We start from the raw sequence: 40,510 nt of genomic DNA on the forward strand, positions 1-40,510 counted from the left end.
AAAAAAAAGAAGTGAAGTTGAACTTCACTATTTGGTTCCATATACTCTGTCACCTGCATCTCCAAGACCAGGCAGGATATATGCATTATCGTTTAATTCCCTGTCAACGACCGCACAGAAGATTTGGACATCAGGATGGTCCTCTTCAATGCGTTTTATACCTTGGGGAGCTGCCACAATACATAGCAACTTAACCTTTGTAACGCCGTCTTGTTTAAGTCTTGAAATGGTTGCGGATGCGCTTCCGCCTGTTGCAAGCATAGGATCAACCACTAAAACTTCCCTATCGGCTATTCCTTCAGGCATTTTATAGTAGTATTCGACAGGCTGGAAAGTTTCCTCATCCCTGTAAAGACCAATATGGCCTATCTTTGCATTTGGAATGACATTTAAAATTCCATCAACCATACCCATTCCTGCTCTTAGGATTGGAACAACAGCATAATGGTCTTCATTCAACATTCCAGTTTGCATTTTTTCTAAAGGAGTTTCAATAGTTGCTTCTTCAAGCTTTGCATCCCTCATAGCTTCATACATTACGAATATTGATATCTCTGTAACCAATTCCCTGAATACTTTAGTTCCAGTGTCAACATCCCTTAAGAGAGCAAGCTTATGAGTTATTAATGGATGATTCAGGACAAACTCATTCATGTTTTTCCTCCGGCACTAAAAGGTTTAAAACAACACCAGTAATTGCTGCAAGGGACATTCCAGAAACGGATAATGATAAATCACCGTATAAAACGGATAATGTTGCACCACCTAAACCTAAAACAAGCATTGTTGCAGCAACAACAACATTTTTAGTATTGTTGAAGTCGACTTGGTTGTGGATTAATATTTTAAGACCGTTTACACAGATGAAACCGTATAATAATATTGAAATACCACCTAAAACAGGTTGAGGAATTGCAGTTAAGAGTGCGGTCAAGTGTCCTGAGAATGCGAATATTATTGCAATAAGTGCTGCAAGACCGATAACATAAGTTGATGCTACACGTGTCATTCCGACAACAGAGGTATTTTCACCGTATGTTGTGTTTGCAGGACCTCCTAAGAATGCTGCTAAGAATGTTGCAAGACCGTCACCGAGCAATGTTCTTTGAAGACCAGGATCTTCAATTAAATCACGGCCGATAATCTCACTCAATACCTTGTGGTCCCCAACGTGTTCCACCATCGTTACCAGCGCAATTGGAACAATAGTAAGAACTGCAGTAAAGTTTAAGTCATAATTCATTATCGGCAAGTAGAATTTAGGAACTTCAATCAGATGGGCAGTCCATACCGGTGCAAAGTCCACCATACCGAGTAGTGCTGCGGCAATGTAACCGAAAATAATACCAATCAGGAACGGAATTACCTGTTGGATTCCTCTTCCACGCACTGCTACGATTGCAGTCATGATGAAAGCAACCAGTGCTACGGCCAAGTTCGTCCATGGAACCACTGTTAAATCCAATCCGATTTCCTGAATAGCGGTTGGAGCAAGTGACAAACCGATTACCATAATCATCGGACCGACGACAACAGGAGGCAGTAACTTATTAATCCATCCCGGACCGGATACTCGGATAATTAAGGAAATAATCACATAAACAATACCTACAATCATTAAAGCAGTGAATACACTTCCAGTACCCCCGATTGCATAACCTGCAACCATAGGAGCAATGAACGCAAACGAACTTCCCAGATATACTGGGCTTCTATTACGGGTACAAACCAGATAGATTAGTGTACCTAAACCAGATGAAACCAATGCTACAGGAATTGATAAAATATCTGCACCTGCAGTGGTATTTACAACGATAGGAACCAAAATTGTGGCTCCGAACATTGCACATACATGCTGAACAGCAAGCAAAACCCACCTAAGTGCTGAAGGCTTTTCACCAGTACCCAGTAGCATATTACTATTTTCTTCCGCCATACATATCACAAAATTTTCCTATATTTTATCATAAATTGATTAATAATTTTAAAAAATTCTATTGAATAATTTAATAATTAATATAAAAATATTTAAAATATATAAAAACTTATTTTAAATATCTTATAACAATTTCTGATTATTAATATATATCTGAATAAAATAATAAAATACTTTCTGTTTAGAAAAATTGATATGAAAAAATAAAAAAAAGTGGGAAAAGTTTTCCCATTAAAATTTAAGCTTCTGCAGGTTTTCCTTTTTCGGCCCATTTTACAGTCATAGTTGTAAATGGTTGAGCGATTACAGTCCAAATCAAACTTAAAATCCAATGTGAGAAGATCATTATCAAGATTTCAACAGGGGAGTAAACACCAACGAATGCTAAACCAAGGAATACAAAGTTATCGATCAATTGGCTTATACCGATAACACCAAAGTTTAAAACTGAAGAGTATTCTCTTCCTCTGTTAACGATAGTGGTCATTCTTGCATTTGCAAAGTTACCGATTAAGTAACTGATATAAGATGCTACAAGAATTCTTGGGGTTTGAGTAAATACAAATGCTAAGCTTGAATCTCCGGTAAAGAAGTCTGGAGAAGGCAGGAAGAGTATTAAAGTTGTCATGAACACAAACAATACGTCAACAGCAATACCCAATATAAGGGTTCTCTGTGCGGTTCTCTCACCGTAAACATCTGCAATTACGTTTGTTAAAATGTATACCAAAGGATAGATTAAAACTCCGGCAGGAGTTTCCATTCCTAAAAATCCAATGTTGATAATCTTAACTGTGATTAAGTTTGCAATGGTGAATGCCATACAGAAAAATGCAGTAATTATTACTCTTTTTTCAGTAAAGTCAAAATTCAAATCCATACAAGATTATATTAAATTTTCAAGTATTTAAAAGTAATTATTAAGCTTATTTGAATAAAATAAAATAAAAATGATTTTTTTATCAAAAATAATAGATTAATATAGATTTTTGAACTCAACCTTTTGATGGCAAGTATTACATTAGTGTCAATTTGAACCTCTCCGACTTGAATAAGCCGGAAATTCTTGCACATTTATGTTAAATAATTATTGAAAAAAAGAAAAGGAACAGAATTCCTATGCTCCGATGTCGGGGATCCTCTCGGAAGTATTCTTGCGCATCCAATTTGTGCCCATACTTGAATAATAGTTATTTAGTTTATTTTTTGTAGCTTTGCCCAAGTTATATTTGAGTTTCACAATCAACCCTGAGGTATCGTAATTATTAAACCTTCCTTTCATGTAATTGACAGTCAGCCATTTTGTTGGAATTGAATGGCTTCCGTGATTGTAATCTCCGGAAGGATTTCCGACTAGAACCTTTTTGCCGTCTTTACTGATATCCAAAATAGCAACATAATGATTCCATGTATGGAAAATCAAAGCACATCCTCCTTTTTTAAGTTGGGTTATGGCTTTATTAAATGAACTTTTATAATAGAGACTACACTTGAAATTAAATTTCTCCAAACCCTTCTTAAGTCCTTTGGTAGTTGAACCGTCAGCGAAAGTCGAACCGGAGAGCTGGGCCAGGTACTTCTCATTGAAATAGCATCTCAGTACCTGGGTGCACATACTTGAGGATGTTGGACCGCAGGTATAGCCGGTATTCTGAATATCCCTCACTTCACTGTAGGTATAGGATTTGCCTTTTAAGGAAACCGTGATCTGTTTTGGCCAGTAGTTTTTCTTATTCATTTTAACGATTTTTGTATTGATTGCCCTTTCGATTACATTCCATTTTTCACGTTTGATAATATGATTGAGTTTAGGTTCGCTTTTTGATTTGAATGATGTGTATTTGGATAGCCTGTTATGCAGGAATAAGGTGTAGCTATCCCTTTTAAGGACATCCCTGTATTGGGCTTTTGTAAGAGTGTATTTCATATCCCCGTCAGCCAGGACATAATTTCCAGGCATCAAATCAATGTCCGGAAGTCCATTTTTTAAGGCGATTTTAGATGTGAAGGGATTTTTTACATTGCCCGCAATACCGCTTACTGATTTTTCAGCAGCGCAACCTATAATATTTGAAGTTCCATCAAATGTTACAGTTACCTTTATTGTACCTGTGCCGGCAGTTGGCTTAAATATGATAATTCCTTCAGTATTTGTAGTCTTTGTGAATGTTTTGCTTCCAACTGTAATCTTAACAGTTTTTTTGGAGATTGCTGAAGGTGTGGCGCTTTTGAGATAAATTCTCAAATAACCATTAGTTAAAAGTATTGTATTACCAATTGTTAGCGTAGTGGTTGCCGGGACAATAACATTAAAAGTATTTGAAATGGGATTATAATAATCATTGCCTCTGAAAACAACGGTTACAGGATAATTTCCTACAGCCAGGCTAATTTTAAAAGCTGATCTGCCTCTATCATTAGTATTTGCAGTATATGAATTGCCGTTAAGGGTCATCTGCACTGTCTCCCCTTCAATAGCATTCTTATTTACATCCTTAAGATAAACATGAAGATAATTGCCTGAGATGACAGTTGTGTTTAGTGGCGTAAGAGTTGAATCTAATTTTAAAATTTTAATATTGAAGGTTTGGTTAACGCCTTCAAAGTTTTCATTTCCTTTGAATTGTACATAAAGTAAATAATTGCCAGGTTTGAAATTCAATTTTAGAGTAATTTTGCCTTGGGAGTCTGTAATGTCCGTATTATTTGTACTGTCAATTATTGTTGTGAGATTCTGATTGGCTAGAGGATTGTTATCATTATCCCTAAGATAAATGTCAATTGATTCGGCATAATATGCTGTTGAAGAATTTATAGAAATTTCAGGGATTTCGTTTTCTGTGCCATTTTGTAAAATATCACTTGGAGTCGGGGAATCATCCAATAAAGAGTCTGCAGATGAATTGTCATCACTAGCAGATACAATTCCAATACTCACTAATAGAATAATTAGCATTATTGAAATCTTTATAAACCTCATTATTCCCCCCTCACAAATTAATGAAAATTATATTCGAATTTAAAACTCGGCTGACTCTTGAATATTGTCCCAGTTTTCACAGAACCAATTATGAGTCCTTTCAAGTCCGTCATCGAATGAAACTTTTGGAGAATATCCTAAGATTTCTTTTGCTTTATCGATTGAAGACAACAATTTGGTTTTTGCATCCCAATCACGGCGAGGAACATAATTAATGCCCGCTTCATTTCCAGTCAATTCATTGATTTTATTTGCCATGTCAATAACGCGGTGATCTTTTCCGGAACCGAGGTTGATTGCTTCTCCGATTGCTTCTTCTTCAATACCCATTGCAACCAAACCATTACATATGTCATCTACAAAGGTCCAATCCCTTGTTTCGGAGCCGTCTCCAGTAATTGGTAATGCCTGTCCATTTTTAGACCAGTACATGAAGTTTGGAATTACATTTCTGTATTTTCCTGGAACTTCCCCAGGACCGAATACATTGAAGAATCTTGCGTTTACAATATTCATTTCATATAAATTGTGGAAGTAGTTGGTATAAAGTTCCCCTAGAAGTTTTGTAACTTGATACGGGGTATGGAGTGAGATTGAGATATCATGTTCCTGGAACGGCATTTTAGAGTCAAGTCCGTAAACTCCACATCCTGATGATGAATAAACAAACCTGTCGACACCGGAAAGCTGTGCGTATTGAAGTACTTTTAAAATGCCTATACCGTTTACCATCAAATCCTTTTCCGGATTGTCTACACTGTTTTGGTTTGCGAAGTGTGCTGCCAAGTGATATACATAATCCGGTTTTTGCTTAAACACTCTTTTTAGGACAGCATCGTCCAAAATATCCCCTTGGATAAATTCAATATTGTCTCTAGGAGGGATGTTCCATTCATATGCTGAGGAGAGGTTATCCAATATGATAACTTTTCCAGCACCCATATCTGCAAATTTGCGGGTTAAGTTACTTCCAACGCAACCTGCTCCACCGGTTACGAGGATTGTTTTATCTTGATATTCAGTATATTCTCTCATTTTATCACCATAATTACTTTTTAGCTCTGCCTACTCTGCGAGCAACAACCATTTCTCCAACGGAAATCAATCCTGCAAAGAATTTTTCAAGTCCTCCTGTTGCCCATATTGCTTCTCCAAAAGTGGAATCGACAATATTTGATTCATATTCTTCAGCAGAAATCTTTTTACCGGTAGTTTTTGTGGATACCAAAGCGGATGCTGACATCAGTTCTTCCCAGGTAACGCCTTTAAGTTGGTTTTGCATAGCCTTATACAAACTTTCAACCTTAATATCGTAGAGATTGGACAATAATTCAACAATGTCGCATGCGCGAACCATACCTATTACCTGATTATCATCATTTACGACAGGCACGGTAACGAATTTATTGTTAGCAGTTAAAATTACTGCTTTTCTTGCCGGATCATCTTCATGAACAGTTGAAACTTCTTTACAACTACTCATAATCTCGGAAATCTTTTCGTTTCCTTCTCTTAAACCTTTTGTAATATCAAATGCTGTAACCCATCCGATTAATTGTTTTTTATCATTTACAACAGGACAGGTGAAACGTCTAACATGTTCCATAGCTTTTGAAGCTTCAACAACACTATCGTCCTTATTTAAGTATACAAAATCTTTATCCATCAATTCTTTTGCTTTCATAAACAGACCCCATTTAATTAAATCTCAACTCTTTTTAATGCCCCTACAGGACAGTGATGTGTACATTCTATACATCTTATACATTTATCATTATCTAGGATTACTTCACCGTCTACCAATTCTATAGCCCTTGTTGGACAATTCTCTTCACATAAATAACAATTTACGCAAGACTCATGATTTACTTCGATGATTCTGCTGTGGACAACAGGCCCTATGTATCTATCTAAATTGATTGCAAAGTCATTCAGTGAAATTTCACGGCATGCTCCGCATCCAATGCACATGTCCTCGTTGATATAGGGATATAATTCATCATCGATAAGCTCGATTCCCAAATCCATATCTGAATTCTCAAAGAATTCCCTGAATTCAAGAGTAAATGCATTTGTTGGACATAATGTAGCACAATCATCCCAATTATTATCATCAACTGTATAATCAATTGAAATACTATTCATACGAACTACTCTATGAGCACAACTGATATTGGCCAAATTATATTCAATAACCTCACGTTCATCGTCCGGATCATAACTAATTGTATTGTTTATTAGTTTGATTGCGGAAACAGGGCAAGTCTGAACACATATTTCGCATTTAACGCATTTATCAGTTATCTTAGCCATCCTAAAAATATTAGCTGGTTCGATTGCATTAACTGGACATTCACCAACACAGGTATTGCACCGTACACATCTCGGTGAAACAGCAAAAATCTCCTCATCTGCACTAAACTTATCCAGTTCAAATTGGAAATCATCACCATCATCATCTAATTCAACAGATTTTAAAAGAACTTCACGTTCCAAGTTCTTTACCTGTTTTACAAAAGATACTTTCATTTTAATACCAACTAAATTATTTATTTTATAAATTTATATGAATTTTATTGTTTAAAAAAATTCCTCCAAGTCTTTTAGAGTAGGGAATTTTTCCATTCCGAATCCTTCAATAGCTTTACTGGCCACCCAATTTCCGATTTTACAGGATTTTTCTAGGCCATATCCCTTTAAAAAGGAATATAAAAATCCACTATTGAAACTATCACCTGCACCGGTCGTATCCACAACTTCACATTCGAATGCTTCGACTTCACATTCGGTTGAATTATCCATTGCAAATACTCCCTCCTCTCCTCTTTTTATGACAACAGTTTCAATTCCCAAATCCAGAAATCCAATAGCCAATTCTTTTAAAGAATCCTTATTATTATTACATAATAATCTTAATTCTGATTCATTAATCAATAGTATATTAGTTCTCTCAAGGATGGGTTTCAATTCATCGAATCCCTTTTTGACATATAACATTCCCGGGTCGAAACTCAATATACACTGATCATTGAGTTTTTCCAATAATTCAATTTGTGTGTTGAATGAATCCCCGACAAAAGATGTGTAATGCATAATTTTACATCTCATAATGTTCAATGGATTTATTTCGTCAATTTTGATTTCATCGTTAACTCCAGGGTCAATGTAAAGGCATCTTTCTCCATTTTCATCAACAAAGCCCAAACATTTTCCTGTCGAACCGGTTTCTGAGTAAATTAAATTATTAGCATAAACACCATTAACAGCCAAATGATATTCAATTAAATCTCCATCATCATCTTCGGCTATTTTTCCAATTATTGAGGTTGAACAACCTAAACGAGATAGTCCAACGATAGTATTGGCTGCTGAACCTCCAGGAGTATCAGTTTCACTTTTAATGAAACTTTCCTCATCTTTTGAGACTATATTTTCTACTGAATAGAGCTTATCCACATTCAATGCTCCAAATCCAATAACTTCAGCATTCAAATCATTATTAAATATTTCCATTTTAAAACCTTACTTCAATATGTCTAATAAATTTATATTCTTATCTCCAAGTTTGCCGTCGAAATTACCTGCAGATATTCCTATGACCCCTTCGAATTGCAAAGCAGCATCAATTCCTGCCTTAACAGCCTTATTCATGGATTCCTCATCGATTGCATTTATTACAACTTCAGGAATGTAATTGACACCTTGCGGAACTTTAGATTCCTCACCTAAACGTTCTTTAAGGGAAGGGCAATAAAAATGATTTGTTGTCGGGCCGATTTCCGGGAAATTGGTTTCCGGTTTTGAGGCTGCAGAACAGATGTCAAATGGTGCTGTTGCACCTTCCACGTTCATTATTGCTTCGATAATGGCGTCACCCGCTTCAAGGACGGCCTCCTGAGTTTCACATAGATACCAGAAGTTTCCTCCCATGGTCCCGTCATTTATTCTGAATTTCTCTTCAATCTGGAAATCCGGTACTGCGATTGGAACATTTATCATCTTCCTTCCATATTCCTCTACGATCCATTCGTATCCGTCACCGCAGTGGCCTACAATATCCATCATTTCAATGTATTCGTCGCTTTCCTTATCGGAGTAGTCGAAAATACGTGTGAACGGTTTTACCAGAACATCCTGCCTTAATCTGTAGGACAGTTCAAATGCGAATTTCTCCACATCATCTCCGCCCAACCAATACTGTACAATGGCTCCAAATCTGTTGTCCGGAGTTTGAGATTCGTCTAAAAAGCCTTCGACCCCGCCTTCAACTCTTCCTATAACTGCACTTGGAGTTGAAGTTGAATCGTATGCTGCTCTTTTTACAATGGCTTTTGTTGGGCCTGTAATTAAAGCCCGGACGTATTTTCCTTGGAAAGCTTCAAAGAATGTATCTTCCACTTTATCATAATCCATTTTTAACACCTAACCTAATCCGCCTATATCCTGACCACGTATGTTATTTCTCATTTCTTTACTGACCTCCAGTATGCTTTCATAGTTTTCATCGGTTATTATTTTGATTAATGGATAATTGCCAGTGAATACTGAGAAAAACTTATCTTTGATTTTTTCATCAACATTGTAGTCATCGAATAATTTTTTCAAATCATTTGAACAGTTATAATCATTAATAAACTCTAAAACTTTATTTTTATCATTTTTTGCATATACATCCGCTATGACTGCAGTAGTTACGGCACTTGGTGAGACAATCGCAATTTCAGCCACTTTTAAAGGATATTCATTTCCATTGAAAGATATGCTTATCCCATTGTTTTTGCGGGCAAATTCCAATGGTTCGACATCGGTAATGCTATCCCCTATGTAAAGGATTTCGTCAATATTGATGGCATCCTTTTGAATAATCCTATCGATTGCCAGCTTTTTACCCTGGCCTCCGACAACTTCAACTTCCCTAATTTTTTCGTATATTCCCATTTCTGGAATCCTGTTGAAGAAAATGTCATCGAACAGCTCATAGTCTTTGGGGTTTTTCAAAATCAAATCCTTGAATTCCATGATTTTTTGAATTTCTTCGCTGTTAAGTTCAAGGCAATCCATATCAACATCAGTGTAATATGTGTTTTCAAAAGGCAAATCCATATAATTGGAAACCGCTTCAATATATTGGCCATAACTGGTGCTCACGATATATGTATTCATAGCTTCCTTTAAGAATTTCAATAGGAATTGTGATTCGCTAACCGCATAAATATTGTTTTGTGAAAAATCAATCAAATCATCATTTGTGAGGTTCTCAACTGCAAAGAATGGCAAAATTAATTTCAAGGTATTGCCTGCTTTATAACCCTCTTTTTTTACAATATCCGCCAGATAGTCATCATACAAACTGAGAATCTTGAATAATTCTCCTCCGTTTTCAATGAAATTGACTGACAACTCATAAGCGTTATCGTTTAATGTGAGGGGACCTTCACAATCGGTAATGAAAGATTTTTCAAACATGATTCACCTGAAATTGATTATTCTGATTGCATCCAAAGGACAAATTGCTTCACAATTTCTGCAATAGATGCATTTTTCACTATCGAATTCTATCTTGTCGTCGCCGGTTAACGCCAAAGCATCAGTCGGACAGTTTTTGACACAAATTGCACATGCTTGGCATTTGTCTTCGGAAAGTGTGAAATCACCCAGCCTTTGTTTGTAGAGATATGATCTTGCATAATACAGATTTTGATATTTGCTGTAGAAATAATCATCATATGCTCCAATAGCATCGAATTGGCAGGTTTCAACACATTTTCCACAATATATGCAATTGTTATTGATTCTGATTGGATTTGGACCATCCATTTCTATAGCTTCAACCGGACAGACATTGTAACATTCTCCGCATGCGATACATTTCTTGTCATAAACTTCAATGTTTCTATCCATCAGGTAGGATCCGACAAGTTCTGTGAACTTATCTATTTCAATGACTGTGTCGAGACTGAGTTTCAGTTCACGCTCCATCATGTCATTCACTTTGCATTCAATGAAATGCTCAAAGTTTTCATCATTGAATTCCAAAGCGATTTGAGCACCGACTTTCTCTAAAACTTTATTTAAACTGATCAGGTCAAGAGACAATCTTTTCACGTCATGGTCGACAATGCTGGACACTATATCATAAGACTTTATCTCACTGTACATTTTATATGCTTTTTTACGTGAGGAGTATCTGATTGCGCCGGAAGGGCATGAATGCATACATTCTTCACATCTTGCACAATATCCTGGGTTGATATAAGGCAATTTATTGGTTCTGCCCACATTAATTGCACCCATTGATGGACATACCCTTGTACAGGTCATACAACCTATACAGTTATCCTGATTGATGACAACGGCTTTACCTCCTTTAACAGTTTTTGGAAGCAACTCGCCATACTTGATTGCATCTGTAGGGCAAACTCTGAAGCAGTATCCGCATCTGACACATGTGTCCTTATCTATTTCACTGTGCGGTTCGTGAGTTCCGTCGGCAACTATATGGATTGAACCGTTCTTACATGCCTGAACACATGCTCCGCATGCCTTGCATAATTTAGTGTTGATGTTTGGAACATTTTCCTTTAACGGAGGGTCCATTTTTACATCTAATGATAACGCATCATAAGGACAAGCATTACGACATAATACGCAACCAAAACATGTGGTTCTTAATTTTATAAGATTATCTGATTTATCCAAGTAAATCGCATCAATAGGGCATGATTCAAGGCATGGCTTGTCTTTACAGTCAGCGCATTTTGTATGGTCGACAATGTAGTCAACGTCAACATGCCTCAATGGTCTTGGTGTTTTAGTAAAACTATCAATCATAACACTCACTCCATAAATAAATCATCATTCAGATTAGATGCCTTTACAGTAATGTGAATATTCTCGCCGTCATCAAGTGAAAACTTGGATATGAAGTATTTGATTACTGAAAACGGACAGGTCTGGTAACAAATACTGCATCGCAAACATCTATTTTTATCTCTAACAATCGTATCTTCTTTTTCATCGAATGAAATACATCCGGTTGGACAATCAGGGATGCATAACTGGCATTTTTTACAGTTTTCCCCATCCCAGTCAATAATCCTAATCTTAAGTCTGTTGACAGCATTGGTTATGATTTCCAAAGCTATCTCGTCATCAGGAATGATTTTCAATGCTTTATCCCATATATCGGATAACGGCACATCATACTGCAGGAGGTCATTTTTCTCCAAAGACCTCAAATCCTCTTCCTTGGAGTTGATGTAATCCTCAAGATAGTTTACACATAAGAGAATCAAATCCTTTTGGTCTTGCAGATTATCGACAAACACGGCTTTCATAGCGCCGTTTACAGGACAAACGTCGACACAATCACCGCAGGAAATACATTTGAGCTGATCCACAACAACTTTTCCGTCAATTTCGCTAATTGCCTCCACAGGACATTGCTTCAAGCATTTTTTACATTTAATACATAAATAATCGTCAACCAAATATTGTCTTTTTGACGGAATAATATTGAATTCCGGTAAAATCAAATGATTCAAACCGCATTCCAATGTTTTTGGGTCTGTCGGGCAAACCTCAGCACAAAAACCGCAGCGGATACAGGCGCCCAATTTAATTACAGGATATGTGAATCCCTCACCGCTTTCGGTATCCTCATCACGAATCAACTTAATCGCATTAGGTGAAGGGCAGGAAGCAATGCATGCTCCGCATCCTATACAGTATTCCTTGTTGACTTTTGGGAAATCTCTAAAACGTTCCGGCTTTTCGGATATTTCCGGTTCTGATTTTGCATTTGCAAATGCATCCGCCCAGGCTCTTCTGGCAAAATTATAAACATACCACATGAGTGAGGACATTTATATCACCTCATCCCAATTTTTTATTACTGTTTTGCCGGCCTTGTTGGTTATGGCCACTCTTTCGGCACATGCCACACAAGGGTCGCTTGTTGCATAGGTGGCTACAGCATCTGCAACAGTAGGAACATCACGAATCATGTATTTTGCACATGAATCCATATTTGGAATACTTGGAGTTCTGATTGAAATATTTTTAATCAGATTGCCATTGGTTTCAATCATGTAAGTAACTTCACCACGGGGAGCCTCATTTTTACGCATTGCATAGCCGGATTTGATTTCAGCGGGAGTACGGACTTCACCATCAGGCATGTTTTCAATGGCTTGCCTGACTAAGCTTATAGATTCTGGTATTTCATCAAATCTAGTTAATGTTCTTGCGTAGTTATCTCCTTCGGTTCTTCTGATTACTTTAAAATCGAAATAATCGTCATAAGTGTAGTGTCCTACACGATAATCTTCTTTAACGCCAGATGCTCTTCCTATAGGGCCTACTGCACGACCTTTAATCGCTTCTTTTTTAGACATGTATCCTATTCCTTTACATCTTAAGGCCAATGCCGGACCTTCCGCAAACAGCGCACGGGTAGTTTCAAATTCATCTTCAATGATTTTGAGATTGTCTAGAATCGGTTTGAAATGGCGTTCATCAGCATCCATTCTAACACCGCCAACTACATTCCAACCCATATTAACCCTATTACCTGTCAAAAGTTCAATTGAATCCATAGCATATTCCCTTAACTCCAGAACTTTCATGAACAGTGTTTCATGATCCATTGACTTGAAAAATGTGGAATTTCCCAATAAATGACTCTGAATTCTGTCCAACTCGTTGGCAATTACTCTTAAAAATTGAGCTCTTGGAGGTACGTCAACACCTGAAATTTGCTCAATAGTTTCTGCAAAGGTTTGTGTGTGCTCATATGAGCATATTCCACATACTCTTTCAGACAGGTATATTGCCTTTTGCCAGGTTTTTCCTTCCATTATCTTCTCGATTCCCCTATGGACATAACCATATTCAATTTCAGCTTTAACTACTCTTTCTCCTTCAGTTTGCAATTTCAATCTGATAGGTTCCTTTAAAGCTGGGTGAATCGGACCAATAGGCACTATCATTTTTGCTCCCTCCCACGATCAGCAATAGCTTGTGGTCCAACAGCCAAGATGGCCTCCAATATCTCATTAGGCCTTGGCGGACATCCTGGAATTTCTGCAGCAACAGGGATGAAATTGGATGCGGGTGCATTTACATGACCCCCTTCCTGATTGAATACATCGCCTGATATCGGGCAGTTTCCAACAGCTACGGCTATTTTCGGTTCAGGAGCCTTGTCATAAATTCTCTTTAAGTTGTCCTTCCATTGTTCGGTGACCGCACCGGTCAACAATAGGACGTCAGCTTCACGAGGATTATTGTGAACATAAATACCATATTGCTCAAGGTCGTATCTTGGAGACAACAGCGCAACACATTCTACGTCACAGCCATTGCATCCGCCACAATTGACGATACAGACGTGAATTGAGCTTTTTCTCACAACATCCTTAATAGCATCTAACATTGTACTCCCTCTCTTTTTTAATAATCTGATAAACTTAATATATTGCTTGCTTTTTTAACAGTTCAAATATTTCTAACTGGCCTTCCTTCAAGGCCTCCTCATAAGATTTGCCGTTTTTTACTTCATTGACAATTTTCATTTTTAGATTTTTGGCGTCTTCTCTTGATATCAGTTCCAAAGTGTCAGTAAACCAGCACAACCGTAAATCGGCATTTAATTTCTGGTATAGGCAGATATCCTGTGCCGTTTCAAATGTGGCATGCAATGCTTCAAGAGATGACATGTCCAATGAATTGAACAGGACTTCCTCCAGTTCGTCAACAGTACAATCAAAATCCTTGGAAAGTGGAACTATAATGTCTCTCTGCCAAGCATAACTTTTTATTATTCTTTTCTGCATTAATCTTAATTTAGCATCATCATCCATTTCCATCACATCATACTGAACATTTTAAAACCAAATATACAATAATAGCAATAATCAAACCTAATGCAGTTTCCTTTCTACCGTATCCCGGTCTTTCACCCATTACGAATCCTGCAAGGAGAAAACCGATTGCTGATAGAATAATATTGCCTGAACAGAATCCCAAAACCCATCCGATAATTGAAATTATTGCGAACGGAACATTGAATTCAGTCACTGCGACAAATGGTTCGCCATGCTGCTTGTAACTGTAGACCAAACCCAAAATGGATCCTACTGCAAATGCAAGTATGTAAATCATATAATCTAACATAATAATCTCCTACATTGGTTTATAAAGCAATATGAATGAACAAATTATTGCTATAAATGTTATTGCAAAACATATTTTCTCTATACTTTCTATCTTATGTGAAAAATTACCCTTTGAAAGCAATACGAATATTGCCATAATAATTCCAATAATAACAATCGGAGCAATGAGATATGAATGCAAAGCGGTTGTTAACAGGCCAACAACTATTATTCCGATAGCTACCAATGCTGTAAAGTAAACAATTACATCTTCACTATTCATGCTACCACTCCTGTAAATATCATTAATACTGTTCCAAAGAAGCAGATTGCTCCAATGGTAATTTGAGTCATGACTGAATGGTTCGGGCTTAACAGAGGAGTTGCCGCATTAATGAATCCTGTAATGAATGAAATCGCAATCATTCCAACCAAATATCCAACAGCAGTTAGCGGACCGAAGAATATTGTCAGGAATACCCAAAGCATAACATACCATGCAATTGACTCTGAAAATAACATGAATCCCCTTAAAAATCCGAAGTGTTCGGTTTCAAAACCTGAAATTAAAGCCTTGTCCTTAGTTATCGCAAACGGAGAGTACGGGGATTTTGTAATAATTAACATGAAAAACATCAAAGCCGCAAGCGGAATTGAAAATATTAACGGACCATGGACTGACTGGTATGCAATAATTTCTCCAATGTTCATTGTACCTGTTACCAGATATACAAATACGATTGCAGCAAATAAAGGAAGTTCAGTTGCCGCTGAAAGTACTGCTCTTACACAACTCAGTTTACCGTATGGTGAACCTGAACTTGATCCGGAGTTATGCTCAACAATCTTATAAACCGCATAAACGCCGAATAATATCAATAATGAATCATGGGCCACAGGACCGACAATAACACCGACAATCCATATTAAGGCCAAAATGAAAACAATGCCTATATAAAATACTTTGGACACTGTTTTTGGGATTGCTGTCTCCTTAAAGAAGAATTTCAAAGAGTGTATCAAATGCTGGACAATAGGTGGTCCCGGACGTTTCTGTACACGTGCCATTACTTTCCTGTGCAAACCTAAAAGCAGGCTTCCTGCAAGAAAAGCAATAACAACATTTATTAAAATATCAGCCATCAAATTCATAATACCACCCTAATACCCGGTAAACGGTTCCCTCACTCTTTCTTCTGCATCTTCAGGTTTTGGTTTGGCCATTGTCAATAAGCCCAAAGCTAAAACCCATGCCGGAATGCCAAATATGGCCACAGTATAAACTATCCATGCTTCAAAATCCACCACCAGGCATGCAAGAATAGCTATTGTTGATAAAACCAATAATATTATACATGTAATCTTTTGATTAACCATACTCTCACTACCACAATACCAATAATAATATTTCAACAGCTCTAACAATAATAAACAATGAACTTAAGTGAATGATAACAATATATGGAGATCCGGCAGTCCTGAACATTTCAGCCTTGCTTGCAAAGAACGGTGCCACTCCGCTTTCACCTAAAATACCTATCAGCATGAGCACAGCACCAAATACCACCATAGGACTAGCAGGCATTTGAGACAATACTGCAAGGGATAATGTGCCTGTTGCCGCAAGAATTATGGCTGCCCCGCCGAATAAAGGCAAACTGCACATCATGGCTATCAAACCGTAGTTGAATGCGGAATTCAATACGCTAGTCTGTTTTACTGCTGAGACTATACCGATGTTTAAAATACCCACCAAAGCCATGAACAGTGTGAAGTTGAACAAATCTCCTGTAATCATCGCTCCAGCGGATGCGATACCACATATTATTGATAAGAATCTTCTTTGTTTAAGCTCTTTTTGACCTACCTTAACTTCAGTATTATATAAATAATGCATTGTAGCTTCAACTTGAGTTTCAGGTTTACTTAAGGCAATCAGTGCAGTGAATCCAAGTAAAACCGCAAACAGGAACAAATTGAATGGGGTTAAATACAATACAATGTCCCCAAGAGGGATTGTTCCGAGCAAATTTCCACCAAGTGTAACGAAATCCATTTTCTCACCTACTCATTATCAATGTCCTCTCTCATAAGCAGGCCTATTAAACCCACTTTGGAAGCTACTTTCAGTAATAATCCGCATGCTGCCAAGAATAGACTCAATAACCAATATTGCGGAGTTATAAAAAACAATAGGAAACCTATTATCCATAAACACCATGCAATACCGGAAACACCGGCTATGCCATCCAGCATCAATACCGGAAGTCCTCTTGCTTTTTTGGATAATGCATATAATACTATTCCTCCGCCAGCTACTGCTCCACCAGTAAAACCAGTGAGGAAAATTCCATAACCTATCAAGACTATTGCAATAAAATTAGGTGCAGTAGTCATAATTTCCATGTCTAAAGAGAATGCCTGCGGGAAAATTGAAGAGGATTTGGTTAAATTAGCTCTTGGATCCTGTTCAATCTTTCGCATTTCCCTTGTAATCAGAATTTCTGAAATGGCCAGGGTTTCGGCAAGTTCAACTACCAAACCCGGCAAAATCAACGCTTCCGCCAAATCCGTTCCGACTGCGGAAACGACAAATATCATTGCCAGACCAACTATGTCTGTCAGGATGAGAATATGCAATTCCCTTCTGTTGATTGCAATTGCCATGGTTCCAATGAAACCTACAATCAAACCAGCGTAAATCGCTGGTAGATACATGCTAATAAACTCTTGAGGAACATATATCATCAGTTATCCCTCCTCAATTGTTTTGACCTTGCCTTGGCATCATTGGCCCTGATTTGACTGGCCACTTTTGCTGAATCGTCAATGGCCTTTTTCACATCTTTTTTAATTTCATCCTCATCATTTTTTCTATTCATTGTATAGTTAACTGATAACCATGAAGCGATGATGAATGACATCATCAAAATGCTGGATTCGAGTATTGTATCAAAACCTCTTGTATAGTACAGTATTTCATCTATAAGTCCTCCTGGAGATGAATAGATTGATGTACCGAAATAAGGCGATACTGAAGATACCCACTGCGCCAGCGGCGACATGTATCCTGTAATCATTCCCAGACTGTCAGCATTGTCAGGATATTGGGGATTTATTTCACCTGCTTCCTTCAAAGGTTCGCCTCCCCTATCATAAGGCGCAATAGCCAGACCGTCATCTATCTGCTCCTGCGGAGCCGGCCTGACATATAACTGATCTGGATTTAATGCTAAAGGCACAATTAAACCCACTATTAAAATAATTCCTAGGCTAAATGCAAAAAGGCGAGGAATGTTTTTTGGTTCTGCCAGTTTATTCCATAAGACTCCAATCCTCATACATCTGCCCCCATCTCTTCTAAACGAATAATGGCTCTAAATAAGATTAATGTGATGATTACGGTTGTTGCCAGTAATGTCAATAAAGCCAATACGTGATTGTAACATAATAAAACCAGACAAACTCCAATTGAAGCTACTTCAGTATTGAATGTCCTAATAACGGGGTCATTGACTCCCGGACCCCATGCAGTGGCAATACTTCCCACAATAGCTAAAAATATTCCGAAATAGAAGAATAATGATACGCTAATCATTTACATCACCGCCTGCAATTCCATTAGTTCTGATTTCCTTGATTTTAACAATTGATAAAATAAATACTAAAGTTGATAACGGACCGGCCAAGGCTGCAAACAGTGCTACATCCAAATATTTAAACAACACAACAGCCAGGACAAATCCTGCATCAAGTATTGAGAACATTATTACCTTATCTAATGGTTTTTTTAGAAATATTATTCCAAATGCTCCGATAACCATTAAAGCTATTGCAATTATTGATACGAGAAATTCCATTTTTGACTCACTCCAGCAATATCTCATCATCTAGCCTATTCAATGTATAAGCAATAGCATTGGCACTGATTGTTGAACAGATAAAGAATGCTGCTGCAACAACAAGAGCAAATGGAGTATTAATTAATAATGCAATGATAGCAGAAACTCCAAATCCAATAACATTTAGGTACAATAGTCTTTCAGCCCTATTTCTTGTTATTAAAGCCCTCAATGCTACAAATATGACTATAATTCCAATAATTTCAACATACATATAATCACTCTCTAGCATGCCTATTGAATTTTTCGGCAATTTTTCCTAAAACTACTGAGATTCTGGCTTGGTCAATTCCCATTATGGTGAAAATAGCAATGACCATTCCAACAATGAACATTTCAGGTGTTAAACCAATGAAAGATGCTAAAAATATTATTGCAGTAGCTGTCAAACATCCAGTAGTTCCGGCATACCCCGGATCAGCGCATAACCTATTTCCAATGAATACTAAAAATGCTGCAATTATTCCTCCGGGAATTCCTAAAAGCATATATCCAATAGAAGCCATTAAAGTACCGGCAGATGCATCCGGAGAACATAATATGTTTCCTTGGAAAAATCCACCAGCAATGTCTCCCCCTCTCTTTTCGACATCTTTACCAATAATCCTGGCCCCTCTAACGCCAGGCTGTTCGGGAAGTCCGAAATATGTATCTACAATCACAAAATTCAACCAGCATAGAACTGCGGCAATTATAATTCCAATTACCTCATTCATTCATATCATCCCCTGAATTCTCATCAAGAGGTGTTGGAAATACAAAATCAAATAAATATTTCACGAATAATGCAGATAAAACACCAATAACAGCCGCCAAAACCAATCCATTGAACATGAATGTATAATTTAAAACTAAAAATATGGAAAGGATACCAATAGCAATTATTGGAGTAGGATAAATCGCACTTACATCAAAAGAATACCTATATGGTTTGCTAGGCAGTAACGGTAATCTCAAAAGCAAAGCTACAACAATAGAACAAATGATAGCCACAATATAAGCAAATAGCATATCACCTAAAGACAGACTTATATTGCTTAGCCCATAAAAATTACTATACGAAGCAAAATATATGGTATCAAACACATAATTAAACATATTATTAGACTCCTCTTACTTAATAAATATTCATATAAAAATATATAAATATTGTTACTTAAAAATAATAAATAATTGCTTAAATATAACTTAAATTATTAAATGGTGGCTTAATGAAAAATAAAAAGATTTTAATCACTGGTGGAGCAGGTTTTATAGGTTCCCATATTGTTGATGCATTAATAAAAGATAATGAAATTACAATTATTGATAATCTCACCACAGGAAGTATTAAAAATTTAAAATATCCTGAGCACGAGAATTTAAATTTTATCAAAGGAGATATCCGTGAAATTAATTTCAACGATTTAACATGCGGAACCGATTATATTTTCCATCTTGCAGCCATGGCAAGTGTTCCGTTAAGTGTTGAAAAACCTGAAGAGTGTAATGAGATAAATGTTAATGCCACCGTTAAGCTTCTGAAATCTGCAGTTGACAATGATGTTAAAAAAATCGTATTTTCATCATCCTCTTCAGTTTATGGGGAAAACAGGAATATGCCTTTAAAAGAAACAGAAACACCAATGCCAACTTCTCCTTACGCCGCTTCAAAGGCAAGCTGTGAGTTATATTTAAAAACATTTTATGAAAGTTACGGTCTGAACTACACTGCACTCAGATATTTCAATGTATTCGGACCTAGGCAGGATAAGAATTCCCAGTATGCTGCTGTAATACCTAATTTTATCAGTGCACTTCTCGAAGGCAAACAGGCTGAAATCTACGGAGACGGTGAACAGACTAGAGACTTCGTCTACATTGGAGACATTGTAAGGGCAAATATAAACGCATGCAAATCCGATTACAACGGCATCGTCAATATCGCTTCCGGTGAAAAATTGACAATAAACAGATTATATGAAATCGTTAAGAATACTTTAGACAGCGATTTGGAACCAAAATACCTGCCTGAACGACCTGGAGATATAAAACACTCATTAGCAGACATCAGCAATATGGAAAAAATAAATTTAAAGATTGACTCCGGCGATTTTGAAAAACAGCTTGCAGAAACAGTCAATTGGTTTAAAACCATATTATAGGAGTTAGACTATGGACAAGAGTGTCACAAAATTTAATGTACGCTTAAGGACAATCACAATAAGGAATCTTATAGTTGGAATAATCATTGCCTTTATCGTTAGCGGAATTCTGACAGCTATTTTTCCGGCAATTTATGAATCTGACGAGTTATATTTCATAGTCTTCCTATTGATTGGAGGATTAATGTTTGCTTGGATTTTTAAAGATACTTATGGTCTTGACAGAAATATAGAAATGGTTTTTGAAGACAAGTATAAAAAAGAAATCATTTATGTCTTTGCAATAAACCTGCTATTCGCATTCCTATTTACATTTTTCATATCCTCTTTGGATATTCTGATTGGATTAAATGATCCTAATTGGATTTCTATCTGGGAAGTCGATACCGTAAACATTGATTCCAGCGTCGTTATTCTTGATGCAATCGGTGCCATAATTTTTGCACCCATAATAGAAGAATTGGTATTTAGAGGAATAATATTTAACCGATTAAAAATTAGAACAGGAATAATTCCTGCTATGATAATTTCCTCATTCATATTTGCTATTGGCCATGAATTCGGTGGAATGACAAGTGCATTTCTATTCGGAATCTGCATGTGCATGCTATACCTAAAAACAGACAATATTCTGATTGCAATGTCTGTTCACTTTATTAATAATGTCGTTGCAACCATTCTTAATATTAGCGGATTGGATGTGATAATGTCACAATTGCCTTGGCTTGTTCCATGTTTGATAATTTCAATTATAGGTACAGTGTACTTATTAAAATATATCATACAAGAATATAAACTTATTAAAAAACAGTATAATTAAAAAAAAAGATTAAAATTTAACTTCTAATCCTCCTTTAAAATTTTATATATCTCATTCGGTTTTTTGTTTATCATCGAGGATATTTCATCAACCGAATAGGATTTCATTAATTCCATTATAATATTCTTTTCACCTTGCTCAATCCCTTGCTCAATTCCTTGTTCAATCCCTAATTTTTCACCTTCGTGGATTAAACTTGCAATTAAACCTTCAGTTTTTGCTGCCATATCAATCTTCCCCAATAATTCCTCTCGTTTTTCGAGATTAATATATTCTACAATATTCAAATACATTCCCATAACAATCTTATCTAATTCCCTTTCCGGAATACAATACTGCTTATTTGCAATATTGTTACACATTTCTTCAACAATTACATCTTCACGTTCATCCAAATCAAAAATTGGAAACGAAATCATAAGAGAACAATCATAGGAACTTAACAGCTCATTATTTTGAAATTTGTCTCTGATTCTATTTAAATCGTTTTGTTTGTAAATCTCTTTAGTTTTAATAATTTCAGGACAAAATTTCATATTAGATACATGATACTCAGTTATGTTTCCTCCTTTTGAAATAACAATGAAAATAGATTTGACATTTTCATCATTTTTACAGAATTCCGGTTTATAATATCTATACACTTGTTTTAAGTCATTTTTTGTTAATTGATTTTTTTTAAATTCAAATATGATAATATTTCCAGATTTTGTTAAAACCTTGAAATCAGTAAAATTATCAAATATTTTCGGATGACTGATATTTTCAAATACTATTTCTTCAGTAGGCAGTATATCTTCAATTTCTTCATCAACACCCAGTGCATTACATATACGAATTAGATAATGCATGAAACATATTTTTACCAGTAAATCTCGATTTCTTTGTTCTTCTACCGTCATTGCACCACCTTTTATTTTCACAATGGTAATGGTTTAGACTAAATTAAATGATTTTTAATTTAAAAGAATGTGGTGAAATTTTAAATTAAAAATTATAAGTCAGTTTATAGTTTATTAAAAGCAGTATATAAATTATTTCTTTAATTGAAGTAAATTTTACGGTTTAAAAGCAAAATTGATTTGATTATGTAATTCAAATCTCCTAAAAAAAGCTGAAATTTAAAAAAAATAACACGCTAGTGGAATCCGCATCCACTACATGTTTCACATTTTTCCTCTTCCAAAGGATCATATTTTTTATCTTCTTGTAAAGTGGCTGATATGAAATATTGGTCCAGTTCATCCTTATTTTTTAAAACTGGAGAAACCCCTTTAAAGTCACATCTGATATCGCCGGTTCCGCCAATATCAACCATTATCGGTTCGCCCAATTTAAATCTTTTAAAGTATGATTCAATTTCATTTATTAATGATCCAGGCACTCTGAAATTGAAGGATAAAATGTTATTCTCCTTCATCTTTAAACCAACATATTTCTGGTCAATTTCGTAGTTTAATCCCAATTGCTTTTTGAAAATTATGTTAGTTCCTATCTCATTAGATGTCATTTTAAAATCTCCTCTCAATATTAAATTAAAATTAATTGTTTGAAGTATATAAAACTTTCCAAAATCAGAAAAAGAAAATAAATAAAAATTGATTTTTAATACATTTTTAACGAATTATCCCATTTTTTAATAAGGTTTATATAATTTCAGATTCAAAAATAAAAATATGTTATAATATATATTATAATATAAGTAAATCAATAAAAAAAATAGGTGTTTTTGAATGAATGAATACAACAAAGATATTGGAAATAGAATTAGAGAATTGAGAGAACTATCCGACATTACAATTAAGGAAATTGCAGAAAACCTAAACATTGAAGAAGAAACTTATATCCAATATGAAAATGCTGAAATTGACATTCCAGCAAGTTTTTTATACGAACTTGCACACATCTTTAAAGTTGATTTAGGATTATTATTAACCGGAGAAGAAAGTAGGATGAACATATTTGACATAACCCGTGCAAACAAAGGAGTTTCAGTTGACAGAAGCAAGGAATACACACATGAAAACCTATGTTCCAACTTCATTCACAAAAAGGCCGAAACCTTCCTTGTTGTTGTAGACCCTAAAAAGAACCCTACACCTTCCCTTAACTCACACCCTGGACAGGAATTCAACTATGTCCTTGAAGGTTCCCTAAAAATTTATATACACAACAATGAAATCGTGTTAAACGAAGGAGATTGTATATTCTTCGATTCAACACACAGACACGCAATGGTAGCACTTAACGATAAACCGGCTAAATTTTTAGCAGTAATCATATAATATTTTATGGAGTTAATTAAATGACAGCATTAATAGGAGACTTTGTAGAAAGAGTTGATTTCAACTCTTATGAAGATTTTTTTGAAAATTTCAAGCTTAAATTTGATGACACATTCAATTTCGGATTTGATGTGGTTGACAAATATGCCGAAATTGACCCTGAAAAAATCGCTTTAATCTGGACAAATGACCATGACGAAGAACATACCTTCACTTTTAAAGACATGAAAGAATATTCCAATAAAGCAGCGAACTTATTTAAACGTTTAGGAATTAAAAAGGGAGATTCAGTAATGCTCACTTTAAAAAACAGGTATGAATTCTGGTTCTGTATGGTGGCATTGCACAAAATAGGAGCAATAGCAATTCCCGGAACCCACATGCTAAAACTGCATGATATAGATTTTAGACTGGAACAGGCCAATGTAAAAATGATTGTCTCAGTTGAAGAAGACACATTACTTCCAGATTATGAAGAATCAGAGAAAAAATTAGGCCTAAATTTACCTAAATTAGTTATTGAAGCCGATAGGGAAGGCTGGATTAATTTCAATGAAGCCATTGAAAAAGAAGACCCTAATTTTGAAAGACCTACTGGTGAAGACCAGACCTTCGCTGAAGAAGTGTTCTTGATTTACTTTACTTCAGGGACAAGCGGGCTTCCAAAAATGGTTTCACATAGGCACACATATGCTTTAGGCCATATACCAACAGCCAAATACTGGCACAATGTTGTGGAAGATGGAATCCACCATACTGCAGCAGATACAGGATGGGGGAAAGCCGTATGGGGAAATCTCTACGGCCAATGGATTGCCGGAACCGGTATATTTATTTATGATTACGACAGATTCAATGGAATTAAATTACTTGAAAAGATTATTGAAAATAAAGTGGACACATTCTGTGCCCCTCCAACAATCTACAGATTTATCATCAAGGAAAATATTGAAGGATATGACCTTTCAAACTTGAAATATGTTACAACCGCAGGAGAACCTTTACCTCCAGAAGTATCTGAAAGATTTTATGATCTGTCCGGTTTGAGGATTAAAGAAGGATTTGGACAAACTGAAACAACATTGTCAATAGGAACATTTATTTGGTTGGAAGCAAAAGTTGGTTCAATTGGAAAACCTTCCCCATTATTCGATTTGCATTTATTGGACGAAAATCATGAAAAAGTTGAAATTGGAGATGAAGGAGAACTTTGTTTTAAAATGAGTGACGTTCCAACTCCAGGACTGTTTAAGGACTATGTAAATGATGATAAGAAATACAGGCAGCAAATCCATGACGGATATTACCACTGCGGAGATACAGCTTGGATGGATGAAGACGGATACGTTCACTTTGTCGGAAGAAACGACGACATCATCAAATCCTCAGGTTATCGTATCGGACCTTACGAAGTGGAAAGTGCCGTATTATCCCACGAGGCAGTGGCGCACTGCGCAATTACCGCTTATCCTGATGAAGTAAGAGGCCAGATTGTAAAGGCAAGCATTGTCTTGCAGCCTGACTACGAACCATCAGATTCTTTAACTAAAGACATTCAGAATCATGTTAAAAGAGTTACAGCTCCTTATAAATACCCAAGAATGGTTGAATATGTTGATGAACTTCCAGAAACCATCAGCGGTAAAATAAGAAGAGTTGAAATCAGAGAAAACGATAATAAATTAATCAGATGATATAAATGACAGAAGAGATATCTTACCCAGTAATAAATAAGGAAATCTGCAAAGGATGTCAAAGATGCATTGTCGGATGTCCTCAAAATGCAATTGTCCTTAGCGATGAAATGAATAATGCTGGTTACCAATTTGCTGTTTACAGTGGCGATGGTTGCACCGGATGCAAGGATTGTTACTTCACTTGTCCGGAACCGTTGGCGCTAGAAGTACATCAATTAAAAAATATAAGAAATGATAACGTTGCAAAAATGATTAAGGCAAAAGTAGCTAGTCAAGGAGGCAATTAAATGAGTAATCAAATGGTAAAAGGAAATACTGCAGTTATCGTTGGCGCAATGTATGCGGGCTGTGACTGTTTCTTTGGATACCCAATTACTCCTGCAAGTGAAATCTTACACGAAGCTTCAAAATACTTCCCTATGGTTGGAAGAAAATTTATTCAGGCCGAAAGTGAAGAGGCGTCAATCAATATGGTTTACGGTGCATCAGGTGCCGGACACAGAGTTATGACATCCTCATCAGGCCCTGGTATCAGCTTGATGCAGGAAGGATTCACTTTCCTTGCCGGTGCCGAGTTACCTGCAGTAATCGTCGACATCATGAGGGCGGGACCTGGACTTGGAAACATAGGACCTGAACAGGGAGATTACAATCAAATCGTCAAGGGAGGAGGTCATGGAAACTATAAAAACATAGTTCTAGCTCCAAACAGCGTTCAGGAAATGTGTGACCTGACAATGAAGGCATTCGAGCTTGCAGACAAATGGAGAAATCCTGTCGTTGTTTTAGCCGACGGTACATTAGGCCAAATGGCAGAACCGTTAGTGTTCCCTGAAAAGGCCATTGAACCAAAAGACGATAAAGATTGGGCAGTGAAAGGAACTAAGGAAACAATGGAAAACCTCATTACTTCAATCTTCAATGATTTCAACGATTTGGAAGACTTCAACTACAGGCTCCAGGAAAAATATGCGAAAATCGACGCCGAAGAAGTCATTGTTGACGAATACATGGTTGATGATGCGGAAATCGTATTGGTATCCTATGGTATCAGCAGCCGCATTGCAAGATCTGCTGTCGATAAAAGCCGTGAAAAAGGATTGAAAGTTGGACTTTTAAGACCAATCACATTATCACCTTTCCCAGTTGACAGGATTAAGGAATTATCAGACAAGGGAGTCAGTTTCATATCAGTTGAAATGAGTAACGGCCAACTGCTGGCAGATGTTCAGTTTGCGGCACTTAGAAAAGAAGATACCCACCTGGTTAACAGAATGGGAGGTAACCTGATTGAACTTAAACATGTGCTTGCCAAGATTTATGAAATAGCCGGACTTGACGAGGAAATTGATACTTCAAAAAGAAGTGAGGAAAAGGCCAGCCCGAATATTATTGATTAAGGATGTGGAAAAATGAGTGAACAAGAATTTAATGATAAAGATTATGAATTACAAGTACGTAGAAATCCACAATCCCTTTTAGAAGAGTATCCTAGAAAAGGAACCAATATCCAGTCAACACACTACTGCGCAGGTTGTGGACATGGAATCATACACAAATTAATAGCTGAATGCATGGATGAACTCGGAATACAGGAAAGATGCGTTATGATTTCCCCTGTAGGATGTTCAGTATATGCATACTTCTACTTTAACTGCGGAAACTTCCAGACTGCTCACGGAAGAGCGCCTGCAGTAGCTACCGGTATCTCAAGAGCTCAGGATAACGCAATCGTCATGAGTTATCAGGGAGATGGAGATTTGGCTTCCATCGGTTTGAATGAAACCCTTCAAGCCGCAAATCGTGGAGAAAAGATGGCTGTATTTTTTGTAAACAACACAGTATACGGCATGACAGGCGGACAGATGGCACCTACAACATTGATCGGCGAAAAGACAGTTACATGTCAAACCGGAAGAGACCCTGATTATGCAGGTCACCCTACCCACATGTGTGAATTGATCAACACTTTAAAGGCACCTGTATTCATTGAAAGGGTTTCCCTTGCAAATCCGCTGAAAATCAGACTTGCCAAATATGCAATCAAACAGGCATTGACTGTTCAAAAGGAAGGCAAAGGATATTCATTTGTTGAAATATTATCCCCTTGCCCAACCAACTTAAAACAGGATGTTGCAAGCGCTCAGAAATTTATCGAGGAAGAGATGGAAAAAGAGTTCCCAGTCAAAAACTTCAGAAACAATTTATATACCAAGGAACCTGTTGAAAGACCTGCAAGTGATTTCAGCACAGAATCCTTGGATAAGATCTTCAATGTCGTGAGAGGCGAAGATTCAGGTTATGTCGATGATGATATCGAACCTGTAAGCATTAAGGTTTCAGGTTTCGGAGGCCAGGGAGTTTTGAGTGCCGGATTGACAATTGCTCAAGCAGCATGCGCTGAAGGAAAACATGTTTCATGGTATCCTAGTTACGGACCTGAACAGAGAGGCGGAAAATCCAACTGTTCAGTTGTTATCTCAAACGAAACAATAGGCACTCCTGTTGTTGATGATATTGACATTCTCATTGCTTTAAACAAGCCTTCACTAGAACAGTTCTCACAGGACGTGAAGGAAGGAGGAACAATACTTTACGATGCAAACATAGGAGAGTTTGAAACTGACCGTGACGTCAGAGTCATTGCAATGCCATGTGTTGACATTGCCGAAGAGCATGGAAACGCAAGAACCGCAAATACTGCGCTTCTCGGTGCATTGACCGAATTGGGTGACGTTTTAAAACGAGAGTCCTATGAGAATGCAATCCGTGAAATGTTTGCTTCAAAACCTAAAGTCATTGACGTGAACATTGAAGTGTTGAAGGCCGGAGCGGAATGGATTAAAAACAATTCTTAAGTGTGATTTAATGACCTATAAAGAAAATGCTAAAAATTATATTGAAAATTACAATTTAAGTATAGGGGATACCATTAAAGTGAATAAGGAAGACATCTCCTATACAGGTATTTTACTTGACAGGCCGGAAGACGCCGATGACGGCTATCTGGTCATCAAGTTGTCAAGCGGATACAATATCGGTGTAGCCATTGAAGACACTACAGCGGAACTTATTGAAAAGGGTGAAAAACCTAAAATCGGATATGATGAGACTGAAATTCCCCATGACGAGTCAAAACCGAATATTTCAATCGTTTCCACCGGTGGAACAGTATCATCCGTTATCGATTATAGAACAGGGGCAGTTCATCCCAAATTTACCGCTTCAGACCTTGTAAAAGCCAATCCTGAATTGTTGGATTATGCAAATTACAACGTTAAAGCATTATATAATATATTGAGTGAAGACATGAAACCGGAATACTGGGCCAAAGCCGCAGAAGAAGTGGCAAATGACATTTCCAATGGTGCGGACGGTGTTGTGATAGCTCATGGTACCGATACCATGCATTATACTTCAGCCGCATTAAGTTTCATGTTGAAAACACCGGTTCCTGTCATCATTACCGGTGCCCAAAGAAGTTCGGACAGGCCTTCAAGCGATGCCAACATAAACCTGATTGATTCAGTCATTGCTGCAAAATCAGACATTGCAGAGGTGTGCGTCTGCATGCATGGAAGTTTAAATGATGAGTATACCTACCTGCACAAAGGTACAAAGGTCCGGAAAATGCATACTTCAAGAAGGGATACCTTCCGAAGCATCAACGCCCAGCCAATAGCTAAAATCCAAAACAAGCAGATAAACATTAATCCCGAATACAGTTACACCAGACGTGGAGACAGCGAACTGGAATTGAACAACAAAATTGAAGACAAAGTAGGATTCGTTAAAAGCTTTCCGGGCATTTCAAATGACTTTATCGAATATCATATTGACAAGGGCTATAAAGGTCTTGTCATTGAAGGAACCGGTCTTGGACATGTTCCAAATGACCTGATTGACTCATTCAAAAGGGCGCAGGAAGAAAGCATCCCAGTAATAATGACATCACAGTGCCTTTACGGAAGGGTGAACATGAACGTTTACTCCACCGGACGTAACATCCTTGATGCGGGAGTTATATCCGGCCTCGACATGACCCCTGAGACCACATACGTTAAACTGTGCTGGGCATTGGGCCAAAGCGATGACTACAGTGAAGTGAAAGATATTATGCAAACAAACATTGCAGGCGAATTTTCAGAAAAATCCTCAATTAGGGATTTCCTGAACTAGGGTGATAGCATGGATTATGATTATGAAAAATTAGGATTGAAGATGGGGCTTGAAATTCACCAGCAATTAAACAGTCAGCACAAGTTATTCTGCCCATGCAAGACAGAACTCGTTGACGATGAATTTGATGAACTTGTCCAAAGAAAACTAAGACCAACACAATCAGAGCTTGGTGAAATCGACCGTGCGGCATTGCAGGAATCCTTAAGGGGATTGAATTTCAAATATGAAAACTTTGAAAAGCACACCTGTCTTGTTGAAAACGATGATGAACCACCTCACAGCCTGAATGAGGAAGCTCTTGACATCTGCATTACCATAGCATGTCTGATGAATATGCATATCGTTGATGAATTCCATACAATGCGTAAACAGGTCATTGACGGAAGTAACACCGGAGGTTTTCAGAGAACCGGTATGGTTGCAACCGACGGATACCTGGATACACCATATGGCAAAGTGATTATTGAAAGCCTCGGTCTTGAGGAAGATGCGGCAAGAAGAGTCGAGACCAAGGACGGATTTACCGAATTCCGGTTGGACCGTTTAGGTATTCCATTGGCGGAAATTACAACAGACCCTTCAATGCACCATCCTGACCAAGTCAGGGAAGTCGCATATATGCTGGGCCAAATCCTGAGAAGCACAAACGTCAAAAGAGGTCTTGGAACAATCAGGCAGGACTTGAACATTTCCATCGCAGAAGGTGCACGTGTGGAGATCAAAGGTGTGCAGGACTTGGATTTGATGGCAGAGATTGTCAACCGTGAAGTTCAAAGGCAATTGGAATTGATTGACATCAAAAAGGAACTTCAAAGCAGAAACGCAGAAGTGCTTGAAGAGATTCATACATTGGACAAGGTGTTTGAAGATACCGAATCCAAAATATTGAAATCCGCTGAAACCATCAAGGCAGTTGTATTGAAAGGTTTTGACAGTTTGATCGGTCGTGAAGTGCAGCCTGGAAGAAGGTTCGGTACTGAAATTGCAAGCTATGCCAAAAAGCGTGGAGTTTCAGGGATTTTCCACTCTGATGAGCTGCCTGCTTACGGAATTACCCAAGATGAAGTTGACAGGGTAAACGACTTTTTGGATATCGGATCCGAAGATGCGTTCATCATTGTTGCTCACGATGAGGACATTGCAGTATCAGCACTTGAGGAAGTCAAAAGAAGGGCATCTTTAGGTCTTGACGGCGTTGTTGAAGAAACCCGTAAGGCGCTTGATGACGGAAATACAGAGTACATGAGACCCCTCCCGACTGCAAACAGGATGTATCTTGAAACCGACATTCCACTGTTCAAGATTACCTCTGATAGAATCGAACCGATAGCCAATAACTTGCCGGAACTCCCTGACGTGAAACAGGCCAGAATCATTGAAGAATATAAGTTAAGTGAAGATTTGGCAACACAGCTTGTCAAAAGGCAGGAAGCCGATATGTTTGAAGCCATTTTGGCAGATGTTGATGTGGATGCAACTCCCGTTGCTTCACTTTTAGCTTATGATTTGCGTGAAATCAAAAGGGAAGGATTGGATGTTGACGTGTTGACAGCTGATCACTTCAAGGGAATATTTAAATTATTGGCTGACGGCAAAATCGCAAAGGACAGCGTGCGCAAACTGGCGGTTGAGACAATCAAGACACCCGATGCAGACATAGCCGAAATTGCCGAGAAAAGCAATTTGACCATGATGAGCGAAGAGGATGTTCACAACATCATTTCAGACATTGTAGCTCAAAATGAAGGCATGGTTAAAGAGCGTCAGATGGGAGCTATGGGTCCTTTGATGGGAATGTGCATGAAACAGCTTAAAGGAAAAGCCGACGGCGGACTTGTAAACAAAATCGTTCGCGAAGAAATTCAAAAATTAATTTAAGGAGACTCTGAAGAGTTTCCAAAAATCTCTTTTTTTTACGTATCTACATTAATACTGCAAGGAATATCGAAAATTGACTTCAAAAAACACCAAAACTATAATCTATAGGTCTTTTGGCATTCCGGTAATTAAATTTATTATTTAGGTTAACCTAAAAAAATAGTAACATTTATATACTCTCATGTCCAACTATATAATAGAGTTGAATTTTAGGTAAGCCTAAAACTCTTGCATTATTAGTCAATAATGAAAAAAACTCTCCAAAATTAGAATGTGTTGAATTAGATTTTTCACAATTTTTCTAATTTGATACAAGTCGTAGGGAAAAATAAAATCTGCCAAATATAATTTTCCTTAAAAAAAAAACACTGGTGTTTAACTCACACCTAAACACCAACTCTCTCTTTTTAATGATTTTCCCTGAAAATACAAAATATTCCCACCTGAATTAAAAGTGTGGAAACATTGATACAAGCCAACTTAAAACTCTTTTCGACAACATCCGATAACATCATTTTAAAAAACATTATTTAACCATGACCCCCTAAATATGAATGAGGTTAAAAAAATGGAAAACTATGACATTATCATCATTGGAGCAGGACCCGGCGGATTGACAGCCGGAATATATGCAGGAAGGCAAGGAACAAAAACCCTAATCATTGACCGTGACCTTGCAGGAGGAATCGGCCGTGAAGTGCCTGAAATGGAAAACTACCCTGGTTTTGACAACATTTCAGGTCTTGAACTGATTGAGAAAATGAAAGCCCAGGCAACCAAAAACTGCGAGCTTCATGAAATGGAGGAAGTGACTGAAATCATAAAGACAGACGAGGAATATCGCTTCACTGTCAAAACCGCCAAGGACAGCTATAAATCAAAAAGCGTTATCTTGGCCACTGGAAGTTCCCACAGACACCTTGATGCAATGGGTGAAGAGGAATTCAAGGGAAAAGGAGTGAGCTACTGCGCCACATGTGACGGATTCTTCTTTTCAGGACGCGACATCATAATGGTTGGCGGCGGAAACAGTGCGCTTCAGGAAGCGTTATATCTAAAAAACCTTGGGGCGAATGTCACCATAGTCCACAGAAGGGATGAGTTCAGAGCTCAAAAGCACTTGCAAAATCAGATAAAACAGGCTGGAATCCCAACCATTCTGAATGCCACTGTTGAAGAAATCAAAGGCGACATGCTGGTCGAATCAGTTGTCCTCAAAGACACCCAGACAGGAAACCTGACAGAAAATCCAGTTAATGGCGTATTCATCAGTGTCGGTTACATTCCCCACAGTGAACTTGCAAAACAATTAGAGATTGACCTTGATGAAACTGGCCACATTATAATCGATAAACAGCAAAAAACCAATGTCAAATATGTTTATGCGATTGGTGATGTTTGTGTCGGCTTAAAACAGTGGGTTGTGGCATGTGGAGAGGGTGCAGTTGCAGCAACTTCCGCCTTTGAAGATCTGCAAAATCAGTAACGTTCTTTCAGGTACATGTAAATGAAGAATGCTATAACCAGCACTACAATGACAGGCAATAACCACATGAATACTTTAAGCAGCAATACCGCTGCAAATATTGCAATAATAATAAATATCAAATCTTGAAGTTCCATGTAACAATGATTTATAAAATATGATATATAAAGTTAAGTGATTAGTATGGAAAAACTAAAAAAAAATGTAATAATTTTAATCATGAGCCTGTTGATATTGGCGGGAATCGGCCTTTATTTGAATTCGATGACAGAAACCGTTGAATTTGAAGAATTCTCCGTTGAAGTCCCCTTAGGAAGTTCATTTGTTACAATGACTCCCGAAGACAGGGTAATTAAGGAAATGTACCGATGCACAAGTGAAGATTTGACAATTACCTCATTTGACAAAAAATATATTGAAGATAAGTATTTTGACAACACAGGGCAGCACATTGATTTCTTTAAGGGACTGCTGGAAAATCAAAGCACTGACAATGATGAAATAAGCAACATTAGCGAAAACATCACCAGAATAGTTCAGACATCCCATATTGACGGATATGAGGATACTGATGTTGCCTGCATATACCATGACGATGACCACGTCATCTTCATTGAGGGAGGGGATGTGGAATTCATTACCAAAATTTCCGAATCGATTAGGATAAGATAGTATATATATGTATATATAATAAAAAAACTAAAAATAATATCATTATATTTTCATGGAGTATAATATGACAATATTAGTAATTAACAACAAGGGGCAATACAATCACAGAATCGCCAGAAGCTTGCAATACCTCCAAATTCCAGCTGAACTTGTTTCAAACGAATTGAGTATTGAAGAAATCGAAGCAAAAAATCCTATCGGATTGATTTTAGGTGGGGGACCTTCACTTGAAGGTGCCGGTCTATGTGAAGAATACATTAAACACTTTGAAATCCCTATTTTGGGAATTTGCCTTGGACATCAACTAATTGCTAAATCCTATGGTGGGGAAGTTAATACATCTGACACCGAAAGTTACGCTCAGGTGAAAATAAATATAAATGAGGATAAAGGCCTGTTTAAAGGTTTGGCTCCTGAAATGGATGTTTGGTCTTCTCATAAAGATGAAGTGAAAACAATCCCAAAAGATTTTGAAATTTTAGCAAGTTCCAATTTATGTGATGTTGAATCATTCAAACATAAAGATAAGGATGTTTATGGAATCCAATTCCACCCTGAAGTGCATCACACGCCAAAAGGAGAGATAATTTTCAAAAACTTTTATGAGATATGTAAAAAAATTAGGTGAGATAAATGATTGATAACGCTGATGAGTTAAGAGACAAAGCAAACGAATATAAAAACGGACTAAAAAGACAATTCGTCAACATTCCAATTGGTGATGAAGAATATGGATTTAGAATTTCAGGTATTGGTGCCAAATCCGTGAAATTGGAAAAGTTCGTTAAATTTGAAGATATATTCGAAGCAATTGAATCCGGCAATGACAATGGTTTGGAAGCAATGATTAAACAAATCATTGAAGATTACGAAGAAGATGAGGAATAAAATGTTAAGCCCGAAAGAATTTATTGATGATGCGGTCCAAAAAGTCAAAGACCAAATCGGAGATGAAAAAGCAATTATTGCCCTATCCGGCGGAGTGGACAGTTCAGTATGTTCAGTTCTTGTTCAAAAAGCGATTGGTGATAATTTAACTGCTATTTTCGTTGACCATGGTCTTTTAAGAGAAGGAGAAGTTGAACAAGTAACCAATACCTTTAAAGACAGGTTAAATTTCAAATTTGTAGACGCTTCTGATGAATTCATGGACGCATTAGCAGGTGTGGATGACCCTGAAGAAAAACGAAAAATCATTGGAAAAGTATTCATTGAAGTATTTGAAAGAGAAGCAATAAAATACGATGCAAAATACTTGGTACAAGGAACCATCGCACCTGACTGGATTGAAACCAAAGGCGAAATCAAATCCCACCACAACCTTGCTCTTCCAAGCGGAATGGTTTTGGAATTGTGCGAACCTATCCGTGACCTATACAAAGACGAAGTAAGAGAAATCGGTGATGAATTAGGCTTGCCTGCAACTACCGTTTACAGACAACCTTTCCCAGGCCCTGGTCTTGGAGTGCGTGTTGTCGGGGCACTCACAAGGGAAAATGTTGAAATTTGCAGAAAAGCAAACAAGATAGTATGCGATGAAATCGAAGCTGCTGGAATCGATAAAGATGTATGGCAATACTTCGCTGTTTTAACTGACACTAAAGTTACAGGAGTTAAAGGAGATCAAAGAGATTTCGGATACCTTGTTATAGTCAGAGTGGTTAACTCAATTGATGCAATGACCGCATCTGTTGCCGAACTTCCTTGGGAAGTCATCCAGACTATTTCAAAAAGAATCACTTCTGAAATTTCCGAAGTTACCCATGTCGCATTATCCATTAGTGATAAGCCACCTGCAACCATCGAATTCTGTTAAGAATACTGAATCCCAGTATTTTTAATTTTTTACTTTTTTTAGAATAATCATGAAAACCACGAAAAATGCATATCTGGCCAAACTGACAGAGCAAATCCAAATGAAATCTGTCAATATCGGGAAAAATCTTGAAGGGACAACCCCTCCATCAGTCTTTATTGGAAGATGGTCATATCCTAAGGTTTATGCAGGACCTATGATGAGTTCGCAAATGGGAGACACCCATATTATGGACTCTCCGGAAGATTGGATCGGTCAAAATAAAACCCAGGACGATATCATCAACTATAGAATGGGATTGGTCAGGGGAAAGCAACTTATAAGAATCGATGATTTGGAAAATCCCTTTGTTGAAAAACTTCAGGACATCTCACTTGCCTCCAAATCAATTGACAGTGAAGCGACATTCGGAAGACGGCCAACAGGATCAATGTTTACTGAAGACAGTACCCCTCACGGTCCGAGCGCTGTCATTGAGAAGTTTGATATTGATGCAGTCAAATGGGACAGGCAGCTTGAAAAGACATTTTATGACACTGACCTGAAAGCGACAGAGGCGGTTTTGAATCTGCATAATAAGGATGTGCCGTTTACTGCAATGCAGAAGGCATTTTCCGTTGGTGCAATCGGGACAAAAGATAGGAGAAAACTTGTTCCAACACGTTGGTCGATTACTGCCTGCGATTCAACACTTGCAGATGAATTCCTAAAAGAAGTGAGGAAATTCGATATTCTCGATACTTATAGGGTTTTTGAATTCGGAGCCCTTAATACCTATTATGTAATCATCTTAACTCCAACCGAATGGCAATACGAATGGTATGAGGCATTCATCAAATTAATTCACAATGAAGAGTTGATGTTTTCGGATTATGAAACCAATGCCGGCAAAAAGGAATATTCAAGAGTGGGCGGATGCTATTACACTGCAAAAATGGTGGTTTTAGATTACCTTTCAAGCATTAAAAGACAGTCAGGAGTGCTGATTTTAAGAGAAGCATATGAGGATTATGTGCCATTAGGCGTTTTTAATGTGAGAGAAAATATCAAGGAGGCCATGATGAGGCCTTATCTTGAATTTGAAACTTTGCAGGATTGCTTGAAATATGCCGGGACAAAACTTAGATTGCCTATTAACCGATTTGTGAAAAACGGAACACTGCTGAATGAGATGCTGCACACAAAGCAAACCACATTGGACATGTACTTTAAAAGTGAGAATAATGTTTAAGTTTAAAGCCCCTTCAGATAAGACTTTGGAAATTATGTCTGAAGTTGCAAAAGGAAATGTCAGGAAAGACTATGAGGCAAGTTGCATCAATAAGATTAAAGATTTGACAAATAAAGATTATGCTAAAATGACTTCAAGTGGAAACAACAGCATTTTCATTGCTCTTTCTGCTGTTGAAGGGGACATAATTGTTCCCGATCAGGGGGGATGGCATGGATTTAAACAGATTGCCAAACTCTTAAACAAAAATGTAATAACCGTGAAAACTGATTTGGGATTGATTAATACTGATTATATCGATGATTTGGATATCAAAAAATCATCAGCATTGATATTTACAAGTTTTGCCGGTTATGCTGCTGAGCAGGACGTTGAATCAATCTGCAGGTATTGTAATGACAACGGCATTTTGACTATTGAAGATGCTTCAGCGGGAATCGGCGACAGCCATAATCATTTGGGAAGGAATTCGGATATAATTCTTGCATCCACCGGTTCGCCTAAAATTGTTAATGTCGGAAGTGGGGGTTTCATCTCAACCGATGATGAGGAAGTTTTCAAAAAAACAGCTCTTCCACAAAAATTAAGTAAAACCACGCAAATAGTATGCAGCGGTATAGATAATGAACTCGATAGTGTTGAGAAAAATCTTGAAGTATCATTAAATGCAACAGACTATGTAAAAAAACACATACCTGATGCAATCCATATAAATAAACGAGGGCTTAATGTAATTATACCTCATGAAAATGCAAAATCAATATGTTGGAATTTGAAAAAATCATTAACCACCGATAAAAGCGGATTCATAACAACATGTCCGAATTATAACCGAGTAAAACAGAATGCAATCTGTATCGAAATAAAAAATCTGGATTACTCATGTCTTGAAAAAGAACATCTTGATATAATAATCGATGAAGTTACATGTCAACTGTAAGTTTTGAGATTCTATCAATGATAATCTCCTCAACGGACATATTCTGAAGTTCAACATCACTAATATTATAGATTTCAATTAACTTATCCTCATCAGGAATCAAAACACTGTCATCCCTTGTAAAAATAGAAGACAACTCCTCAGTATAATCTCTAGAATTTATCAGAATTGCGCATAGATTCATATTCCCTTCTTTTAAACCTAACATCTTAAATGCCTTTGAAATCTGGCGCTGAGCAGAACATCGCAAAACAATTTCAACACTGATATCCTTTGCAAGGTTCTCATCACGTTCAAATGCAAGAAATGCATGATTAACCCCATGGAATATGTGATTTTTTGAAACAACGGAATCTGCATTAAGAAGCTGTATGATTTCATCATCGTTTTTGATGGAATTGATCTTATCAATAACATCTCCAACAGAATCGATGACTGCTCTAAAACCTAATATTTGAATGCTGTCCATATGCATATTAATCCCTTAATAATCTGTTTACACCAGCAATATATGCTTTTACACTGGCATTTATGATGTCCGGTTCGGTTCCTCTGGCGGAAACAACCTTATCCTCCTGTTGAAGTTTGATGATAACATCAATGAAAGCGTCAGTACCTCCAGTAATCGCATCTACGTGATATTCAATCAAATCAATGTCCCTGAATATATCAAGAGATTTAAGCGCATTGATTGCTGCATCAACAGGACCCACTCCAACACCTGCATTGAGAATCTCCTCATTATCGATAGTGATTTTAACAGACGCCGTAGGCATTACCTTATTTCCGGAAACAATTGTTACCTCGTCAAGTTTTATTCTATCCTCGTGGTTGATTTGTAAAACGTTGTCGGCTATCGCCTGCAAATCAACATCCGTAACGGTTTTTCCCTTATCTGCCAAATCTTTTATATCGCTGCAGATCTGATTCAGCTGGTCGCTGTCAACATTCAAGCCCAATTCCTTCAATCTGGAATCAAGGCCATGAGTTCCCATATGCTTACCTAGGATAAACTTACGTTTACGTCCAACAAGCTCTGGAGTAATAGGTTCATAAGTGGCGGAATTTTTGATGATTCCATCAGAATGAATGCCTGATTCATGAGCAAAAGCATTCTCGCCTACAATTGCCTTGTTAGGTTGTATATAAACACCAGTGGACCTTGCAACCAATTTGGAAATGCCATAAATCTCATTGATTTTGACATTAGTGGAAAAATCAGGAAGCAATCTGTCAATACTAACGACACACTCTTCAAAAGAGGTGTTACCTGCCCTCTCACCGATACCATTAACGGTAGTGTGGATCTCACTGGCACCCGCCTTTATTGCAGATAATGTATTTGCAACTGCAAGTCCGAAATCGTTATGACAATGACAGGAGATTGGGCAGTCCAAATCATTCAATTTAGAATACAGATCAAAAGAGGAATCAGGAGTTAGAATACCGACAGTATCGCAGACACAAATTCTATCCACTTTATGGTCTATCGCATTTGAAAATACTGATCTTAAAAAATCAACATCGCTTCTGGAGGCATCCTCAGCAGATAATTCTACAGTCAGTCCATGATCTTTACAGTAATCAATTGCATTATTGGATAATTCAATGAGTTTATCACGTGTGGTATTCAGTTTATCTGAAATATGTAAATCTGATGTGGGAACGACAAGATTAACTGCATCAACATCACATTCAATACAATAATCAATGTCCCCGGTTAACGGCCTTGAAAAACTTAAGATTTCAGCATTTAACCCCTCTTTGGTAATTCCTTTAATTGATTCCCTTTCGCCTTCAGAAGTAATCGCTGAACCGGCTTCAATAAAATCAACACCTATCTCATCAAGTTTTGTTGCTATTCTTAATTTTTCTAAAGGAGTTAAAGAAACACCCGGAGTCTGCTCTCCATCACGTAATGTTGTATCTAATATTTTAATATTCATAAAAATCACGAAAAATCCAATACGGGTATTAAGTAATTAAAAAAACAGTCAAAAAATAGAAATTTAATAATTGTAATAGAAAGCTTGCAGCGAAATGAAATTCCCATAGAAAACCATAGTACACAAACAAAACACAAAAGGACTTCACTACTGGGATCGAAACGAGACCAGGTATAACCCCCATGCTATGACCGCAATACTTATCTATTACACATGAGTATGAAAAATAAATTATAATCAGTGCAACTTTCACCCTTACTGTTAACACCTAACCAAATTGTTATCAAACTATGTATCACTTGAAAAAGTCAATACATAAGTTTACTAACAATTAAAATAATGCAAGCGAACAATTGGAAGCAGCGGACTCAACAACTCGGAAAAAAAACCTCGAAGCTTACATCCCTACCCCATCAAACAAGTCTTCTACTCGCGTCC

The 40,510-nt window shown here is 37.2% G+C and carries 48 protein-coding genes and 2 rRNA genes; 16 read left to right on the forward strand and 34 right to left on the reverse strand.

Going from position 1 to position 40,510, the window contains the following annotated elements:
• Positions 1-27: 27 nt before the first annotated feature.
• The 27 genes from upp to ehaA all read right to left on the reverse strand — a co-directional run bounded on the left by upp (position 28) and on the right by ehaA (position 20,073).
• The gene (upp, locus tag IJF99_RS03510) at positions 28-654 is read right to left on the reverse strand and encodes a uracil phosphoribosyltransferase (RefSeq protein WP_292792129.1); all 627 of its coding nucleotides are present in this window, start codon (positions 652-654) and stop codon (positions 28-30) included.
• A complete protein-coding gene (locus IJF99_RS03515; protein ID WP_292792131.1) occupies positions 647-1,936 on the reverse strand; it encodes a uracil-xanthine permease family protein in 1,290 nt (429 codons plus the stop codon). The genes upp and IJF99_RS03515 overlap by 8 nt, the downstream gene beginning before the upstream one ends.
• 238 nt (positions 1,937-2,174) lie before the next feature.
• Entirely contained in the window at positions 2,175-2,816 is a 642-nt protein-coding gene (locus IJF99_RS03520) for a queuosine precursor transporter (protein WP_292792133.1), read from the reverse strand.
• 237 nt (positions 2,817-3,053) lie between these two features.
• On the reverse strand, positions 3,054-4,916 hold the full coding sequence (locus IJF99_RS03525; protein ID WP_292792135.1) for a cysteine peptidase family C39 domain-containing protein: 1,863 nt from the start codon (positions 4,914-4,916) through the stop codon (positions 3,054-3,056).
• A 39-nt stretch (positions 4,917-4,955) separates the two neighbouring features.
• Complete coding sequence (locus IJF99_RS03530) at positions 4,956-5,951, reverse strand: NAD-dependent epimerase/dehydratase family protein (RefSeq protein ID WP_292792137.1); 996 nt, start codon at positions 5,949-5,951, stop codon at positions 4,956-4,958.
• Positions 5,952-5,964: 13 nt separating this feature from the next.
• Positions 5,965-6,600, reverse strand: coding sequence for a CBS domain-containing protein (locus IJF99_RS03535; RefSeq protein ID WP_292792139.1), 636 nt, complete (start codon positions 6,598-6,600; stop codon positions 5,965-5,967).
• Positions 6,601-6,617: 17 nt separating this feature from the next.
• Complete coding sequence (locus IJF99_RS03540) at positions 6,618-7,445, reverse strand: 4Fe-4S binding protein (protein ID WP_292792141.1); 828 nt, start codon at positions 7,443-7,445, stop codon at positions 6,618-6,620.
• Positions 7,446-7,496: 51 nt separating this feature from the next.
• Positions 7,497-8,429 (reverse strand): carbohydrate kinase family protein, encoded by a 933-nt coding sequence (locus IJF99_RS03545; RefSeq protein WP_292792143.1) that lies wholly within the window; start codon positions 8,427-8,429, stop codon positions 7,497-7,499.
• 9 nt (positions 8,430-8,438) lie between these two features.
• A complete protein-coding gene (locus IJF99_RS03550; RefSeq protein WP_292792145.1) occupies positions 8,439-9,329 on the reverse strand; it encodes a formylmethanofuran--tetrahydromethanopterin N-formyltransferase in 891 nt (296 codons plus the stop codon).
• 9 nt (positions 9,330-9,338) lie between these two features.
• A complete protein-coding gene (locus tag IJF99_RS03555; protein WP_292792147.1) occupies positions 9,339-10,382 on the reverse strand; it encodes a hypothetical protein in 1,044 nt (347 codons plus the stop codon).
• 3 nt (positions 10,383-10,385) lie between these two features.
• Positions 10,386-11,747 (reverse strand): 4Fe-4S binding protein, encoded by a 1,362-nt coding sequence (locus IJF99_RS03560; RefSeq protein ID WP_292792149.1) that lies wholly within the window; start codon positions 11,745-11,747, stop codon positions 10,386-10,388.
• 5 nt (positions 11,748-11,752) lie between these two features.
• Complete coding sequence (locus IJF99_RS03565; protein WP_292792152.1) at positions 11,753-12,781, reverse strand: 4Fe-4S binding protein; 1,029 nt, start codon at positions 12,779-12,781, stop codon at positions 11,753-11,755.
• On the reverse strand, positions 12,782-13,906 hold the full coding sequence (locus IJF99_RS03570; protein ID WP_292792154.1) for a nickel-dependent hydrogenase large subunit: 1,125 nt from the start codon (positions 13,904-13,906) through the stop codon (positions 12,782-12,784).
• The gene (locus IJF99_RS03575; protein ID WP_292792156.1) at positions 13,903-14,352 is read right to left on the reverse strand and encodes an NADH-quinone oxidoreductase subunit B family protein; all 450 of its coding nucleotides are present in this window, start codon (positions 14,350-14,352) and stop codon (positions 13,903-13,905) included. Before IJF99_RS03575 ends, IJF99_RS03570 begins: the two co-directional genes overlap by 4 nt.
• Before the next feature lie 34 nt (positions 14,353-14,386).
• The gene (locus IJF99_RS03580) at positions 14,387-14,779 is read right to left on the reverse strand and encodes a DUF1959 family protein (protein WP_292792158.1); all 393 of its coding nucleotides are present in this window, start codon (positions 14,777-14,779) and stop codon (positions 14,387-14,389) included.
• Between the two features lie 10 nt (positions 14,780-14,789).
• Positions 14,790-15,092: an energy-converting hydrogenase subunit EhaL family protein gene (locus IJF99_RS03585; RefSeq protein WP_292792160.1), complete on the reverse strand. Its 303-nt coding sequence runs from the start codon at positions 15,090-15,092 to the stop codon at positions 14,790-14,792.
• 9 nt (positions 15,093-15,101) lie between these two features.
• Complete coding sequence (locus IJF99_RS03590) at positions 15,102-15,356, reverse strand: hypothetical protein (RefSeq protein ID WP_292792162.1); 255 nt, start codon at positions 15,354-15,356, stop codon at positions 15,102-15,104.
• A complete protein-coding gene (locus IJF99_RS03595; protein ID WP_292792164.1) occupies positions 15,353-16,225 on the reverse strand; it encodes an NADH-quinone oxidoreductase subunit H in 873 nt (290 codons plus the stop codon). Before IJF99_RS03595 ends, IJF99_RS03590 begins: the two co-directional genes overlap by 4 nt.
• A 9-nt stretch (positions 16,226-16,234) precedes the next feature.
• Positions 16,235-16,450, reverse strand: coding sequence for a DUF788 domain-containing protein (locus tag IJF99_RS03600; RefSeq protein WP_292792166.1), 216 nt, complete (start codon positions 16,448-16,450; stop codon positions 16,235-16,237).
• Positions 16,451-16,457: 7 nt separating this feature from the next.
• Complete coding sequence (locus tag IJF99_RS03605; RefSeq protein ID WP_292792168.1) at positions 16,458-17,129, reverse strand: hypothetical protein; 672 nt, start codon at positions 17,127-17,129, stop codon at positions 16,458-16,460.
• A gap of 8 nt (positions 17,130-17,137) precedes the next feature.
• Entirely contained in the window at positions 17,138-17,821 is a 684-nt protein-coding gene (locus IJF99_RS03610) for an EhaG family protein (RefSeq protein WP_292792170.1), read from the reverse strand.
• Complete coding sequence (locus IJF99_RS03615; protein ID WP_292792172.1) at positions 17,821-18,414, reverse strand: EhaF family protein; 594 nt, start codon at positions 18,412-18,414, stop codon at positions 17,821-17,823. The genes IJF99_RS03610 and IJF99_RS03615 overlap by 1 nt, the downstream gene beginning before the upstream one ends.
• Entirely contained in the window at positions 18,411-18,671 is a 261-nt protein-coding gene (locus IJF99_RS03620; RefSeq protein ID WP_292792175.1) for a DUF2107 family protein, read from the reverse strand. Before IJF99_RS03620 ends, IJF99_RS03615 begins: the two co-directional genes overlap by 4 nt.
• Positions 18,664-18,933 carry a DUF2108 domain-containing protein gene (locus tag IJF99_RS03625; protein ID WP_292792177.1) on the reverse strand — a complete coding sequence of 90 codons (270 nt, stop codon included), beginning with the start codon at positions 18,931-18,933 and terminating at the stop codon, positions 18,664-18,666. Before IJF99_RS03625 ends, IJF99_RS03620 begins: the two co-directional genes overlap by 8 nt.
• A 7-nt stretch (positions 18,934-18,940) precedes the next feature.
• The gene (locus IJF99_RS03630) at positions 18,941-19,189 is read right to left on the reverse strand and encodes a DUF2109 domain-containing protein (protein ID WP_292792179.1); all 249 of its coding nucleotides are present in this window, start codon (positions 19,187-19,189) and stop codon (positions 18,941-18,943) included.
• Between the two features lie 4 nt (positions 19,190-19,193).
• A complete protein-coding gene (locus tag IJF99_RS03635) occupies positions 19,194-19,691 on the reverse strand; it encodes a hypothetical protein (RefSeq protein ID WP_292792181.1) in 498 nt (165 codons plus the stop codon).
• Positions 19,684-20,073, reverse strand: coding sequence for an energy-converting NiFe hydrogenase A subunit EhaA (gene ehaA, locus IJF99_RS03640; protein ID WP_366931248.1), 390 nt, complete (start codon positions 20,071-20,073; stop codon positions 19,684-19,686). The genes IJF99_RS03635 and ehaA overlap by 8 nt, the downstream gene beginning before the upstream one ends.
• 113 nt (positions 20,074-20,186) lie before the next feature.
• Here ehaA and IJF99_RS03645 point away from each other — a divergent pair, with 113 nt between their 5' ends.
• The gene (locus IJF99_RS03645; protein ID WP_292792185.1) at positions 20,187-21,119 is read left to right on the forward strand and encodes an NAD-dependent epimerase/dehydratase family protein; all 933 of its coding nucleotides are present in this window, start codon (positions 20,187-20,189) and stop codon (positions 21,117-21,119) included.
• Between the two features lie 10 nt (positions 21,120-21,129).
• Positions 21,130-21,939, forward strand: coding sequence for a type II CAAX endopeptidase family protein (locus IJF99_RS03650; RefSeq protein WP_292792187.1), 810 nt, complete (start codon positions 21,130-21,132; stop codon positions 21,937-21,939).
• Positions 21,940-21,962: 23 nt separating this feature from the next.
• On the opposite strand, the gene IJF99_RS03655 is transcribed toward IJF99_RS03650, so the two are convergent.
• Complete coding sequence (locus IJF99_RS03655) at positions 21,963-22,841, reverse strand: hypothetical protein (protein WP_292792189.1); 879 nt, start codon at positions 22,839-22,841, stop codon at positions 21,963-21,965.
• A gap of 236 nt (positions 22,842-23,077) precedes the next feature.
• A complete protein-coding gene (locus IJF99_RS03660) occupies positions 23,078-23,449 on the reverse strand; it encodes a hypothetical protein (protein ID WP_292792191.1) in 372 nt (123 codons plus the stop codon).
• Between the two features lie 223 nt (positions 23,450-23,672).
• Here IJF99_RS03660 and IJF99_RS03665 point away from each other — a divergent pair, with 223 nt between their 5' ends.
• The 8 genes from IJF99_RS03665 (at position 23,673) to trxB (ending at position 33,467) form a co-directional block, all read left to right on the forward strand.
• Positions 23,673-24,224 carry a cupin domain-containing protein gene (locus IJF99_RS03665; protein ID WP_292792193.1) on the forward strand — a complete coding sequence of 184 codons (552 nt, stop codon included), beginning with the start codon at positions 23,673-23,675 and terminating at the stop codon, positions 24,222-24,224.
• A gap of 20 nt (positions 24,225-24,244) precedes the next feature.
• The gene (locus tag IJF99_RS03670; RefSeq protein ID WP_292792195.1) at positions 24,245-25,918 is read left to right on the forward strand and encodes an AMP-binding protein; all 1,674 of its coding nucleotides are present in this window, start codon (positions 24,245-24,247) and stop codon (positions 25,916-25,918) included.
• Between the two features lie 5 nt (positions 25,919-25,923).
• On the forward strand, positions 25,924-26,208 hold the full coding sequence (locus IJF99_RS03675) for a 4Fe-4S dicluster domain-containing protein (RefSeq protein WP_292792197.1): 285 nt from the start codon (positions 25,924-25,926) through the stop codon (positions 26,206-26,208).
• Complete coding sequence (locus IJF99_RS03680; protein ID WP_292792199.1) at positions 26,209-27,321, forward strand: 3-methyl-2-oxobutanoate dehydrogenase subunit VorB; 1,113 nt, start codon at positions 26,209-26,211, stop codon at positions 27,319-27,321.
• 12 nt (positions 27,322-27,333) lie between these two features.
• On the forward strand, positions 27,334-28,779 hold the full coding sequence (locus IJF99_RS03685) for a 2-oxoacid:acceptor oxidoreductase family protein (RefSeq protein WP_292792201.1): 1,446 nt from the start codon (positions 27,334-27,336) through the stop codon (positions 28,777-28,779).
• Between the two features lie 10 nt (positions 28,780-28,789).
• Complete coding sequence (gene gatD, locus IJF99_RS03690) at positions 28,790-30,100, forward strand: Glu-tRNA(Gln) amidotransferase subunit GatD (protein WP_292792203.1); 1,311 nt, start codon at positions 28,790-28,792, stop codon at positions 30,098-30,100.
• A 9-nt stretch (positions 30,101-30,109) separates the two neighbouring features.
• Entirely contained in the window at positions 30,110-31,981 is a 1,872-nt protein-coding gene (gene gatE, locus IJF99_RS03695) for a Glu-tRNA(Gln) amidotransferase subunit GatE (protein ID WP_292792205.1), read from the forward strand.
• Positions 31,982-32,531: 550 nt separating this feature from the next.
• Positions 32,532-33,467 (forward strand): thioredoxin-disulfide reductase, encoded by a 936-nt coding sequence (gene trxB / locus IJF99_RS03700; RefSeq protein WP_292792207.1) that lies wholly within the window; start codon positions 32,532-32,534, stop codon positions 33,465-33,467.
• On the opposite strand, the gene IJF99_RS03705 is transcribed toward trxB, so the two are convergent.
• Positions 33,461-33,604 (reverse strand): hypothetical protein, encoded by a 144-nt coding sequence (locus tag IJF99_RS03705; RefSeq protein ID WP_292792209.1) that lies wholly within the window; start codon positions 33,602-33,604, stop codon positions 33,461-33,463. The genes trxB and IJF99_RS03705 overlap by 7 nt on opposite strands.
• A gap of 46 nt (positions 33,605-33,650) precedes the next feature.
• Between IJF99_RS03705 and IJF99_RS03710 the strand changes: the two genes are divergently transcribed.
• The 6 genes from IJF99_RS03710 (at position 33,651) to IJF99_RS03735 (ending at position 38,126) form a co-directional block, all read left to right on the forward strand.
• Positions 33,651-34,139, forward strand: a complete 489-nt coding sequence (locus IJF99_RS03710) for a hypothetical protein (protein ID WP_292792211.1) — start codon at positions 33,651-33,653, stop codon at positions 34,137-34,139.
• Between the two features lie 64 nt (positions 34,140-34,203).
• Positions 34,204-34,767, forward strand: a complete 564-nt coding sequence (locus IJF99_RS03715; RefSeq protein WP_292792223.1) for a GMP synthase subunit A — start codon at positions 34,204-34,206, stop codon at positions 34,765-34,767.
• Between the two features lie 5 nt (positions 34,768-34,772).
• Positions 34,773-35,027, forward strand: a complete 255-nt coding sequence (locus IJF99_RS03720; protein ID WP_292792225.1) for a hypothetical protein — start codon at positions 34,773-34,775, stop codon at positions 35,025-35,027.
• A 1-nt stretch (position 35,028) separates the two neighbouring features.
• Positions 35,029-35,955, forward strand: coding sequence for a glutamine-hydrolyzing GMP synthase (gene guaA / locus IJF99_RS03725; RefSeq protein ID WP_292792227.1), 927 nt, complete (start codon positions 35,029-35,031; stop codon positions 35,953-35,955).
• A 49-nt stretch (positions 35,956-36,004) separates the two neighbouring features.
• Entirely contained in the window at positions 36,005-37,186 is a 1,182-nt protein-coding gene (locus IJF99_RS03730; protein WP_292792229.1) for a hypothetical protein, read from the forward strand.
• Positions 37,179-38,126: a DegT/DnrJ/EryC1/StrS family aminotransferase gene (locus IJF99_RS03735; RefSeq protein WP_292792231.1), complete on the forward strand. Its 948-nt coding sequence runs from the start codon at positions 37,179-37,181 to the stop codon at positions 38,124-38,126. Before IJF99_RS03730 ends, IJF99_RS03735 begins: the two co-directional genes overlap by 8 nt.
• Here IJF99_RS03735 and cgi121 read toward each other — a convergent pair.
• From cgi121 to IJF99_RS03755, 4 genes are all read right to left on the reverse strand, one after another.
• The gene (gene cgi121, locus IJF99_RS03740; RefSeq protein ID WP_292792233.1) at positions 38,110-38,601 is read right to left on the reverse strand and encodes a KEOPS complex subunit Cgi121; all 492 of its coding nucleotides are present in this window, start codon (positions 38,599-38,601) and stop codon (positions 38,110-38,112) included. The two genes, IJF99_RS03735 and cgi121, sit on opposite strands and share 17 nt — an antisense overlap.
• Before the next feature lies 1 nt (position 38,602).
• Entirely contained in the window at positions 38,603-40,072 is a 1,470-nt protein-coding gene (locus IJF99_RS03745; RefSeq protein ID WP_292792235.1) for a (R)-citramalate synthase, read from the reverse strand.
• A gap of 81 nt (positions 40,073-40,153) precedes the next feature.
• Positions 40,154-40,271, reverse strand: a 5S ribosomal RNA gene (rrf, locus tag IJF99_RS03750).
• Positions 40,272-40,405: 134 nt separating this feature from the next.
• Positions 40,406-40,510 (reverse strand): 23S ribosomal RNA (locus tag IJF99_RS03755); the annotation flags it as partial.

Origin of the sequence: Methanobrevibacter sp. (genome assembly GCF_017406825.1) — an archaeon.
Taxonomy (GTDB): domain Archaea; phylum Methanobacteriota; class Methanobacteria; order Methanobacteriales; family Methanobacteriaceae; genus Methanocatella.

Coding starts and splice junctions, on each gene's coding strand:
- upp (WP_292792129.1), bottom strand. CDS start 654: ATGAATGAGTTTGTCCTGAATCATCCATTAATAACTCATAAGCTTGCT.
- IJF99_RS03515 (WP_292792131.1), bottom strand. CDS start 1,936: ATGGCGGAAGAAAATAGTAATATGCTACTGGGTACTGGTGAAAAGCCT.
- IJF99_RS03520 (WP_292792133.1), bottom strand. CDS start 2,816: ATGGATTTGAATTTTGACTTTACTGAAAAAAGAGTAATAATTACTGCA.
- IJF99_RS03525 (WP_292792135.1), bottom strand. CDS start 4,916: ATGAGGTTTATAAAGATTTCAATAATGCTAATTATTCTATTAGTGAGT.
- IJF99_RS03530 (WP_292792137.1), bottom strand. CDS start 5,951: ATGAGAGAATATACTGAATATCAAGATAAAACAATCCTCGTAACCGGT.
- IJF99_RS03535 (WP_292792139.1), bottom strand. CDS start 6,600: ATGAAAGCAAAAGAATTGATGGATAAAGATTTTGTATACTTAAATAAG.
- IJF99_RS03540 (WP_292792141.1), bottom strand. CDS start 7,445: ATGAAAGTATCTTTTGTAAAACAGGTAAAGAACTTGGAACGTGAAGTT.
- IJF99_RS03545 (WP_292792143.1), bottom strand. CDS start 8,429: ATGGAAATATTTAATAATGATTTGAATGCTGAAGTTATTGGATTTGGA.
- IJF99_RS03550 (WP_292792145.1), bottom strand. CDS start 9,329: ATGGATTATGATAAAGTGGAAGATACATTCTTTGAAGCTTTCCAAGGA.
- IJF99_RS03555 (WP_292792147.1), bottom strand. CDS start 10,382: ATGTTTGAAAAATCTTTCATTACCGATTGTGAAGGTCCCCTCACATTA.
- IJF99_RS03560 (WP_292792149.1), bottom strand. CDS start 11,747: ATGATTGATAGTTTTACTAAAACACCAAGACCATTGAGGCATGTTGAC.
- IJF99_RS03565 (WP_292792152.1), bottom strand. CDS start 12,781: ATGTCCTCACTCATGTGGTATGTTTATAATTTTGCCAGAAGAGCCTGG.
- IJF99_RS03570 (WP_292792154.1), bottom strand. CDS start 13,906: ATGATAGTGCCTATTGGTCCGATTCACCCAGCTTTAAAGGAACCTATC.
- IJF99_RS03575 (WP_292792156.1), bottom strand. CDS start 14,352: ATGTTAGATGCTATTAAGGATGTTGTGAGAAAAAGCTCAATTCACGTC.
- IJF99_RS03580 (WP_292792158.1), bottom strand. CDS start 14,779: ATGGATGATGATGCTAAATTAAGATTAATGCAGAAAAGAATAATAAAA.
- IJF99_RS03585 (WP_292792160.1), bottom strand. CDS start 15,092: ATGTTAGATTATATGATTTACATACTTGCATTTGCAGTAGGATCCATT.
- IJF99_RS03590 (WP_292792162.1), bottom strand. CDS start 15,356: ATGAATAGTGAAGATGTAATTGTTTACTTTACAGCATTGGTAGCTATC.
- IJF99_RS03595 (WP_292792164.1), bottom strand. CDS start 16,225: ATGAATTTGATGGCTGATATTTTAATAAATGTTGTTATTGCTTTTCTT.
- IJF99_RS03600 (WP_292792166.1), bottom strand. CDS start 16,450: ATGGTTAATCAAAAGATTACATGTATAATATTATTGGTTTTATCAACA.
- IJF99_RS03605 (WP_292792168.1), bottom strand. CDS start 17,129: ATGGATTTCGTTACACTTGGTGGAAATTTGCTCGGAACAATCCCTCTT.
- IJF99_RS03610 (WP_292792170.1), bottom strand. CDS start 17,821: ATGATATATGTTCCTCAAGAGTTTATTAGCATGTATCTACCAGCGATT.
- IJF99_RS03615 (WP_292792172.1), bottom strand. CDS start 18,414: ATGAGGATTGGAGTCTTATGGAATAAACTGGCAGAACCAAAAAACATT.
- IJF99_RS03620 (WP_292792175.1), bottom strand. CDS start 18,671: ATGATTAGCGTATCATTATTCTTCTATTTCGGAATATTTTTAGCTATT.
- IJF99_RS03625 (WP_292792177.1), bottom strand. CDS start 18,933: ATGGAATTTCTCGTATCAATAATTGCAATAGCTTTAATGGTTATCGGA.
- IJF99_RS03630 (WP_292792179.1), bottom strand. CDS start 19,189: ATGTATGTTGAAATTATTGGAATTATAGTCATATTTGTAGCATTGAGG.
- IJF99_RS03635 (WP_292792181.1), bottom strand. CDS start 19,691: ATGAATGAGGTAATTGGAATTATAATTGCCGCAGTTCTATGCTGGTTG.
- ehaA (WP_366931248.1), bottom strand. CDS start 20,073: ATGTTTAATTATGTGTTTGATACCATATATTTTGCTTCGTATAGTAAT.
- IJF99_RS03645 (WP_292792185.1), top strand. CDS start 20,187: ATGAAAAATAAAAAGATTTTAATCACTGGTGGAGCAGGTTTTATAGGT.
- IJF99_RS03650 (WP_292792187.1), top strand. CDS start 21,130: ATGGACAAGAGTGTCACAAAATTTAATGTACGCTTAAGGACAATCACA.
- IJF99_RS03655 (WP_292792189.1), bottom strand. CDS start 22,841: ATGACGGTAGAAGAACAAAGAAATCGAGATTTACTGGTAAAAATATGT.
- IJF99_RS03660 (WP_292792191.1), bottom strand. CDS start 23,449: ATGACATCTAATGAGATAGGAACTAACATAATTTTCAAAAAGCAATTG.
- IJF99_RS03665 (WP_292792193.1), top strand. CDS start 23,673: ATGAATGAATACAACAAAGATATTGGAAATAGAATTAGAGAATTGAGA.
- IJF99_RS03670 (WP_292792195.1), top strand. CDS start 24,245: ATGACAGCATTAATAGGAGACTTTGTAGAAAGAGTTGATTTCAACTCT.
- IJF99_RS03675 (WP_292792197.1), top strand. CDS start 25,924: ATGACAGAAGAGATATCTTACCCAGTAATAAATAAGGAAATCTGCAAA.
- IJF99_RS03680 (WP_292792199.1), top strand. CDS start 26,209: ATGAGTAATCAAATGGTAAAAGGAAATACTGCAGTTATCGTTGGCGCA.
- IJF99_RS03685 (WP_292792201.1), top strand. CDS start 27,334: ATGAGTGAACAAGAATTTAATGATAAAGATTATGAATTACAAGTACGT.
- gatD (WP_292792203.1), top strand. CDS start 28,790: ATGACCTATAAAGAAAATGCTAAAAATTATATTGAAAATTACAATTTA.
- gatE (WP_292792205.1), top strand. CDS start 30,110: ATGGATTATGATTATGAAAAATTAGGATTGAAGATGGGGCTTGAAATT.
- trxB (WP_292792207.1), top strand. CDS start 32,532: ATGAATGAGGTTAAAAAAATGGAAAACTATGACATTATCATCATTGGA.
- IJF99_RS03705 (WP_292792209.1), bottom strand. CDS start 33,604: ATGGAACTTCAAGATTTGATATTTATTATTATTGCAATATTTGCAGCG.
- IJF99_RS03710 (WP_292792211.1), top strand. CDS start 33,651: ATGGAAAAACTAAAAAAAAATGTAATAATTTTAATCATGAGCCTGTTG.
- IJF99_RS03715 (WP_292792223.1), top strand. CDS start 34,204: ATGACAATATTAGTAATTAACAACAAGGGGCAATACAATCACAGAATC.
- IJF99_RS03720 (WP_292792225.1), top strand. CDS start 34,773: ATGATTGATAACGCTGATGAGTTAAGAGACAAAGCAAACGAATATAAA.
- guaA (WP_292792227.1), top strand. CDS start 35,029: ATGTTAAGCCCGAAAGAATTTATTGATGATGCGGTCCAAAAAGTCAAA.
- IJF99_RS03730 (WP_292792229.1), top strand. CDS start 36,005: ATGAAAACCACGAAAAATGCATATCTGGCCAAACTGACAGAGCAAATC.
- IJF99_RS03735 (WP_292792231.1), top strand. CDS start 37,179: ATGTTTAAGTTTAAAGCCCCTTCAGATAAGACTTTGGAAATTATGTCT.
- cgi121 (WP_292792233.1), bottom strand. CDS start 38,601: ATGCATATGGACAGCATTCAAATATTAGGTTTTAGAGCAGTCATCGAT.
- IJF99_RS03745 (WP_292792235.1), bottom strand. CDS start 40,072: ATGAATATTAAAATATTAGATACAACATTACGTGATGGAGAGCAGACT.